This window comes from Chloroflexus islandicus, assembly GCF_001650695.1.
In the GTDB taxonomy this organism is placed as follows: Bacteria; Chloroflexota; Chloroflexia; order Chloroflexales; family Chloroflexaceae; genus Chloroflexus; species Chloroflexus islandicus.
Window position 1 is genome coordinate 1 of sequence record NZ_LWQS01000082.1, and the last position, 57,671, is coordinate 57,671.

Genomic DNA, 57,671 nt, shown 5'->3' on the forward strand with positions numbered 1-57,671 from the left:
GCCCCCGAAGCAATCTCCCGCTTCAGCGCGAACGAACGCTGAGTGGTGCATGCCGTGCTCGCAGGAGATTGCTTCGCTGCGCTCCGCTCCGCTCGCAAGGACAAACGGGGTGCGGGGAGCGTGCCCGCCTGTCATTGCGAGGGGGCGCAGCCCCTGAAGCAATCGCCTCTGCACCAACCGGCGCTATTGACAGCGTCTCAATTTTCAACGTATGATAAAAGTGTCAGAGGTTGAATCTTTATCATTCCTAATTAGTGTAGACACACAAATCATCCATAGGTCATTTCTCATGCCAAGACACTTGCGTCTGCTCTACGATTTTGCCCGCCCGCACACCATCATCGCCACCAGCGTTCAAGTTCTAACCATGCTCATTATCGTCGCCGGCTGGCGTCCGCTGACCCCCGATCTGATCGGATTGGCGCTGGCCACGTTGATCGTCTGTTTGGCGCTCAATCTCTATGTCGTCGGTATCAACCAACTCACCGATATCGAAATCGATCTCGTCAATAAGCCATGGCTGCCGATAGCTGCCGGTCGCTTGAGCGCCAGCGCGGGCCGGCGCATTGTGGCTGCCGCGTTAGCGATTGCCCTGATCGGCGCGGCGTTGCTGAGTTGGGCGCTTTGGCTGACGGTGGCTGTGATTGCGTTGATCGGTTCGCTCTATTCCCTGCCGCCCTTACGCCTCAAGCGGCAGCCGCTGGCGGCGGCGCTGAGCATCGCGAGCGCGCGCGGTGTGATTGCTAATGTCGGCTTGGCGTTTCACTATCAGAGCCGGTTAGGCGTGGAGCTGCCGCTCACAACGCTCATTCTGGCCGGGGTCTTCTTTTTCGGTTTCGCGCTGGTGATTGCGCTCTACAAAGACCTGCCCGACGATCGCGGCGATCGCCTCTACCAGATCGAGACGCTCACGACGCGCTGGGGGCCGCAGCGGGTGTTGCAGCTTGGCCGCCTCTTGCTAACCGGCTGTTATCTGCTGCCGATTGCGGTTGGCTTGTGGTCGTTGCCGGCCTTTGCCGCCGCCTTTCTCGCCCTGAGCCACGCGATCGTGATTGCGCTCTTTTGGTGGGCGAGTTTTCGGGTTGATCTGCGCCAGCAACAGTCGATCATGAACTTTTATATGTTCTTGTGGGGCATTTTTTATACTGAGTTTGCCTTGTTGAGTATTTATCAATTGACTGATACATTGGGGCAGGCGTGAACGCTGTTGTTAAAGACGGGTTTAGCATGCGGCAGTTAAACTGCCGCACTCCATATCAGAACGATGGTCACTAACTGGTTGGCTAGCACCATTGATCTCATCAAACTTGGCCGCCCGCTCCATCTGATCGGCGGCGCGATCTTTTACGGGGTCGGCGTGGCCGCCGCCGGATCAACGCTGCGCGATGGCGGGTTGGCGTTGCTTGGCCTTGCCACCGCCTTGAGCGCGCAGTTGATGAACCATTACAGCAACGACTATTTCGACCACGACGCGGATCTTGCCAACCCGACCCCGACCCGCTGGTCGGGCGGCAGCCGCGTCTTGCCGGCAGGCCGGTTGCCGGCGCAAGCGGCGCTGGCAGCAGCGATCGGTTGGGGGACGCTGGCCATCATCTTGGCCGTACTGAGCGCGGCGCGCTCGCCGAACCCAGCGTTGAGCGCCGGGGTGTTGGGCTTGGCGATTGCGCTGGCGTGGGTCTACAGCGGGCCGCCGCTCTACCTGCACCGGCGCGGCTGGGGTGAAGCGACCGGCGCGGTGTTGGTGCCGGGAATGACTGCATTGGCCGGGTTTATGCTCCAGACCGGCACGATCCAGCCTATCATCATTCTCGCGATCATCCCGCTCTGCCTGCTGCAATTCGCGATGCTGGTCGCCGTTAGCTTGCCTGATGTCGCCGGTGATCGGGTGGTGGGGAAACGCACGCTAGCCGTGATCGTCGGCCCGCAACGGGCAGCGCAGTGGCAAACCATCGCCATCGGCGCTGCGTTTGCAATCCTGCCCCTCCTGATCCTCGGCGGCGTGCCGTGGCCGGTGGCGGTCGGGCCGCTTGCCACCGCCCCCATCGGGCTTTGGCTAATCAGCCGCTTACGGGCCGGGGCATGGGCCGAGCCGGCGGCATGGGACGGATTAGGTTTCTGGAGCATCGGCCAATTGGTGGGTAGCGCTGGGATGATGGTGCTGGGGTTTGTGCTCTCGGCATGGTCGCAATAGGATGGGGGCGCTATGATGCGCCCCCATCCCGCCTTCAGATCACCACAACGCAAACACCCGGCTTGGCCCGCCTGAGCCGGCAGCGATCTTCGGCGCGCCAACCACCAGCGTCGCACCACTCGGCGGGATCGACTCAAGATTAGCCAGATTCTCCAAGCCCCAGCGGTTCGTCGGCAAAATGGTGTAATGCACCGCAAACGTGGTCGAGGGGCCGTGATCGATGCTCAGCGTATCGACGCCGATACCGCTGATGTTCCGCTCGGTGAGCAGAAAATCGACGGCGTCCTTGCCAAAGCCGGGGAAGTGCATGACCCCGCTCGAATCGGTATTGCGGAACAGCTCGACCGAATGGGCCCGCGCCCCCCAACCGCTCGCCATCAACACCGCTGCATTGTTTGGAATCCGGCCATAGCGCCGCTCCCATGCCCGAATATCGTCTGGAGTGACAACCGTATCAGGGTCGCGCGCAGCCCGCTCGGTAATGTTGATTACCACCGCCGGCACCACCAGTGACTGCACCGGAATCTGATCGACGAACAGACCGTTGGGGGCAAAATGCACCGGCGCGTCCATGTGGGTGCCCGAATGCTCCCAGTAATTGAGGATGCTGCCGTAGTAGCCATCGCGATCATGAAAGACCACCGGCGTAATTTGGAACGGCGCCGCACCGGGGAAGAGCGGGAACTGGGTACCGAGCAGATGGGTCAGATCGGCCACATTGCTAAAGCTGGCGCGCGACACCGGCGCTGCCTCAGCGGCGAACGGCGCGGCGAGCGCCGCCACTGCCGCACCCAAACCAAACTTAAGCAAACTGCGGCGGTTGATTTCCGGCGACTGGATCGATTCGATAAATCGAGGCGGGCACATCAGGCAACTCTCCTTTGCTGAACGCGGATCCAACACCATGATGACTGGCAAGACACCTTGCCACGATAATGACGATGGCAAGCGACCACCTTACGCCTCTATTCGCTCAACCTGCCCCCGCAGCGCCTGCGGCTGCAACACTGCCAGCAACACCGGGCAGAGCCGTTCCAGATCGGCCTGCAGCGCGGCCATCTCGCTATCGCTCACTTCGCCACGGTAACGAACGGTGTAGCGTAGATCGGTTGGCGCAATCGGCGCCTCATCGCTGACGGCCATTGCGCCGCGATAATCGATCTGGCCGGTCACCTCGACTTGGAGATCATCGAGAGCCAGCTCACGATCGGCGGCAATCGCCAGCGCCGAATGAGCGATACAACTGGCCATCGCAGCCAGCAGCAATTCAGGCGCATTCGGCCCCAGATCGTAGCCGCCGAGCGCCGGCCCCGAATCGCTCAGCACCGTGTGATCGCGAACCCGCACGGGACGCAGACCGGTGCCGGCAGCCACCGATACCGTTGCGCGCAGCGGCGTCGGGGCCGGCGGCTGTTCGCGCAAGCGCGCGCGGAAGGCGGCTAGCGCCTGCCGCTTGCGGGCTAAAAACTCGCGTAAACTCCAGATCGGAGCCATAGCGCCTCCCTTCGATAATGACGTTGCTCTCAGCGACAGAAGCGGATACGATATGGTGTAGAGTGCAGTAGTGCTATTGCTGCACTCAATCGGCGGCGATGTCCTGTCCGCCAAAGTTCGGAGCGTATGTTTGCCACCAGATACAACGGGAATTTTGCCTATTATCCATCGCCTCCATGTTCCTGTCAAGCAGCGATTCCGCGTTAGCTATTTCGGCTACAATATCAACACGAGATGGTGCGTCAGCAACTTAGTCACTATCAAACCTGACGCACTGGGGGATAATGATGCTGTTCAACGCCACGATCACAATTGGTCTCCTTTGGCTGGTCTGCCTGATTGCCATGGGCGTCGCGATCTATCTCTGGCCACGCCGCAGCGTCGCCGGAGGATACGAATTTCTCTTGATGCTCGCCGCCATTGTGGTCTGGGCCGGCGCCGATGCGCTGGAATTGAGCGCAACCACGCTAGAGAGTAAGCTTTTTTGGCGGCTTGTCCAACAGGTTGGCATCGTCATATTGCCGTCTAGTTGGCTCCTGTTCACCTTTGCGTATCTCGATTTTCAACCGTGGAGCCGTTCGCGCGCGCGTTGGCTACTCTTCGCTTTCCCCCTGTTCACCTTGCTCATTGCGTTTACCAACCACGAGCATCACCTGTTCTTTCACGAAGTCAGCCTGAGCCTGCATGATCCGCCGCACCTCGAAATCATTCCCGGACGGTGGTTTTGGGTGCATATTGGCTATTCGTATATCTGTCTCACCGCCGGATTAGCCCTTATTACCGGCGCCTTCTGGCAAACCTCGCCGCTCTTCCGGCGGCAAGCAATCTTCATCGGGCTAGGGTTTCTCTTCCCTTTCTTGTTTAACTGGTCATATTTAAGCCAAGTTACCCTCTTGGGGGTTGATACCACTCCGGTTTCGTTTTTGCTCTCAGCGCCGTTTATTATTACCGGGTTGTACCGCTACCGGTTTCTTCACCTTGTGCCAGTTGCCCGCGATCGCTTGATTGAGGCAATGGCCGATGCGATGATTGTGACTGATCAATCCGGGAGGATTATCGACCTCAACCCAGCAGCCCAACGGCTGTTCAATCATGTAGCGCAAGTGAACACCCTGTTGGCCGAAACGCTTGACTGGCCGGCCTTAATCAAAGCCGCCCAATCACATCATCCGGTACGGATCGAACTCAATTGCCCTGAACATCCTGATCGCTTCTTTGATATCACGATCGATCCACTCTATGATCGGAATGGCCAGTTCAATGGCCGTATCTTTGTGTTTCGCGAAATTACCGAGCGGAAGCGCGTTGAACAACGCTTGCACGAAGCATTGCAGCGCTTCACCGATATGATTGAACGAACGCCGCTGGTCGCCATTCAGCGGTTTGATCGCCACGGCGTTGTGTTGGAATGGAACCGGGTCTGTGAGCAGTTTTACGGCTACACTGCGGCTGAGGCATGCGGCCGCCGCCTGCAAGACCTCATGCTCAGTGGGAATGAGATCGCCGAATTCGAGCGCCAAATCGAACAGATCTGGACGAGCGGCCAAGCGCCGCCACCGCGCACGTGGCAGGTTCACACCAAAACCGGCGAGGTGCGCTGGCTCTATTCAGCGATGTTTCCCCTCTTTGCCCATGGCCAGGTAAGTGACATTGTCTGCATGGATGTGGACATTACCGAGATCCGTCTCGCCAGTGACAATCTGCGCCGCCAGCGCGATCAATTAGCCGCATTGCACCGATTGACGCTTGATTGGCTCAATCGTCGTGAGATGAATGATCTCTTGCAAGCGATTACCGACAGCGCCTATCGGGTGCTCAATGTGAGCTATACCGAATTGTTGCTGGCTGAAGATGAGAACACGTTAGTGTTACGGGCCTGTACGCCATCGCTGCCCCGTCAGGTCATGCGACGTGAAACGCCGACCAATGCCCCCCTTTCTTGGCGCGCGTTTCGCGATCGCCAGCCCGCGATCGTGCTCAACTACACGGCATGGCCGGAACATACGCCTGATTATGAGCAGTTCAATTTCGGCCCAGCAATGACTTTGCCGATTATTGTCGGCGATGAATGTCTTGGAGTGATCGGAATAGCGCGTGATCAGCGTGGCTCGCCGTTCACAACCGACGAGATCCAGCATGCGATGCTGCTCACGCAACTAGCGGCGCTGGTGCTCGACAGCTCAAACCTGTACGCCGCTGCGCAGCGCGAAATTGAGGAACGGAAGCAGGCCGAACAACAGCAAGCGAAATTGCAGGCCCAACTTTTACAAGCCCAAAAGATGGAGGCCATCGGGCAATTGGCCGGCGGCATTGCGCACGATTTCAACAATATCTTGACGGTGATTACCGGCAGTGTTGAGCTAGCGTTACTGGAACTGGAAGCAGATCACCCGATCTATCCTGAACTCGAATCGATTCGCCAGAGCACCAACCGCGCCACCGAACTCGTGCGCCAATTGCTCACCTTTGCCCGTCGCCAACCGGGCCAGCCGCAATTAATCGATGTCAATCGCCAGATCAACGATACAATGAATATGATGAAGCGATTGATCGGCGAGCATATTCAGCTCAAGCTCGAATTGAGCCAAGGGATCGATCAGGTGCTTATCGATCCGCACCAGTTTGAGCAGATACTGATCAATCTGGTGGTGAATGCACGTGATGCAATGCCAAACGGCGGCACATTGAGCATTCACACGGCTAGCCAGTATTTCAGCCCCGGCGAGATACCAGTCTTTAGCCAAGCGCAGGCCGGCAAGTACGTGCTGCTCACTGTCGCCGATACCGGGATTGGGATTGATGAATCCATCCGGCCCCATATCTTCGAGCCGTACTTTACCACGAAACCAATCGGGAAGGGCAGCGGCCTCGGCTTGGCCATCTGTAACGGGATCGTGAGCCAGCATGGCGGTTTTCTGATTGTCGAAAGCCAGCCAAATACCGGCAGTTGTTTTACCGTCGCCTTACCGGCAGCGGCGAGCGCGCCTATGACCATCCACGATCAGATAGACGCTGAGCCAGTAATTGACGCCAGCGGTCACGAAACGATTTTGCTGGTGGAAGATGAACCGCATGTGCGCCAACTTGCGACCCGGTTGCTGCGCGAGCATGGCTACACGGTATTGGAAGCGTCCCAAGCGCGCGAAGCGCTCCAACTAGCCCACCAATACGGTAATGACCTGCAACTGATGCTCACCGATATTGTGCTGCCACAGATGGACGGTGTTGCCTTGGCGCGCCAGATGCAAGCCTTGCTGCCTCATCTGCGCGTGATTTTGATGTCGGGGTACTTGCAACATCTCCAATCCCGCCATGAGCTGCCGTACCCGGTGTTGAGCAAGCCCTTCAGCCGCCAGCAGTTGTTAGCAATCATCCGGCAAACGATCGATCAACCCTCGTGAGAGGTGAGGTATGGAACAAATCGCTGGTTTTCTGATTGCACTCCTCGTCACGCTCTTGCTTGGTCTGATCGGATTCTTTGCATGGCGGTATTGGCGTGAACAGGTCAACATCTCACCCGAAGACGAAGAACTGCTGCGCGAGATTGCCGAACTAAACGACCGGCAGGCGAACCGGATCAGTGATCAACGTTTGCGTTCCGGCATTGATCCCGATGAGGCGTGGCGGATTATGGTGCAACGCGGCCAACGCAGCCGCCGCCGCCCCACCGGAACATCCCGCCGAAAATGATTATGGTGCGGCGTATTTGGAGAACCGAAGGACACACGTGTAGAGCCGCACGGCCGTGCGGCTCTACACGTGCGCCGGCGCCTGATTGCCGGCCTCTTCAGCGGCCCGCCGCACGTTCACGAACAATAACAAGATAAACCCGCTGACGAAGAAGATAATCAACGAGACGATTGCGATCCGGTAGCTACCGGTGATCTGATACGCAACGCCAAACAACAACGGCGCCAGCCAGCTCGTGCCGCGCTCGCCGACTTCGTACAGACTAAAGTACTCGGCTTCCTGCCCATCAGGGATCATCAACGAGAAGAGCGACCGGCTGATCGCTTGGCTCCCGCCGAGCACTAATGCAATCGCCGCACCTAGGGCAATAAACTGGATGTCGCTATTCGCCGGCATCACATAGGCATACGCGACCACGGCTGTCCAAATCACTAGGCTGCCCAACAACACCCGCTTCGAGCCGAGCCGGGTCGCTAACGCGCCAAACACCAACGCGCCAATAAAGGCCACGAACTGCACCATCAAGATGGTGGCAATGCGGGTTGATTCGCCGATTCCCAGCTCTTCGGCGCCAAACTGGGCCGCTAACGCGATCACCGCTTGAATGCCGTCGTTGTAGAGCAGGTACGCCGCCAGAAAGAGCAGCGTCTGCGGATAGTTGCGCATCTGGCGGAAGGTGTGGGCCAGTTGGCGAAACCCTACGGTGAGGTACCGTTCACCGGGTGGCAAACGCCGCACTGCGCCACGGTTGCGTAGCGTGAGCATCGGGATAATCGTAAAGATTGCCCACCACATCCCGGCTGAGACGAGGCTAATCCGCACCGCCATGCTGCTCTCGACCCCCAACGATTCGGCGTTGAGGAAGAAGACCAGATTGGCGGCGAGCAGCAACCCGCCGCCGAGGTAGCCCAATGCCCATCCCTGCGATGACACTGCATCGCGCCGGTCAGGAGAAGCAATGTCAGGCAAGAAAGCGTTGTAGAAGACGATCGAGGCGCCAAAGGAGAGGTTTGCCAACAAAAACAGGATCCCGCCGAGCAGATACCGTTCACCCTCAAGAAAGTACAGCCCCATCGTCGCAAAGGCGCCAATGTAGGCGAAGATCGCCAGCATCTGCTTGCGCGCGTTGGAATAGTCGGCAATTGCGCCCAAGATGGGGAGAAAGAAGACTTGCAAGAGCACCGAAAGCGATACCACGTAGGGGAAGAACGATCCGGCCGCAACCGGAATGCCAAACGGGTAGACGAGACCATTCGCATCCGCCGCATTGCGGGTAATTGAAGTGAGGTATGGCCCCAAGAAGACCGTTACAACAGTAGTGGAAAATGCCGAGTTTGCCCAATCGTAGAAGTACCAGCCGATCTGTTCACGCCGGTTATCGGTCGCGGCTGCCACGGTCGCCATGCATACTCCTTTGCATCACCGCTGTGCGCCGCACGTGCGGCGCACACCAATCCCGCTCGCATGGAAGGGAAGTATGAACATTCCAAGGATCCACAGGACATGGTGCATTGTACCATGGGGATTGGTTGATGATGCAACGGCGCCACCCCATCGCTATAAGAGATCGCCGTAGGTCAGCGTATACAATACCACCGCCAACATCACAATCACGGTGCGCTCCAATGGATATGCTCGGCGATCATCCCGCAGGCCAAGCCGGCGATAGAGATCATTGATGTATGTGCGCACCGATTTCTCGCTCAATCGCAACTGTTTGGCTATCGCTTTCGGTACGTGCCCTATCGCGCGCGCGACCCGGCGCAAACGCGGCGGCACATCGCGGAGACGTTCAGCAGCCTGTTGCACAACCGAACGTAATTCAGCAGGAAGGGCATCTAGGAAACGCTGCGGGGTAAGCATTGATGCCTCCTAGATAGGTACGACGATGAACGAGATACATTTACCCTTCCTTATAGCAATTGAACAGCAGGCTATCAAGGAAATTTATTTTCCTATCGTGGTTAGAGCAGCGTATGGCGGGCAATACTATCGCTTACGTTTTTGCGTCTTTTCGTGGCTATGAACCACCTACCCCGCCGGTAGTAGAACCAAAATCGCGTTCCCTCTTGCTGCGTGATGCCCAGCTCAGCCGCTGCCGCCCCAATCAACGAGTTGTTCGCCATTTGGCCGTCACGACCATTCGCCCGCGCGCCGTTCCTGCGCTGCATCCACCTGCCCCGCGCCCCGCCTTGCTGCATCCACCCGCCGCGGGCCGCCTGCCCGGCGCCATACGCGCCTCCCACCGGCTCAGGGGTTGCCTGCGGCCCCGCCGGCCCCTGCGCCAGCGCCGGCGCTAGCGTCACAAACACCACCATCGTTGCCAAGGCCCCGGTCACTGCTGCGGCAAGTAAACTGAGTACGCGCTTCATTGTGTCCCTCCTTCGTTGTTTCTGCGAGTGTCAGTGCACCTGTGTTCTCCTGACAGCTTCACTCTACCAAGCGATGATGGAGAACTTGTGGAGGGTGTACGGATGGCTTGTCGAAATATCACCCAATCTGCTCTGTGGTATCATACGTATTGTTGACAGCACGTTGCTGCCGTTTCCGGTTAGTATCTGCAAGCAAAGGAGCATTTCGAGCTATGCCACGTCTGAGCGAAGCCGAAATCGCTGAGCATCTGGCCCAGCGCCCCGACTGGAGCCTTGAAGATAACGAGATTGTTCGCACCTTCCGTCTGGCCAATTTCCCCGCTGCAATCGCTTTTGTCACGCACGTCGCCTTTTTGGCCGAAGCCGCTGGCCATCACCCCGACATTGACATCCGCTACAACCGGGTGCGGATTGCGCTCACCACCCACGATGCCGGCGGGTTGACCGAGAAGGATTTTGCCTTGGCTGCTGCAATTGATGAGATGTTGGGCTAATGCCGCTGGTAACGACGACAATCGGTGCTCTGTTTGTTATGCGGCGCGGACAAAGCGGCCCGCCGCTGGTCTGCATTCACGGCGCCGGCGGCAGCGCGCGCCATTGGGGCTTGTTGCTCGAACCGTTGGCCGCGGTTGCGCAGGTCTATGCGGTTGACCTGCCCGGTCACGGACGCTCGCCTGCTGCCGACGGCCCGATCACGATTGCCCACTATGCGCAGGCGATCAGCGCTCTGCATACAGCCCTTGGTTTGCCGCCGGCGATTGTGCTGGGCCATTCGATGGGTGGTGCGATCGCCTTGCAACTTGCGGTTGATGCGCCGCAGATGGTGGCCGGCTTAGGGTTGGTGGGCAGCGCCGCCCGCTTGCGCGTCGCCCCCGCCTTGCTGACTGGTCTCGCCGGTGATGCGACAGCCCGCCACGAGGCGATCACCATGCTGGTGCATTGGCTCTTCAGCCCGGCAGCCGATCCGGCACTGATCGCTGAAGCCGCCGCTGAATATGCCGCGCTTGATCCGGCCATCTTACTGGCCGATCTGCAAGCCTGCGATGGGTTTGATCTGCGCCCACAGCTTGCCGCCATCCGCTGCCCGGCGTTGGTGGTGACCGGAACTGATGATAAACTCACCCCGCCCAAACTTGGCGCTGAATTAGCTGCCGGTTTAGGGGTCGCACATCACCTGTTGGCCAACGTGGGCCACATGCCGATGCTGGAAACTCCCAGCCAATTGAGCCAGCGCTTACGCTCGTGGATCAAGGCGCTTGCCGAAGAAGAATCGCTCGCGTAGAATACGCATAGCATAGCCACAAGTCAATATCCAGAGGAGGCGATCATGGAATTCCAGCTTAGCGAAGACCAGCAGATGCTCCGCGATATGGTGCGCCAGTTTGCCGAGAAAGAGGCGAAGCCAACGGTGGCCGAGCGCGATGAACACGCGATTTGGCCCGCCGATCTGGTGCGCAAGATGGGTGAACTTGGTCTGATGGGGGTTGCCGTCAGCGAGGAGTATGGCGGCGCCGGCATGGATTATGTCTCGTATGCGATTGTGATCGAGGAGCTCTCGCGGGTCGATGCCTCGCTAGGCGTGATTGCCTCTGTTAACAATTCGCTCGTCTGCTACGGGATCGAGAAGTTCGGCACCGAAGAGCAGAAGCGTGAACTGCTGACGCCGCTGGCGAGCGGACGGATGCTCGGCGCGTTTTCGCTCAGCGAGCCGGGGGCCGGTTCCGACGCGGCGGCCCAACGCACCACCGCCGTGCGCGATGGTGATGACTATATCATCAATGGCGTCAAGAACTGGGTGACGAACGGCGATCACGCCGATACGATCATTCTGATGGCGATGACCGATCCGAGCAAGGGGGTCAAGGGCATTACCGCCTTCCTTGTTGACACCCATGCCCCCGGTTGCCGGGTGGTCAAGGTCGAGAATAAGCTCGGCATTCGCAGCGCGCACAGTTGCCAGATGGCCTATGACGACTACCGGTTGCCGGCGTGGCGGCGGCTCGGCGAAGAGGGCCAAGGCTTCAAGATCGCGATGACCATTCTCAACGCCGGTCGCATCGGCATCGCGGCGCAGGCGCTCGGCATTGCGCAAGGCGCTTACGAGGCGGCGCTGGAATACACCAAGGTGCGCGAGCAGTTCGGCAAGCCGATCCACGAGTTTCAGGCTGTCGGTTTTACGCTGGCCGATATGGCCACACGCATCAAGGCGGCCCGCTTGCTGACCTACGAAGCGGCGTGGCGCAAGGATAACGGCCTCGACTTCATCAAAGACGCTTCGATGGCCAAGCTCTTCGCTTCAGAGACGGCGATGTGGGTGGCGACCAAAGCCGTGCAATTGCACGGTTCTAACGGTTACTCGAAGGAGTATCCAGTCGAACGCTTCTTCCGCGACGCCAAGATTACCGAAATCTACGAAGGCACCAGCGAGATTCAACGTCTTGTGATCAGCCGCGAAATTGTGCGCTGATTGTCTTGTCATTACCGACTAGCGAACGCAACGGCGCGAAACGTAGGTGAGTTCTCGGCAGAACGAGCTTACGGTTTCGCGCTGTTGCGTTGTCTCAAACGAAGCTATGCGTCTGATCCTGATCCGGCACGGTGAGACGCCGTGGAATCGAACGTTGCAGTATCAGGGCCACGCACTCGTGCCGCTTAATGAGCGCGGGCGCGAGCAGGCCCGGCGGGCGGCTTTCCGGCTGGCCCGTAGCGGGGCGGTTGCAATCTATAGCAGCGATTTACCCCGCGCTTGGGAGACGGCGGAAATTATTGGTGAACATTTATCCTTGCGCCCCATCGCCATGCCCGATTGGCGCGAGATTGATGTCGGTTTGTGGGAAGGCTTGACCCCCGATGAACTGTACCAGCGCTTCCCTGACCACATGCGCGAATACGACCGCGACCCGGCGGGCACCGTGCGGCTCGGCGGTGAGAGCTATGCCCAATTGCAAGCGCGGGTGTTGCGCGCGTTTCGCCAGATCGAGTCCTCCCATCAATCCGGTGAGACCATCATCGTCGTGTCGCACGGCGGCTCGATCCGGGCGTTGTTTTGCCATATCATCGGGCTTGATCTGGCGAATTTCGGCAAACTGTGGCTCGACAATGGCTCGTTGAGCGAAATTGTCCGCGGGCGAAGTGGCTGGCGGCTGTTGCGGATGAATGATGTCGCCCACCTTGAAGATTTGGTGGCGGAAGGCGGCGAGTAAGGCGAGTTGATGATGAGCGGACGAACCACTTCTCCCGAACACGATCTGTTGTCGGCGAATATTCGCGCGTTGGGTGATGCGCTGGGCCGTATCATCACAACCCAACAAGGGCCGGACGCGCTAGCGTTGGTCGAACAGGTGCGGCGCATGGCCAAAGAGTTGCGTAATGCGCCGCACGAAACCGATCCGCAAGCCTTGCCACGGCTGATTGCCGATCTGAGCCTGCCCCAGTTGCAGAGTCTGGTGAAGGCGTTTACGCTCTATTTTGGCTTGGTGAACTTGGCTGAAGGCGTCGAGCGCCTACGTGCGCTGCGCGTGCGCGATTTACGCAACGCGCCGGCCCCGCGCGCCGAGAGCATCGCCGACGCGATCGCGTTGCTCAAACGCCACGGCGTGCCGGCAGACGCTATCCAAGCATGGCTTGACCACGCCCTAATTATGCCGGTGCTCACGGCCCACCCCACCGAGTCGCGCCGGCGCACGATCTTGATCAAATTACGCCGGATCTTCGATACCTTGATTGATTTGACCTTTGGGGAACGGTTGGTCTTGCCGTCCGACCGCCAAGCCGCTCTCACCCGCATCGAGCGCGAGATCGTTGGGTTGTGGCAGAGCGATGATGTGCGCCATCGCCGGCCTTCGGTGCTTGATGAGGTTGAAAACGGTTTGTTCTATTTCCAAACTGTGCTCTGGGATCTGTTGCCGCAAATGTACCGCGAGACGGCGGAGGCGCTAGCTGAGGCGTACCCTGATCATCAGTGGCAGTTGCCGCCATTCCTGCGTTTCGGCAGTTGGATGGGCGGCGACCGCGACGGCAACCCCTTCGTGACGCCAGAGGTAACGATCGAGACGGTGCGGCTGATGCGCAGTGCGATGCTGCGTTATCTGATTGGCGGCATTGATCGCCTGATCACCGATCTCAGCCAGTCGGTGCAGCAGGTGCACGTTGATGCCGCGATCATTGACCGGATCGCCGATTACCGCGAACTGATGCCCGACGCAGCAGCGACTCTCAACCCGCATTATCGCTGTGAGCCGTACCGGCAGTTGTGCCACTTCATCCAAGCCCGCCTCCACAACACCCTCAACTACACCCTCAACCATACCCCACGGTGGGGCGCCGATCCGCCGCCGCCGCGCTTGCCCACCGTCTACTACCATAGCCGCGAGTTGCTGGCTGACCTCGACCTGATCGATGCTAGTTTGCGCAACCACGGCGGCGCGTTGATCGCCGATGGCTTACTGCGCGATGTGCGCACAAACGTAGCGGTATGCCGGTTGCATACCGCGACCCTCGACGTGCGCCAGCACGCTAGCCGCCATACCGCCGCGTTGAGTGAGATTTTGGCCGCCGCCGGCGTGGTTGCCAACTACGAAGCGCTCGATGAGGCTGAGCGCGTGGCTGTATTGAGCACCGAAATCCGCCGTCCGCGCCCGCTCACGCCGATCCGGCTCAGCCACTTTAGCCCGGCCACTGCCGAGACAGTGCAAACCTTTCGCGTGATGGCGGCCATCAGCGAGCAGCTCGATCCCGAAATCTTCCAGACCTACATTATCTCAACCACCAGCCAAGTGAGCGATCTGCTGGCGGTGTTGCTGTTCTGCCGCGACGCCGGCCTCTACCAACCCGGCCAGCACAGCCAGTTGAACATCGTGCCGCTGTTTGAAACCGGTGACGACTTGCAACGCGCGCCGGTCTTGCTCGATGAACTCTTGCAACTGCCGGTCTACCGCGAGCATCTGGCCCTGCGCGACAATCTGCAAGAGGTGATGCTCGGCTATTCCGACAGCAACAAAGAGGGCGGTTTTGTCGCCGCCAATTGGGCGCTCTACCGGGCGCAAGTGGAGTTGACCGCCGTCACCGAACGCCACGGCGCGCGCTTGCGCCTCTTCCACGGACGCGGCGGCGCGGTTGGGCGCGGCGGCGGCCCGGCTGGTCAAGCGATTCTGGCCCAGCCCCCCGGCACCCTCCACGGCCAGATCAAAGTGACCGATCAGGGTGAAATGATCTCGGATCGCTACCTCGACCCGCGCACGGCCCACCGCCACCTCGAACAAGTGGTGAACGCCGTGCTCCGGGCCGGGTTCCCCGGCATGGCCCGCCAACCCGAACCGGAATGGCTAGCCGCGATGGAGCAGATGGCGAGCACTGCCCGCACCGTTTATCGCCGGCTGGTCTACGAAGACCCCGACTTCTTAACCTATTTCCGCAGCGCAACGCCGGTAGCCGAATTTAACCGGCTGCGCATCGGCTCGCGCCCGGTCTCGCGCCGCCAGAGCGACCGCATCGAAGACCTACGCGCCATTCCGTGGGTCTTTAGCTGGATGCAAAGCCGCCATACGATTCCGGGTTGGTTTGGCTTGGGCAGCGCGCTCGCCCAGTTTGCCGAAGCCGATCCCAATCACCTCCATCTGCTGCGCGCAATGTACCGGCACTGGCCGTTCTTTACCACCCTGCTCGATAATGCCCAGATGATTATGCTCAAGGCCGATATGGGCATCGCCCGCCGCTACGCCGAGTTAGTACCCGATCAGGCGATCGCCGAACGCATCTTCCAGCAGATCGAGGCCGAATTCCACCGCACCGGGCGCATGATCTGCCAGATCACCGAATACAACGATCTGCTCGACAACCAGCCGGTATTGCAACGCGCCATTCGCCAGCGCAACCCATACATCGATCCGCTGAGTTATGTGCAAATCGAACTGCTGCGCCGGCTGCGCGCCGCACCACCCGAAGCGCAAGGCGAGTTGGAAACGGTATTGCTGATGTCAATCAACGGCATCGCCGCCGGTTTGAAGAATACGGGGTGAGGGTGGGAGAAGGATGCACAGCGCGTTCGCTGGTCGTTGTGCGAGAGCGACGCCGGCAGTCATTGCGAGGGGGCGCTTTCCCTCATGTCATTGCGAGGGAGCGGCGGCGTCCAGCCGTGCTGGAGGCCGCCCGACCGAAGCAATCCCCCCCTTCGGCGGTTGAGAGACGGACAGAACGTGTGATCGAGCATAACCGTTGAACGCTGTGCGATGCCGTAACGCCCCGTGCTGCGCTGCTCCCCATCACCCCTCCCCCAGCGGGGGAGGGGCAAGGGGTGGGGGCATCAGTCTGCGCAGCGGGCTTCGTACCCCTAGCCCGGCCCTTTCGGGCCGGGTGCCGGACAGATGTTCTGTCCGCCCTTGAACCTTCGGCGGACAGAATCCGCTCCCGCGCTCGCGGGGGATTGCGTCGCTTCGCTCGCCATGACCGGCCAGTATGTCATTGCGAGGGAGCGGCGGCGTCCAGCCGCGCTGGAGGCCGCCCGACCGAAGCAATCCCCCCCTTCGGCGGTTGAGAGACGGACAGAACGTGTGATCGAGCATAACCGTTGAACGCTGTGCGATGCCGTAACGCCCCGTGCTGCGCTGCTCCCCATCACCCCTCCCCCAGCGGGGGAGGGGCAAGGGGTGGGGGCATCAGTCTGCGCAGCGGGCTTCGTACCCCTAGCCCGGCCCTTTCGGGCCGGGTGCCGGACAGATGTTCTGTCCGCCCTTGAACCTTCGGCGGACAGGATCCGCTCCCGTGCTCGCGGGGGATTGCTTCGCCGCCTCCGGCGGCTCGCAATGACAAGCGGATCATAGAGTACAATACTTGATCATAACCTTCTGCGGTACGTCTAAACGCATGACAGTAGATTGATGCAAACCCAACGGCTTGACCCATCCCCAGCAGCGATTGCGCACGCTGCTGAATTACTCCGGCGCGGCGAACTTGTCGCCTTCCCAACCGAGACCGTCTACGGCCTCGGCGGTCACGCGCTCAATGAAACAGCGGTCGCGGCGATCTTTACCGCCAAAGGCCGCCCGGCCAGCGATCCCCTGATCGTGCATCTGGCCGATGCCGGCGAATTGCCGATTGTGGCCGCCGCAACACCGCCGCTAGCCACCCAACTGGCTGCCGCCTTCTGGCCCGGCCCGCTCACCCTCATCTTGCCCCGCCACCCGCGGGTGCCGCTCGCCGTCACCGCCGGACGCGAAACAGTGGCGGTGCGGGTGCCGGCCCACCCGGTCGCGCACGCGCTGCTGGTCGCCGCCGGTGTGCCAGTAGCTGCACCGAGCGCCAACCGCTTCGGCCATACCAGCCCCACTACCGCCGGCCACGTACTGGCCGATCTTGCGGGCCGGATTGCTGCCGTCATTGATGGTGGCGCCACCCCGATCGGGATCGAGTCGACCGTGCTCGACTGCACCACCACCCCACCCACCCTGCTCCGTCCCGGCGGGATTAGTCTCGAAGCGCTGGAGGCCGTGATCGGGCCGGTACAGGTGCGCACGCGCCCCACCGCAGGCGAACAGCACGGCCTTGCCTCACCCGGCCTGCTCGACCGCCACTATGCGCCCGATCACGAATTATGGCTATTCAGCGGCCCACCGGCAGCAGCCCTTGTCCGCCTGCGCACCGAAGCGGAAGCGGCGCTGCGCGCCGGGTTGCGCGTTGGCGTGCTCTTGCCCGACGACGATCTCGCCCTCATGCGCGATCTCCCGGTCGAGATCGAATCGCTCGGCCCGGCCAACGATCCGGCCACGATGGCCCACCGCCTCTACGCTGCCCTCCGCGCCCTCGACTCCCGCCAACCCGATCGCATGCTAGCCCGCGACCTCGACGACGCTGGCCTTGGCCGCGCCATCCGCGACCGGCTACGGCGAGCCGCGGCGCGGGTGGTGGAGGTTTGACGGGGGTCGAGCAATAAGCTAAAATCTGAAAAGATGTTCTATGTTTGCAAAAGGATGTCTTGACCACTATGGAAGCGCCAAACGCTGTGCAACTTATCCTTGGCGATTGCCGAGATGTCTTAAAAACGTTGCCATCCGACTCAGTTGACCTTATTTTCACCTCGCCGCCGTACGCCGATCGGCGTAAACATACGTATGGCGGTATTGCTCCTGAAGAATATGTGGAGTGGTTTTTGCCAATTGGTCAAGAATTGTTGCGTGTTCTGAAACCAGATGGTACGTTCATTCTCAATATCAAAGAGAAAGCTGAAAATGGTGAACGCCACACCTATGTGATTGAGCTTATTTTAGCGTTACGCCAACAAGGCTGGCTATGGACGGAAGAATTTATTTGGCATAAGAAAAATTGCTATCCCGGTAAGTGGCCGAATCGCTTTCGTGATGCGTGGGAACGCTTGATTCAGTTTAACAAAACCAAGCGTTTCAAAATGTTTCAGGAAGCGGTTATGGTGCCGATGGGCGACTGGGCTGATAAACGGCTCAAAAATCTGAGCCAAACCGATCTCATCCGAGACAACTCACGGGTTGGCAGCGGTTTTGGGAAACGAGTGGCAAATTGGTTGAGCCGCGATAAAGTATATCCGACCAATGTGCTGCATCTTGCCACCGAAACCAAAAATCGTCGCCATAGCGCCGTCTTCCCAGAAGCGTTGCCTGAGTGGTTTATCAAACTGTTTACCCAAGAAGGCGATACGGTACTTGATCCATTTATGGGATCGGGAACCGCCATCAAAGTAGCTCGCCGGATGAACCGGCGTGGAATCGGGATTGAGATCCTGCCGGAGCATGTTGCACTGGCCAAAGAAGAGATTGCAGAAACAGCGCCAAGATTTCTATGAACAGGAATTATCACCGAGGCTCGGCATTACGTCCAAGCGTAATATTGGTTCATTTCATGAGAAGCGCCTCCATAGTTTGCGCAATCTCGAGCTCAAGCAGATTCTTAAGCGTAAAAACCCTTACCTCTTCCGCGCTAAAAATATTCTCATTGCGTCTGATCTTATTCGTCTCTTGCTGGAAGCACATTTATCTTCGCAGGAAGAGACCCTATTCGGTGAATTTCTAGAAGGTCTGGCAATACACGTATGCAATAAAACCTTCGCCGGCCAAAAATCTACTTTTCCTAGTATTGATCTTGAATTCAGCAAGGAAGGTGTTTATTACATCGTTTCGATCAAGTCAGGCCCCAATTGGGGCAATGCCGATCAAATTCGCAAGATGCGCGAAAACTTTCGTGAGGCAGCCGATACAATCCGCCAACAACAACCCGGTATCGAGGTAGTTGCCATTAACGGTTGTTGCTATGGCCAAGATGCTCATCCAGATAAAGGCGACTATCTGAAACTCTGTGGTCAAGCTTTTTGGTCGTTTATCTCAAACGGTGAAAAGGAGCTGTACAAGCACATTATCGAGCCGCTCGGATTTGAAGCGCGGGAACGTAATGAAGCATTTCAGCAAGCGTATGCCGAGATTATTAATACATTCACTGCTGAGTTTATTGCTGATTTCTGTAATGAGCAAGGCGCGATTAACTGGGATAAGTTGATAGAGTTCAACTCATCGCAATTGACAATACGCGAACGGAAGCGAAAATATCACGCATAAATAGCGTCAAAGTGGCCTTTCCTTTGCCCTTGCGCGCCGCCGCTCCCCGTCTGTCATTGCGCGCCGCCAACGGCGGCGAAGCAATCTCCCGCGAGCACGGCATCGACCCGCTCAGGCATCATGTCCGCTGAAGCGGGGGATTGCTTCGGGGGCTGCGCCCCCTCGCAATGACATGCGGAAAAGTACCCCCTCGCAATGACTGTTAGCCGATAGCATTGCGCGCCACGCCCGATCCTTCCCCATCCGTTGCTCCCGTGTGTATCCGAAGATGCGCCGTGACAGATGGCCTACTCTTCCACTCGCCAGACCCGAATCTCGCTGAGGCCAACGTCGACCAGCCACCGGCTGTCAGGGCTAAACAAAAGCTGGTTCAACCTGCGCGGCGACCCGCTCAACACCCGCACCCGCCGGCCATCGGCCAACCGGCGCAAGGCGATCGTTTGTCGCGGCGGGCCCGACTCGAACAGCGAAAACGTGTCGTTCGGCGCCTCGCGGTTTGGCGTCGCCAGCCAGTTTCCATCAGGGCTGATCGCCACTGGCATGCTAAATAATCGACTCATCCATGTATCTGCCATAGGCCGCGCTTGCGCAAATCGCTGCTCATGCACAACCTGCCACGTGCGGGTATCGAAGGTGCGGACGAGGGCAAATTCGCTGAGACTGAGCCGCGATCCGTCAGGGCTAACGGCAATGTAACTGCTCGGCCAGCTTTGGATGTTACGGATAACTGCCTGTTGGGCAACCTCCACCAACCAAACGCCTTCCCTATGCGTCGAGACGACCAAATGCCCGGTGGGTGAAAACGCGAGCGCTTGGATGACCGAGATCGCTGGATCATCAAATCGAATCGTCCCAATCTGCGACTGGCTGCTCACATCCCAAAACTGCACTTCCGGGCCGCGCGAATGGTGCGATTCGGCTACCGCAAGGATGCGTCCGTCAGGGGAAAAACTGAGATGCATCTCGTAAATATGTTCGCCGGGCGGCCAGCAATCAAGCTGCCCGATCAACGCACCGCTATTGGGGTCAAAGAGCTTAACCGCGCCGCGCATCGCAACAGCCAGCACCGAACCATCAGGACGAGACGCCACATAGCCGCCGGCAGGTAGCTCACGGAGCGTTTGATAGCCGGGGAAGCTCACAATGACCGTCTGCTTGTCATTCGCAATCGCCAACCGGCCATCGGGCAGAAAGGCGGCTGAGCGCGTCACCACTTGCCAAACATACGCCGGCTGCTCTTCTCGCCCGAACCAGAACATCATCATCACCAATGCCAACCCGCACAACCCAACCAGCGCCGTTATAGCACCGCCAACCAATAGCAATAGTCGTCGCATCGTTCCATCCTTGAGGATCCCTATCCCTTCCATCCATAGCCCAACCATTGCTAGCGCAACCAGACCAATAATGATGAGCAATAGTCGCACTGTACCATCCTTGTTGTACCATTACCTCGCAACAGCGTATTGCTGAAAGTTGCCATCCTGTAAGTATGAACCGGCAAACCTCGCCGATACACCATTGCCATTTAATGCGCCTTTACTGATCAGGAGCATTAAATACGGATGGAAGATATGCCTTGTAGAGGATCCATCCTCGCTCAAACGATTTAAGCTGTCCGGTAAATCTCAGAGACGCGATTGAAGCAAATGCGGATGTTGTTGATGGAGCAACAGTGAGCTCAGGCGAGGCAACCAATGCACCAGTCTGAATATCAAAAGCATATAAGCGATGTACGCCATTAGTGTCAATCACCGGAAAAATATATAGACTCATCTCCTCATTCAAGACAGAAGCGCCTTGGAATAAGCCCTGAACACCTGTTACTTCAGATAAGATCTGATTTTCACCAGTTAAAAGGTCTATTCTAACAAATTTATTAGATTGATTATAGAAAGTCACACCAATGATAGCGTTATTATGATAAGCAAAATGAAGCAGACCTTCGGTAAGAGGAAAGGTTTCAATTGCAAGAGTTTGCATATCGATTTGGTAGAGTGCATATCCATTTATACCTATTCCTTCAAAGATGAATTTGTTATTATCAATAATGGAAGTTCCGGGTATCAAGCCGTTTAATCCAGAAATGAGTGTATGCGAGCTGATGTTCCCTGTTTCAGGATCAATTTGCACAAAGATATTGGCGCCAAGCGTCGGATTATACTCAATGCCATACAACGATCCATTGCTATAGCTTATCAAGCCGATTGCTCTAGAGAATGGCAATGTAGCTGTTATCTCGCCAGTGTTTGTGTCAATGACGAGTAAATGATTCGAAAGATCATTTCCTTGTGCTGGTTGGAAGTAACGATTATGTTCGTAATCTATTGCTGCGTCGAAAGCAGACACGGCTGTAATTTGAGGAAAGGTATTTAACACGTTCATCTGGCCGGTGGTAAGATTGATCTGGAAAAATGTGGTAGACCCGTTATACATCCCTATTGAGTAAACAACATTGTTAGACTGTTGCCACGTAGAAGCTAATCCCACACTACCGAAACTCAGCACGAAAACAATGAGCGCTATGAAGCAGAGCGTTTTTTTCATGTCTGCGCTCCTATGTAGCATGAAGATGTTGGAATTGTATAATCTACTATAATAATCAAAATATAAATGTCAAGTATATAATATGTCTCTGTCTGCTTCCCGCCATACAAGCTCACTCGACAGTTCATCCCAAAACTGCACTTCAGGGCCGCGCGAATAGTGCGATTCGGCTACCGCAAGGACGCCTCCGTCAGGGGCAAAGCTAAGCTGCATTGGCATAGATGTTTTCACCGGGCGGCCAGCAATCAAGCTGAACGATTAACGCACCGCGATCGGGATCAAAGAGCTTGATCGCGCCGCGCACCGCGACAGCCAGCCCCGAACCATCAGGACGAGCCGCCGCATAGCCGCCGGCAGACAGCTCACGGAGCGTTTGATAGCCGGGGAAGCTCACAATGACCGTCTGCTTGTCATTCGCAATCGCCAACCGGCCATCGGGCAGAAAGGCGGCTGAGCGCGTTACCACTTGCCAACCATACACCGGCTGATCTTCCCGCCCAAACCAGAACATCATCACCCCCGCTATACCACACAAGACGATCAGCGCTAGTCCGGCGCCCCCGGCCAAGATCAGCAGTCGTCGCTTCATGTGCGTTCCTTATGGCTGCGAGCATCCCCGCACTAAGATCTAAGCCCCTCCTCTCCCACCGGCCACACCTGTATCTCGTTGTGCCCGATATCTACCAACCACTGCCCGTCAGGGCTAAACATGAGGTGCCGCGCCCGGTTTTGACTGCCGCTCAAGCGATACACCTGCTCGCCATCAGCCAGCCGGCGCAGCGCAATCGGCTGTCGTGGCGGATCTTTGCCAACGAAGAGGTCAGCTCCCGACGCAGGATAAGCAGCCGGCGCAGCTAACCATTGCCCGTCAGGGCTTATGGCAACGCGCATGCTGTCTAAGCGGAAGGTGTTGGTCAAGGTTGATGGTTCGGTAGCGGTTGGCGCATCTGATACAGGAAACGTTTGTTCGTGAACAAGCTCCCACGTTGCGGTATCATAGGTCCGGATCGTATAGCCACCCACACTGAGCCGGGAACCGTCGGGACTAAACGCGATGCTGCCCGCCGGTTCCGCCTGAATTTGGCGCACCACTGCCGGCTGCGCCACGTCAATCAGCCAGACACCCTCCGGTAAGGTTGTGACGGCGATGTACCGGCCATCGGGACTGAAGGCCAGTTGCCGCGCTACCGTGATGGCCGGGTCGTCGATGCGCACCGACCACAGTTGGCCTTGGTTCGCGACATTCCAAAGCTGCACTTCGGGGCCATGGGCAGGGTTCGCCTCGGTCACGGCCAAGGTACGGCCATCGGGCGAAAACGCGAGCCACATCTCGGTCCACTCTTCTGGCGGCAACCAGCAGACAAGGTACGCGCGCACCTTGCCGCTGGCCAGATCATAGATCCTGACCGCGCCACGTTGCCCGACCGCCAACCGTGAACTATCGGGACTCACGGCCAGATAGCCGCCGGTGGGAAAGAACGTGAGCGCTTGGTTATCTGGAAAGCTGAGGATGGTGGTCTGGTAGCTGCTCGCCACCGCTAACCGGCCATCCGGCACAAAGACCGCCGAAAGGTACCCGCCGGACTCCCAGATGTATGCCGGCGGTACCGCCGTCGCCGTCGCTTGGGGCGAATCGGCCTGCTCATCAGTGACTGATGACAGGAGTTGCCAAAAGACGACACCCATCACGATCGCGAGTCCGAAAAAGATCGCCAGCATGAGGGCGGCTAACCCAAACCGTAGTGATCGTTGCATACGCCCCCTCCCCATCGCTTGATACGTCTATCTGAACAACACCGCAGTTTAGGCGCGGGATGACCGTATGGCCTTTATTATGAATGCACGAGTACCCGGAACGCAATCGTTTTACGCACCGTTTTAAGGTTTCATAACACGCTTGTCTCTTGCTAAAGCACCGTATATCAAGCAGTTTTTTGCGCTTCTACGCACAATGTTTGCATTCGACAGTTCCACCCGTCTATGTCATGATTAAGGGCATACCGCGTCAAAGCTGACGTGGTGTGATGAGCGAGGTTGACTATGAGCGCTACAGTTTCCGTTGGCCGCAACGGGATCGAACTTGACGGCCAGCCGTTCTATCTCCTCTCCGGGTGTATTCACTACTTCCGCTGGCCGCGCGCCGAATGGCGCCCACTGCTCGAACAGGCGCGGTGGGCCGGACTCAACACGATTGATACCGTGATTCCGTGGAACCGCCACGAGCCGCAACCCGGCGTGTTCGATTTTAGTGATGAAGCCGATCTCGGCGCGTTCCTCGACCTCTGCCACGAGCTGGGTTTGAAGGCGATTGTGCGCCCCGGCCCCTACATCTGCGCTGAGTGGGAAAATGGCGGGTTGCCGGCATGGCTGACGGCTAGCGGCGATGTGCGCTTGCGCACTGACGATCCGGCCTTCATAACCGCAGTGTTGCGCTGGTTTGACACCCTGATGCCGATCCTTGCCCCACGCCAGCACACCCGCGGCGGGCCGATTATCCTTTGCCAGATCGAGAATGAACACTGGGCATCGGGAGTCTATGGGGCCGATGAGCATCAATTGACGCTGGCCCGTGCCGCGCTCGAACGCGGGATCGAGGTGCCGCAGTATACCTGTATGGGCGCTACCCCCGGCTATCCTGAGTTCCGCAATGGCTGGAGCGGGATTGCCGAAAAGTTGGTGCAGACGCGCCAGCTTTGGCCTGATAACCCGATGATTGTTTCAGAGCTGTGGAGCGGTTGGTTCGATAACTGGGGCGGCCAGCGCCAAACTCGCAAGACGGCGGCCAAGCTCGATATAACCCTGCACCAACTGACGGCAGTGGGGTGCGCCGGCTTCAGCCATTGGATGTGGGCCGGCGGCACCAATTTCGGCTATTGGGGCGGGCGCACCGTCGGCGGCGATTTGATCCACATGACCACCAGTTACGATTATGACGCGCCGGTCGATGAGTATGGCCGCTTGACCGAAAAGGCGCTGGTTGCCCGCCGCCATCATCTCTTTCTAAGCTGTTTCGGTGCGGCGTTGTCGGCGGTGTTAGCCGATGCTGTACACGGCGGGATCACTGTGATTCCGCCGGCGGCGATTGCTGGTCGCAGCGAGGGCGGCGCGCAGCCGTACCGTACCGTGCGCGCCAGCCCCACCGCGCCGCCGGCATGGCGTGACTTCTGCGCCACCTTCCTTGCCAACCCCAGCCTCGAAGCCACGACCTACGAAGTGTTCATGCCTTCGGGTGAACATCTGAGTGTTGAAGTTGAACCAACCAGCATTCGCCCGATCTTCGCCAATCTGCCCCTCGGCGAGAGCGGGATCACGATCGCGAGCCATACCGGTCGCATTCTTGGCTATTGGCCGGAACAGGGCACACTGGTCATCTATGGCCGTGAAGGCGAACAAGGATCGCTCACCCTACGGTTGCCGTCCTCACCCGATGGCGTCTACGCTGATGATGCTGGGTTGACGGGACGGGTGACACTCTGTAATGACCTGCTCCGGATCGATTATTGGATCACCGCCGAGGGCCGCCGGATCGAGGTCGATTGGGAGGATCATGCGCTGTTGATTGAGCTATTGCCGCAGATGCTGGCCGAACGCTATGGCAGCCAGCCGTTGCCGCCACCCTCCCAACCGCGCCGTACCATCCTCACCACCCGCGCATTCGCCGTGGTAGAGGCGACTGACGACGCTGGTTGGCAACCAATCGCTGCGCCGGCGCCGCTCGAACAGCTCGGCTGCCCCTACGGCTACGGGTGGTATCGGGCTGAGATCGAGCTTGACACGCCGTTGAACACGACCATCGCTGCCCCCGAACTCCGTGATCGGGCGCTGGTGCTGATCAACGGCGAGTTTGCCGGCGTCTTGGGTGTCGCGCCAACCGGCCCGCGCTATACGCTTGCGCTTGACTTGCCGGCTGGCCGCCATGATCTGCGCCTGTTAGTCGATAATCTGGGCCGGTTCAATTATGGCCTGAATTTGGGGGAACGAAAAGGCTTGCTCGCCCCCTTGTACCTCGATGGCAACCAAGTAGACATCTCGGCGGGTTGGTATGCCTATTGGCAAGAGGTGCAATTTGCCGGCGAAGCGGTTGCCAACATCAAGCCGTGGGCCGCGCGGCCCGACGCCAGCAACGTTCACCTGAGCCGGTTTGCGTGGGCTGGGCCGATGGTGTGGCTGATCCGTCCGATCGAGGTGCAGGCCGGGCGGCGCTACCGGGTGCATATCACCGGCGACCGCAACTCTGGCGCGTTCTTCGTCAACGGCGTCGCCGTCGAGCGGTTTAGCCGCCATCGCAGTGGCGGGCTGATTGACGCTGACATCACTGATCTACTGCAACCGGGAACCAACACCCTCGCCTTGCAGATTCTCAACTACGCCGGCGCACCGTGGCGCGCGACCCTGATCAGCTACGACGCCAACCAACCGCTACCGGCCCAATGGAGCTTCCGCGCCGGCGTGACCGTCAGCGACCAACCGGCCCCGCCTACCGGCCCGGCCTTTGTCCAAGCAGTCTTTGCCCGCGCCGATCTACCCGCCGCCATTCAGCGCCTCGCCCTGCGTCCCGGCACCCTCGACAAAGGCCAAATCTGGCTCAACGGCCAGAATTGCGGGCGCTTCTGGCAAATTGGGCCGCAGGAAGCGTATAAGCTGCCGGTCTCATGGTTGGCGGCGCACAACGAGCTGCTGCTCTTTGTCGAACAACAACGCAGCGGTGCGGTGGAATTGGTGTATGAGTGATTGATGGCCGGGCGATCCAATGGATCAACCGGCTAACACCGGTTCGCGCGCAACCGTTGCGCCGCTGATCAATTCCTCGGCGGCGACACAGGGCCGCACCGCCGTGCGGCGCTACGGTTTTTTACTACTCGATGCGGTTATTCTACCGGAGCCGCACCGCCATGCGGCTCTACCTACCTGCCGGCTAACACCGGTTCGCGCGCAACTGTTGCGCCGCTGATCAATTCCTCGGCGGCGGTGATCTGGTCGCTCTCGCCGATCAATCCAACCAGATCGCCAGCCTGAAACACCGTACTCGATTTCGGGTTGGCGATCAACTGTTGATTCCGGATCAACGCGATCACCGAAGCGCCGGTGCGCGCGCGAATATTCGCTTCGGCCAACGTCTGCCCGACGATCGGGCTCTGCTCGCCTACCATCCGCCATGTGATCTCGATCCCGCGCGCGGCCCGCACCATCTGATCGAGCGCCTGATGCTCGGCAGGACTAGAGACGGTAAAATCGTACTCATCGCGCCGTACCGCGTCGGTATAGCCTTGCACTTGGGTGGCCGGATAGCCCAAGCAGAGCAAGGTATGGCGCATCACCTCCAACCCGCCTTCTAATTCGGGATGGATTACATCGCGCGCACCGAGGTTGATCAGGCGGCCAACGCCTTTGGTGGTGGCAGCGCGAGCGATGATGGGCAGATTAGGGGCGATTTTGCGCGCCGCCGCCACCACCATCTCGGTCGCCATCTCATCAGGCAACGTCACCACCAACGCGCGCGCCCGTTCAAGCCCGGCATGCACGAGCACATCCGAATTGGCCGCATCGCCGAAGAGCGTTGGCACGCCGTGAGCGTTAAATTCGGCCGCGCGGCCCGAGTCAATTTCAATCACCAGTCGCGGTATCCCCAGCTTCTCCAGCACGGTTACAATATGCTGGCCCACCCGGCCATAGCCGACCACCACCACGTGGCCCTCACGTGGCAAAGCGAGCTCAGCCGGTTGCAAGGGATGGCTGTCGAACCATTGCCAGAGCCGGGGGGAAACGCGCTGCATAGCCTGTTCGATCGGCTTGATCAGGCGGAACATGAGTGGATTGACCATGATCGAAAGCAACGCACCGGCCAAAATTAGCGAATACTGCTCTTGATTGAGCAAGCCCAACGCCATCCCAGCGCTACCCAGAATGAACGAAAACTCGCCGATTTGGCTTAGTCCCGCCGCAACTACCAACATTGTCCGCCCGCTCGCCGGCAAAAAGAAGCCGAGCAGTTGGGTAATGAAAGCCTTGCCAAGCACGATCAGCGCGGTTAGCGCCAATACCTGTCCCGCATTCGCCCACAAGTAGAGCGGGTTGACAATCATGCCGACCGAGACGAAAAAGATGACCGCGAACGTCTCGCGGAACGGCAAGACATCATCGCCGATTTGATGGCTAAACTGCGACTCGCTCAGCACCACGCCGGCCAAAAATGCGCCCAGCGCCAGCGACACATCGAAAAAGGCAGCCGCGCCAAAGGCGGTGCCGAGCGCAATCGCCACCGCGGCCAGAATGAACAGTTCGCGCGAGCGCGTGCCGGCAATCACATCCAGCAACTTTGGCAGGAGCCGCCGTCCGGCAAACAGCATCACTGCCACGAAGAGCGCCGCCTTCAATAGCGAAAAAGCGCCGGAGAGCAGCGATTGTTCGCTCTGGCTCCCAAAAATGATCGGCAACAAGACCAAAATCAACACGGTCGCAAGGTCTTCCAGCACCAGCCAACCCACTGCAATCCGCCCGGCGCTGGTATTGAGCAAGCCGTTGTCCATCAATCCGCGCAACAAGACCACCGTGCTCGCGATCGAAATCGACATGCCGAGGAGCAGGCCCGGCACCGGCTCCCAGCCCCACAACTGGCTGAGCGCAAAACCGAGCGACGTGGCAATCGCCATCTGCAAGATGGCACCCGGTAACGCAACCTGCCGCACCGCCCACAAATCTTTAAGCGAAAAATGCAGGCCCACCCCAAACATCAAAAAGATCACGCCAATCTCGGCCAGTTGGCTAATATCTTCCACATTGCCGACAAAGCCCGGCGTAAAGGGGCCGATCGCCATCCCAGCCACTAAATACCCAACAATCGTTGGCAAACCGAGCCGCCGAGCCAGCACCCCGCCGGCGAATGCTACCACCAAGGCAATGGCCAAATTTGCCAGCAATGAAATGTTGTGATGCATAGCACAGCTCCGGTCACCAAGCGCAGCGGAAAGACATCCATCGGAATGGGATTTGGGGAAGAATCCTGCGCAGCGTGGCGCAGATGGAATGCAATACGTATGATAAAGAATGTATGAATGGCTGTCAAAAGCGCAACCGAGCTGTGGTACACTAAAAGCTACGAGACAAACACCAGTGCTGCCATCATTGCGCCATAGTCGCTGCGCTCATACCGCTATGCTAGCCATCGTGATCGTGTCGTGGAATGTGAAAGAGCTGCTCCGCCGCTGCCTCACCGCCGTCAAGGCTTCGCTAGCGGCTGGCAACCTCGCGGCCGAGATCATTGTGGTTGACAACGATAGCCACGATGGCACCCCGGCAATGGTGCGCAGCGAATTTCCCGATGTACAGGTGATCGAAGCCGGCGCTAATCTTGGCTTTACCGCCGGCAATAATCTGGCCTTGCGCAGATTGTTGCAACGGCCTGACGGCGGCCCTGAGTTCGTCCTCTTGCTGAACCCCGATACCGAGCCGGTGGCCGATGCGATCCCGCAATTGGTCGCCTTTCTCCAAAACCATCCAGCCGCGATCGCGGTTGGCCCGCGCTTACTCTACGGCGATGGCAGCCTCCAATCGTCGCGCCGCCGCTTCCCTACTCCGCTCACGATGGTCTGGGAGAGTACGCCATGGGAACGGCTGTGGCCGAACAATCCGTGGAAGCGCCAGTATCACTGCGCCGATCGCGATCCTCACCGTATCCAGCGCGTGGGTTGGCTGGTCGGCGCCGCCTTGCTCGTGCGCACCGCCGCTATCCGCCAAGCCGGGTTGCTCGATGAGCGATTTTTTATGTATAGTGAAGAGTTGGAATGGCAGTGGCGGTTGCAATGGCGCCAACCGGCGCCGCCTCCTCCCAACGGCTCACGATCTGAGAGTGTCGAAGTCGGTAGCCAGATTTGGTACCTGCCTGAGGTTACGGTCATCCACCACGAAGGCCAGAGCAGCGAACAAGTTCCGGTTGGCCGCCACCGCTATTTCCAAGCGAGCCGGCTGCTGCTGGCCCGGATGTGGTACGGTTGGCCGGCAGCGGCGCTGCTGCGCCGGTTGATCTGGCTCGGCTATCAGTATGAATTGGTTGTCGAGGCGCTGAAACTGGCGTTGGGCCACCGGCCCGCCTTGCGCCGGCAACGGATCGTGACCTACCGGCAGGTGCTGGATGCACTCGACAGATTGGCGATCATGTGAACGCTTATTGACGCCGCACCGCCGCGCGGTGGGAACCACACGGCCGTGCGATGGAACCCGTACCGCTGGGTGGGAGCCGCACCGCCGTGCGGCTCTACGGGACGATAAATGGTATGTATCTAGACACGTTGGCTGACGGCTGGCAGATTCGCCCGCTGGCCGAATTTACCCAAGGGATCTATCCGCGCAATGATCAGGGGTGGTTGCCGGCGATTGTGCCGGCCCATTGGCAGCAATTGCCCGGCCTTGAAACCCACAGCGGCAAGGTGGTGTACCGCTGCCGGTTTGCCAACCCTCCCGCACCCGACCCGCTGCCCGGCGAACGGCGCTGGCTGCGGATCAACGGCGCGTTCTATTACCGCCATACCTATTTCAACGGAGTCGATCTTGGCGCGCACGAAGGCTATTTCGAGCCGTCCGAGCACGAGCTTACCACGTTCTTGAAGCCTGAAAACACCCTCATTATCGAACTCGATTGCCCCGACGAGCACAATAAAATTGGTAAGCGCATGATTACCGGCGTCTTTTCCCACTGGGATTGCTTCGATCCGCAAGCCAATCCGGGCGGGATTTGGCTGCCGGTCGAGTTGCACCGCAGCGGGCCAGTGCGGTTGCGCGCTGCCCGCCTGCGCACCGAGCATTGCGATGCCCGGCTGGCCCAGTTGCGCTTTGCCCTTGATCTCGATGCTGCGCAGGCCGTGGCGATCCGCAGCGAAATCGTCTTTGCCCCGCTGACCTTTCACGGCGAGACGCAGGTCTTCACCGTGCAACGGCGTCTGCGCAGCGGCACGCAGACGGTGCAAGGCTTGCTGAAGCTGCGCGAACCGCGGCGCTGGTGGACGCACGATCTTGGCCGGCCTGATCTCTATCAAGTGACGGTGCGGATCTGGCTTGATGATACGCTCAGCGATGAGCAGTCCTTTGCTTATGGCGTGCGCACCTTCGAGCTGCGCGACTGGATTCCGCACCTGAACGGCGAGCGGTTCCTCGCGAAAGGCAATAACTACCCACCCGGCGATATGCGGATCGCGACGATGAATCGCGAACGGGCCGATCGCGATCTCGCCTTAGCCCGCGAGTGCCACATGAATATGCTGCGCGTCCATGCCCATATTGACCATCCGGCCTTCTACGACGCCGCTGACGCCGCCGGCATCTTGCTCTGGCAAGATTTTCCGCTCCAGTGGATCTATCGCACCGAGGTATTGCCGGCAGCGCGCCATCAGGCACGGGCCATGGTGCGCTTGCTCGGCAACCATCCCAGCATCGCGATCTGGTGCATGCACAACGAGGCGATCCATCTCGAAGACACCGCCGATGAGTCGCTTGGCGCTCGGCTGCGCACCTACCAGTCGGCGTTCATTTTTAGCTGGAACCGCGACGTGATGGATGTGCAGTTGAAACAGATCGTCGAAGAAGAAGACCCAACCCGACCCGTGATCCGTTCGTCGGGTGAGCCAGACGTACCCTACGTGCGCACCGGCACCGATGCCCATGCCTACTTTGGCTGGTACCGTACCTACGGCACGTTGGCGTTTGGCGAAACCGTGCGCGCCCGCTTCCCTAACAACCTGCGCTTTGTGACCGAATTCGGCGCGCAGAGTTTTCCGAACCTTGAAAGCAGCTTGCGCTTCATGCCCGACCCGCTCGATGACGCCGCTATTGCCCGCCTCGTTGAACGGCACGGGTTACAGGCCGAGATTATGTCGGCGTGGTATCCGTGGCGACAAGCCACCTCACTGGCCGAAGTCATCGAGATGTCGCAGACCTATCAAGCTGAACTCAACCGCTTCTACGTCGATCGCTTGCGGTACCACAAGTATCGCCCGACCGGCGGGATCATTGCGTTTCTGTTTGTTGACCCCTACCCGGCGGTGCTGTGGAGCGTGATCGATTATTGGCGAGTGCCCAAGCGTTCGTATTACGCCCTGCGCGATTGCTTCCGCCCGCAGTATGCCTTTACCTTGATCGAACCGCGTGATTTCGTGATCGGTGAAGTGATTGATGTGCCAATCTACGCCGTCAACGATGCCCGCCAACCGTTGGCCGGCGCGCAAGTCACCATTACGATGCGCGATCCCGCTGACTCTGAATTGGCCACCGTCGTGCGCTACCTCGACCTGCCCGCCGACTCGCTCGCCACCGAGATCGATCACCTGCGCCTCACCCCTCTTCACCCCGGACGGTACACGATCGAGTTGCGCCTGATCGGGGCCGGGCCGGAATTGACCAACCGCTACCATCTGAACGTCGTAGAAGCTGCGGCGGGACAGTGAGCAAAGCCCGTGTCCCTTTTTTACCGCCGAGGGGGCGGCGGGTGGTGTTAGCTCGCGGCGGGCATTTGTCCCCGCTCCGTTGCCGCATAGCCACAAAGAGCCACGAAAAGACGCAACAATAGCACGTTTTTGGGTATTTTGCGTCTTTTCGCGGCTATTCTACCCGCACAGCGGGCTAGCCCTCACCCCCAGCCCCCACTTCCACCGCATGGCAGAAGCGGAGGAGCCGCGCGATGGGCAGGTGAGGCACTACTGAAGCGAAACGCAGCAGCGCCCCTCTCCCGCGCCAGTGGGAGAGGGGACGGGGGTGAGCCAGTAGCCCGCGCAGCGGGCTTCGTAACCCTAGCCCGGCCCTTTAGGGCCGGGTTCTGGACAGATGTTCTGTCCGCCCCTCCCCCGCGGGGGAGGGACGAGGTGTGGGGGCAAGCCATGTACCGCCGAGCGCACCGAGGATGATGGGGAGCGGCAGCAGGTCATTGCGAGGGCGCGTCAGCGCCCGCAGCAATCCCCCGTTGAGAGGCAAACCACCGGCGTGGACGCATCCCTCTCGCTGAAGTGGGGGATTGCTTCGCCTCGCTCCGCTCGGCTCGCAATGACAACTACCCTTTTGTCATTGCGAGGGCGCGTCAGCGCCCGCAGCAATTCCCCGCGATTGCGGAACACACCCCCTGATCGGGAACGATGAACCGTGCCAATCCATCCGTGGCCGCTGCGCCCCTGCCGTCCCGCACCGCCCTTCTGTCATTGCGAGGGCGCGTCAGCGCCCGCAGCAATCCCCCGCGATTGCGGAACACACCCCCTGATCGGGAACGATGAACTGTGCCAATCCATCCGTGGCCGCTGCGCCCCTGCCGTCCCGCACCGCCCTTTTGTCATTGCGAGGGCGCGGCAGCGCCCGCAGCAATCCCCCGCGATTGCGGAACACACCCCCTGATCGGGATCGATGAACTGTGCCAATCCATCCGTGGCCGCTGCGCCCCTGCCGTCCCGCACCGCCCTTCTGTCATTGCGAGGGCGCGTCAGCGCCCGCAGCAATCCCCCGCGATTGCGGAACACACCCCCTGATCGGGAACGATGAACCGTGCAAATCCGTCTCAACCCGTGGGTATCCGTGTCCCATTTCCCCCACGTTGGTGCAAACCAATGGCGTGGAGGCATCCCTCTCGCTGAAGTGGGAGATTGCTTCGCCTCGCTGCGCTCGGCTCGCAATGACAACCGGGAAGGCCGCCGTTGGCGGCTCGCAATGACAACCGGGGAGCGGCTCTTCCCCAAAAAACCTCTGCGCCCTCTGCGGAGCCGGACAGCCGTCCGGCTCTGCGCCTTTGCGTTTGAATCCTCTGCACCTTTGCTCGCTTTGCGTCTTCCTCTTGCGCCTTCCCCGCTGCCGCTACCGCTGCACCAGCGGTATGAACAGGCTTGACATCCCGCCGGCCCCGCTCCAGAACCCGCCGTGCAGCGTGTACGCGCCGCCGCTCAGCGCACCGGCGTCCGCTTGCCCAATCGTACCACCCAGCGCGTAAGCGCCTCCCGTGCTGAACGTCGCACCGCCGCCATCAATGGTGCTCCACGTCAAGTTGTACCCACCGCCGGATTGGGCCGCTGCGCGCGGGGCGATGGCGACGACCAGAATGAGCGCCAGCGCCGCCGCGAGCGCACTTGCCGCCACATAGCGCAGCGCGTGACGGCTGGCCGGTGTGCGCCGCGTAGCCATCTCGCTCTTCATCACTGGCCTCCTTGCGCGCGCCGCCGGCCCAGCCAGAATGCGCCCGCGCCGCAGAGCACTCCTGCCGCAAACCACACCCCATCAGCGATATTCGTTGCCGGCGGCGCAGCGACGTGCGTTCCTGTGCGTTGCTCCAGCGCCGCTAGCCGCGCTTCGAGTTCGGCAATCTGCGCCTCTTTCTCCTGCACCACCTGATGCAACCCTTGAATTGCTGCCAACGCCACGCCGTCGGCGTCAACCGTCGCAATGTGGGTATCGTCCGCTCCGATGCCAAACGCCGCATAGAAATCCTGCGCCGTCGGCCCGATATGGCGAATCGTCGTTTGCTCAGCGATATAGTTCCACGTTTGGATAGGAAGGTTAGCAACGCGGGTGAGAATCTCGCGCGCGTTCACGTTGGCAAAGTTCTCCTTCGCGGCGCGGTCGCTCACGTTAGTCCACACCCCGCCATTCGTCAGATGCGCACCAGTCCACGTGTCGATAAATCGCCCGGATGGCGCGCCGGCGCTTGGAGTGGCTTTCCCGAAATAAATGCCGCCCGACGCGCGGACAATGAACGAATCCGTAACCGAACCAGCAAAGTCTTCATCATAACTATCAGCCCACACAAACATGCCAGTCGCATTCGCTCGAGCCCGGCGTCCGGCTGCAAAACTGTACGCACCCGCAGCGATATTGTTACTTCCCCCGCCGACGGTGGCGTAATTGCCGCTGGCAGTGTTCATGCTTCCTCCGCTAACGGTAGCTCTGGTTCCGCTAGCGATATTAGTTTCTCCCCCGCCGATGGTGGCAAAGGAACCGCTGGCGCTGTTGTCATAGCCCCCCCCGATGGTGGTAATGAAACCGCTGGCGGTATTTTCCCTCCCCCCGCCGACGGTGGCGAAAACGCCGCTGGCAGTGTTGATGTAGCCCCCGCTGGCAGTGGCGTAGTCGTTGCTGGCGGTGTTGTCATCCCCCCCGCCGGCGATGGCGTAAGCGCCGTTGACGGTGTTGTCATAGCCCCCACCAACGGTAGCATAGGAGTTGTTGGCGATGTTACCGATGCCTCCGCCGACAGTAGCGTAGGAACCGCCGGCGGTATTACTATAACCCCCACCAATGGTAGCATAGGAGCCGCTGGCAAAGTTGTATTCACCCCCGCTGGCAGTGGCATGGGAACCGCTTGCGATGTTGTATTCACCCCCGCCAACGGTGGCGTAGGCACGATCATTTGATGTACCGGCATTATCGCCCGCTTGGTTGCCGGCCCCTCCCCCCACCGTGCCGTAGTCATCAGTCACCAAGTTAGCGCACGGAGCGGAGCCGCTTCCGCACGTGTTATTAGTTGATCCGCCGCCGCCGATGGTCGCGCCCGCTACGCCGCTCGTCACCGTGTTGGCGCTGGATCCGCCGATCAGGCTGGGACTCGTCGCGTTAGGTTCAATGCGCAAAGCCCGCGCGCTATTCACCTTGAACTCCAGCGCCACGTTGTCGGTCGTACCGATAAAGTTGGTTCCCGCCGTTGTGCCGCTGTTGCCGGCCAGCGACCAGCCCTCGTTATCCACCCCATCGGCAAAGCCGGCGGGCACGCCAGCCAACCCGCTCCACGGCGCGGTTTTGGAGTAGAGCGCATACGGCGTCGCCGTCACCGGCTGGCGCGGGCTAAGCGTCGTGTAGCCGCCGGAGCTGGCGCCGGGCCGTACCCGCATCTCCAACCAGCGCGCGTCGCCGGTGAATGCGCTCGCCCCGAAATCGAGCGCTACGGTGAACACCCCGTTGCTCACCGGCACGTCGTTAGCCGTCACGGTTGCGCCAATTTGCGTCCCGCCGCTAGCGGCGTCGTATAAAGCGAACTGAAGATCGTAGGTTCCGTTGGCAGGGCTGCCGCCGTCTTGCAGCCGGCCCTGATAGGTGAAGGCCGTGCCGAGCGCGGCTTGCAGGGTTGGGCCGCCGCCACCCTGCGCCGCGACGGCTGACGCAAGGATGGTGAGCAGGAAGAAGACAAGCGCAGCGAGGATTGCAGGTTTGCCGGCCATTCGTACGTTTTCCTTTCAGTGTTGAGGGTGGATAACGAATCGTGCTAACGCGCCCGTCAGCCGCATGACGCCCACCGGTTCAAGCAACACGACGGATCGTCCCGTTGCTCACTGCCGGTATGGAACCTTGTGCCACTGCTGAGCGTCGCTCGGCCTGCAGCATCGAGTATATTGGGCAAGCGTCCTCAAAACGTCCTCGCTGTCGTTTGGAAGCGAACGAGGGCCAAAGCGCCAGCACGCTGTGCAAATCCCATCTCAACCCGTGGGTGTCTGTGTCTTCTTCGCCCCTGCCGCCCCGCGCCGCCCTCATTGCGAGGGCGCACAGCGCCCGCAGCAATCCCCTGCTGAGAGGCAAACCAATGGCGTGGAGGCATCCCTCCGGCTGAAGCGGGAGATTGCTTCGCCTCGCTGCGCTCGGCTCGCAATGACAAGCGGGGAGGCGCCGTTGGCGGCTCGCAATGACAACCGCCCTTCTGTCATTGCGAGGGCGCGGCAGCGCCCGAAGCAATCCCCCGCGAGCACGGAACACACCCCCTCATCGCGATCGATGAACCGTGCAAATCCGTCTCAACCCGTGGGTGTCCGTGTCCCATTTCCCCTACGTTGGTGCAGATCAATGGCGTGGAGGTGTCCCTCTCGCTGAAGTGGGAGATTGCTTCGCCTCTCTCCGCTCGGCTCGCAATGACAACCGCCCTTCTGTCATTGCGAGGGCGCGGCAGCGCCCGAAGCAATCCCCCGCGAGCACGGAACACACCCCCTCATCGCGATCGATGAACCGTGCAAATCCGTCTCAACCCGTGGGTGTCCGTGTCCCATTTCCCCTACGTTGGTGCAGATCAATGGCGTGGAGGTGTCCCTCTCGCTGAAGTGGGAGATTGCTTCGCCTCTCTCCGCTCGGCTCGCAATGACAACCGGGGAGCGGCTCTTCCCCAAAAAACCTCTGCGCCCTCTGCGCCTTTGCGTTTGAATCCTCTGCGCCTTTGCCCACTTTGCGTCTTTGCGTTGACCGCCTTTGCCCACTCTGCGCCTCGGCGTTGGGATCCTCGCACTAACGCAATGCAGAACGTCTACTGATGGTACAATACAGCGGAGGAAACGGATTCGCCGATCGGCAAGGTTGCAAGAACGTATGCCCATCTCGTACCGCGAGCAGGCGCCATTGACGTGTCCGCATTGCGGCAAGGATTTTAGCGCCGAGATTTGGTTGATTATCGACGCCGACGAGGAGCCGGCAGCGGCAGCGGCGCTGCGCCGGGAAGAGGTGAATATGGTCGCCTGCCCGCACTGTGGCGCGCGTGGGCCGGCTGGCGCGCCGTTGCTGTATCACGATGCCCAAGCCCGCCGGGTGTTGTTTGCCCCCGCTCCCGGCGCGGCTGATCACGAGATTCGCGAGCAGGCCCGCGAGCTGCACGCCTTGCTGGTCGGCTCGATTGATATCGAACAGCGGCGGCCTTATTTAGCCGATATTGACATCGCCCAAGATATGAGCGGGTTAGCCCATCTGCTGCGCCGGCTCGATGCCCGCCGGCGCGCGCCGTCCGCCCCGCCCTCGCCCCCGCCGCCTGCGGCGCCGGCTGCCGAACCGCCACCGTTGCTGGCCGCCGTCGAAGCCTTGTTGGCCGCCGATACCGCCGCCGATCTCGAACAGGTGTTGGCCAAGCATCCCGAACTGCTCGAACCAGCGACCATCGCGACCCTCACCCAATTGGCCGATGTCGCCGCCGCCCAAGGCGAAGCTGAGATCGCGCAGGGCCTGCGCAATGCCCGCGATCTGCTCGCCCGCATGAGCCGCCGCGCCGAACCGGAACGCCTCACGGCGATTCCGCCCGACGCGCTGCAAGCTCTGTTGAGCGCCCATAGCGACGCTGAGCTCGAACAAGTGGTCGCCCGCCATCCTTTGCTCTTGCGCCCTGAAATTGATGCCTTGCTGGCTGCCGAGATCGAGACGGCGCTGGCGAGCGAGGCTGAGCGGCTGGCCCAACTGTTAGAGGCGCGGCGCTCGATGTTGGCGGCGTTCCGCACTGCACCGGCCCCCGCCAACGATTTAGAGACCGCCATCGAGGCGCTGTTGGTGGCCGATGACGAAGATGCGATTGCGCAGGTGATCGACCAGTACCCGCTCTTGCTGAGCGCGACGGCTGAACAGGCATTGTGGGAATTCGCCGCCGAAGCTCGCGCCGGCGGTGATGAAGAGTTGGCCCGTCACGCGATCGCCTGCCGGGAACTGTTGCGCCGGGTGCGCGCCGGTTTGGAAGAAGACCGTTCATAACCAACGGAAATGCGTATGCTGAAACGAACCCCCTTTTACAACGCGCACCTTGCGATGGGCGCGCGCATGGTCGAATTCGGCGGCTGGGAGATGCCAGTCCAGTATCGTGGCATCATCGAGGAACACCACGCCGTGCGCAACCGGGCCGGGTTGTTCGATATCAGCCACATGGGCCGGTTTATGGTGCGCGGCCCCAATGCCGAAGCGTTCCTCCAACGCATGGTGACGTGCGATGTCAGCGCCATTCCGCTCGGCCATGCCAGCTACGGTCTGCTCTGCCGGCCCGACGGCGGGATTGTTGATGATGTCTTCATCTACCATCTGCCCGATGAGTTTATGGTCGTGGTGAATGCTGCGAATCGCGCCAAAGACTGGGATTGGTTGCAGCAACATACCGCCGGGTTTGAGGTGGAGATAGAAGATCGATCTGAGCGCTGGGCAATGCTGGCGCTGCAAGGGCCGCACGCCGAACACCTGCTCGCCACCGCAGAGGATTCAACCACGGCTGAGATAGGCTCGCTCCCGTTTCACGGGGTGGCGATGACCACTATCTTCGGCCAAAACGCGCTGATTGCGCGCACCGGCTACACCGGCGAAGACGGCTTTGAAATCTTTTTTGAGGCAGTGCATGCCGAGCGGTTCTGGCACGGTTTGCTGGCTCTCGGCGGCAATGCGGTGCAAGCCTGCGGTCTCGGCGCGCGCGATAGCCTGCGCTTTGAGGCGTGCCTTGCCCTCTATGGCCATGAGATTGACGAAACGATCAACCCCTACGAGGCTCGTCTCGGCTGGGTGGTGAAGCTCGATAAGGACGATTTTATCGGGCGCGCGGCCTTGCAGGCGATTAAAGAGGCCGGCGTCAGCCGCCGTCTTGTCGGGTTCGAGATGGTCGGCAAAGGGATTGCCCGTGGCGGCTACCAAGTGCAGCGCGTGACCGGCGAACCGGTTGGGTTCGTTACCAGCGGCATGCCCTCGCCAACGCTGGGCCGCCCGCTCGGCATGGCCTACGTGCCGACCGACCTCAGCAGCGAAGGCAGTGAGTTTGATGTTATCGTGCGCGAGCGGCCCGTTCGCGCGCGCGTCGTGAAGATGCCCTTCTACAAGCCGCGCTACAAGCGCTAGAGGAGTTCGACATGGCTTACAACACTCCGTCCGATCTGCGGTACAGCAAAACCCACGAGTGGGTGCGCCACGAAGGTGATGAGGTGGTGATCGGGATCACCGACTATGCCCAGCACGCGCTTGGCGATGTGGTCTACGTCGAATTGCCCGCAGTCGGCGCAACCGTCACCGCCGGCGAAAGCTTCGGCGTGGTCGAGTCGGTCAAGGCGAGTTCGGATCTCTATGCGCCGGTCAGCGGCGAGGTGGTCGCGGTCAACACCGCCCTTGAGAGCGATCAGTCGCCGATTAACAACGATCCCTACGGCGCAGGTTGGATGCTGCGGGTACGGCCAACCGGCGAGAGCGAGGAATTGCTCGATGCCGAGTCGTATGCTGCGTTTGTAGCCGAGATTGATCACTAGGCGGAGGTTGAACGTTATTGCGCGGGTGCAGCGCCCGCGCAATCCCCTACTTCAGCGCTAACAGTGCCGGTAGGGACGCGACCGCTGGAATGATTATAGTCTAGATGGAACCACGCATGACTCACTATATTCCGATTACTGATGCCGACCGGCAAGAAATGCTCAAAGCAATTGGAGTTGAGCGTATTGAAGACCTGTTTGTTGATGTGCCGGCCAGCCATCGTTTCCCGCCGCTCGATCTGCCGCCGCCGCTGTCGGAACCGGAGCTGATGGCGGAACTGAACCGGTTGAGCGAGTTGAATGCCCATGCCCGCCGGTATAGCATCTTTTTAGGCGCCGGCGCGTACAACCATTTTGTGCCGGCAGCGGTTGACCAAATTCTGCGCCGCGGCGAGTTTTATACTGCTTATACGCCGTACCAGCCGGAAATCAGCCAAGGCACTTTGCAGGCCATTTTCGAATATCAGAGCCTGATCTGCGCCTTGACCGGCATGGAGATCGCGAACGCTTCGCACTATGACGGCGCGACCGCGCTGGCCGAGTCGGCGATTATGGCGCTCAACGTGGTGCGCAACCGGCGCAAGATTGTGGTGGCTCGCAGCGTCAATCCGCAGTACCGGGCCGTGCTGCGCACCTACCTGCAAGGGCTTGATGTTGAGATCGTCGGTGATGAGACGCCGGGTTCGTCGCTTGCCGATGCCTTGGCTCTCGTTGATGATCAGACGGCGCTGTTGATTGTGCAGAACCCCGATTTTCTAGGCCGGTTGCACGATCTGCGCGGGCTTGGCGCGCAGGTGCAGGCCCGCGGCGCGTTGCTCGCGGTTCATTTCGACCCGATCGCGCTCGGTCTGTTCCAGACCCCTGCCGAAGCCGGGGCCGACATTGCTACCGGCGAGGGTCAGCCGCTTGGTTTGGGTCTAGCCTTCGGCGGCCCGTACCTCGGCATCTTTACCACCCGCCAAAAGTACGTGCATAAGATCGCCGGCCGCATCGTCGGCGTAACCAAAGATGTCGATGGTCGCATGGCGTATGTGCTGACCCTGCGCGCGCGCGAACAAGACATTCGCCGCGAACGGGCGACGAGCAATATCTGCACCAATCAGGGCTTAATGGCGCTGGCCTCAGCGGTCTACCTGTCGCTGATGGGCAAGCGCGGCATGCGGATGGTGGCTGAAGTGACGTACCAGCGCGCCCACTACGCCGCCAAGCGGATTAACGCCCTGCCCGGCTATCGCGTGCTCGCTGACCAGCCCTTCTTCCGCGAGTTTGTGGTGCAATGCCCGCGCCCGGTGGCCGAGATCAATGCCGCGCTGCGCGCGCAGCATATCATTGGCGGCTACGACCTCAGCGCCGACGAACCGCAGCTCGGTAACGCGATGCTGCTCGCCGTCACCGAGATGAATACGCCGGCAGAGATTGACCGGTTGGTAGACGCATTGGCTGCTCTGTGACAAAGTGGGGCGCGGGCCGCCGGCCCGCCACAGGTAACGCCGGTGCGGGCGCGTCCCTCGCTGAGGGGCGCGGGCCGCCGGCCCGCCAACAACCTAACCTCCTCCTTCCCCAGCGGGAGAGGATGGGAAGAGGCAACATCAATCCGATGATCGAGGCAATTTCACCCAACCAGATCGAGCGCATTGTCACCCGCATCCTGCCGGGGGCGCGGGTGCGCGATGCTGCACCGCTTGGCGCGCGGAGCCTGCTGGTCACGCTCAGCGACCGGCAGCTTGTGCTCCGCCTGCCGGCTGGCGTCGATCGCTGGGCCGGCGAAGCGCTGCAAACCGAGGCGCTCGCGCTGCGCGCGCTGCAAGCCGAGATCGACGTGCCGCTGCCGAGTGTGATCGGTGAAGCCGCTGCCAGTGGCGACGACCCGCCGGCACTTGCCTTGAGCTACCTTGCCGGCACGCCGTTGTCCGAGATCATCGCCGCCATTGATGAAGAGTCACGCTTTGCGATTGGGCAGGCGCTGGCGCGCGTCATGGCGCGCGTGCATAGCTATCTGGCCCCGTCCTACGGCCAGTTGCGCGCCGAAGCCTTGCCGGCTCCCGCCGAACAACCGGCCATGCTAGATGCCGATGTCGCCTACCTGCGCGAGCGGGTAGCAGCGGCAGCGGCTGATGCCGTCGCGCAAGGCAGCCTCACCGCCAAACAGCGCGAGTGGCTGCAAGGCCGCCTCGCCGGTTGGATCACGACCACTGGACGCCCGGCCTGTCTCGTCCACGGCGACCTCCACCCTCGCCGGATCATCGTCCGCCGGCGTGAACGCGACTGGCGGCTGGTTGGCGTGGTCGGTTGGGGATTCGCCCAAACATGGCGTCCGGCGTGGGATCACGCCACCCTCCACCTCAACTTTGCCGACCCTGAGTATTTCGGCTTGCGCGCCGGGTATGGAGTGGCCTACGACGAAACCACCGACCGCTGCTACGATCAGGTGCGCGAGTTTGCGCTTTTACCCTACCGGCTGGCCCTCTTACTTGAGCGCGAGCGGGCCGATCTCGCGCTTGCCATCGCCGATCAGCTTGATCAGGTGCATGCGCCGCCAGTGATTGCCACCCCTGATGAACCAATAGATGGAGTGCAGAGCAATGAATAACGAAGAACCGCCTATTTTTACGTACTCGCAGCCGGGCAAAATCGGCGCCAATCTGCCGGCTGCCGGCGTTGAAACCACGCCGCTGCCCTCCGAGCTGTTGCGCCAAGATGATCTGGCCGGCTTTCCCGAATTGACCGAGCCGGAAGTCATTCGCCACTTTACCCGCATCAGCCAGCGCAACTATTCGATCGACACCGGCTTCTACCCGCTAGGGTCGTGTACGATGAAGTACAATCCCAAGCTGCACGAAGAAGCCGCCCGCCTGCCCGGCTTTGCCGCCGCGCACCCGCTGCAAGATGAGGAATTGAGCCAAGGCGCGCTGCAATTGATGTATGAATTGCAAAGCTACCTTGGCGAGATCAGCGGCTTTGATGCAGTCAGCCTGCAACCCGCCGCCGGCGCGCAAGGCGAACTAACCGGTATTCTGGTTTTCCGGGCCTATCACCATGATCGCGGCGACACCCAGCGCACCGAAGTGCTGGTGCCCGACTCGGCCCACGGCACTAATCCGGCCACCGCGGCCATGGTTGGCTTGAAGGTCATCGAGCTAAAGAGCGACGCGCGCGGCAATGTTGACCTCGACGACCTCAAAGCCAAACTCTCGCCACGCACCGCCGGCATGATGCTGACCAACCCCAACACGCTAGGGTTGTTTGAAGAGCACATCGTCGAAATCTGCCGCCTCGTTCACGAAGCCGGCGGTCTTATGTACGGCGACGGCGCTAACTTCAACGCCATCCTCGGCATCGCCAAACCGGGTGAACTAGGGTTCGACTTCATGCACTACAACCTGCACAAGACCTTCACCACCCCGCACGGCGGCGGCGGCCCCGGTTCAGGCGCAGTCGGTTGCACCGCCGCGCTCGCACCGTACCTGCCCGGCCCCCGTGTGCGCCGGCGCGACGATGGCACATACGAGTTCTTCACCCCCGAAAAGAGCATTGGCCGGATGAAAGCCTTCCACGGCAACTTCGGCATGCTGGTGCGGGCATGGACATACATCCGCTCGATGGGAGCCGCCGGGTTGCGCGCTGTCAGCGAAACGGCGGTGCTGAACGCCAACTACGTGCGGGTCATGCTGAAGGATATCTATCCGCAGGCGATCGATCGCATCTGCATGCACGAAGTGGTGTTGCGCGGCCTGATTGCCGGCGCGCCCAAAGATGTGCGCACGCTCGATATTGCCAAGCGGCTGATCGACTACGGCTTCCACCCGCCGACGATCTACTTCCCGCTGATCGTGCCGGAAGCGCTGATGATCGAACCAACCGAAACTGAGAGCAAGCAGACGCTCGATCGCTTCATCGCCACGATGCGCCAGATTGCCGGCGAAGCGGTCGAGACGCCGGACGTATTGCACGCCGCGCCGACCAAAGCGCCGGTGCGCCGGTTGGATGAAGTGCGCGCCGCTCGCCAGCCGATTTTACGCTACGACGCTGAGGCGATCAGCCGCTTACAAACGGCTTCGTAGAATAGTTGCAACCTTCTTGGGCAAGCCTACCAGAGCGTCGCACGCTAGGCGACGCTCCGGTAGGGCGGTTTCAGAACCAAATATCAATGAAAAGGAAGCCACCCCCTCGCCAAGCGAAGCGCAGCACAGTATAATATCGTACAGATGAAGAGTCGCCTGTTTTGCAGAATATCCCGCCGCTTTGCTCTCTTGGCGGGCGCCATAGTCGTAGGGAAATGGCTATGAGTCTCTACCGCAGCCGCCACGTCGCGGCCCGTTTCATGCCGGCCCTGTTTCGGATCTTTGTCCGGCTTTATGTACGGCCGCGAGTCGAAGGAGTTGAACATATTCCCCACGAGGGAGCCTTCATTATTGCCTCAAATCATGCCAGCCATGCCGACACGGCCGTCATTTATACTGTCTTGCCGCGCGAAGTGCGCCCCCGCTTCGTTGCTGCCGCCGCGCAAGACTACTTTTTTCGCGGTGGAATGATGCAGTTCCTTTCGCGCATTTTGTTTAATGCCATTCCGATCGCCCGCGACCGGCGCGGCGGCCAAGACCCGCTACGGCACGCGGCGCGCGCGCTGCGCGAAGGCTATGCCCTTTTGCTCTTCCCCGAAGGCACGCGCAGCAAAACCGGCGAAATTGGCCCCTTCCGCAGCGGTGTAGGCCGCCTGATCGCCGAATTTCCCGGCACGCCGGTCATTCCTACGTATGTCGGCGGTACCAATCGTGTTATGCCAAAAGGCAAAGTTCTTCCACGACCCTACAAAGTCACCGTGCGTTTTGGCGAACCGCTGTATCTCAAAGCGCATCCGAAACTGCGCGCGACATGGCAAACCGCCGCCGATGAGGTGCGCGAGGCGATTATCCAACTCAGCGGAACAGCGCCGGCCCATAGCATTGACACGTCATTCGATCAGGATACGTGATGGGCCAGTATGTAGCATGGATGGATCGGCAACGATCGGCGCGAATCTCATCTCACGATAGGTTCGAATCGGGAGCAAACATTATGGATGCTTTCACCGATCCATCCTCTCCAAGCACCGAGCGGATGCGGCAACATACCGCGCAATTGCTGCGCTTCCTGATCTGGCTCGCCCTCCTTTCCGTCATAGGCTATACCGTATTGAGCCCGATTGACCCGTCGCTCATGCCGCAGCGCCTGATCATTGTCGCGCCTCTGATAGCGGCGCTCCTTGCGGCATTCTGGCTCTTGCGCCAGCAACGGGTTTGGCAAGCAAGTCTGCTCGTCATTAGTTCATTGTGGCTGACATTAACCGGCTCAGCGGCGATCAGCGGCGGTATTCTTGCGCCAGCCTTCGCAGCATTGCCCATCGTCGTGGTGATGACCGGCATGCTCTTCGGGCAACGAGGTACATGGATCGTTGCGATCCTTTCAGTCGCGACCGGCGTCATCTTTACGTTGTTTGCCGATCGGCTGCCCCAACCGCCAATCCCTCACTCGCGACTGTCGTGGTCTGTCACCTATACGTTGTATCTCCTACTCTCGGCATACATCATCAATCAGCTCATCAGTCATTTTCGCCAGTCATTACATGACACCGATAAAGAACTCAATGAACGGCGCACGGTCGAAAAGCAACTCCGCGATTCGGAAGAGAAGCTGGCCCGGCTTTTCGACTCGGCGCCGTTTGCGATGTTGATCGTGCGGATCAACGATGAACTCATCCTGAATGCGAATGCAGCCTGCCGCGAATTTTTTGAGTTGAGCAGCGAACAGATTATCAAGCAACCCATCCGTAGGCTTAGCCGGTCACAATTGTCCGAGCGATGGCCGGCTATCGCTGAAGCGTTAGAAAAGCAGGGAACGATCAGCGGTGTCGAATTTAGTTTTCAGCGAAATGATCGCGCCCCCGGCTTTGCCCAACTGGCGGCTGAGCTGATTGAGTTGCCCGAAGGTCTCTGCGCTGTGGTCGCGTTTCAAGACGTGACCCCGCTGCGCTATGCCAACGAGCGCCTTGCCGAACTCGCTGCGCGGCAAGAACAGTTGGCAACCTTAGCCCGCGAAGCACTGGCAAATACTGACCTCAACACCCTGTTTGCCACCGCTGCTGAACAAACGGCGCAAACGCTCCGCCTTAGCGGGATCGAGCTGGTGGAACTCGATCTCGATCGTCAGCCGTGTGTACGCGCAAAATGGGGCAATGCGCCTGAGGAACTGCTACCATCTGAGGTGTTCCGCGACCTTCCCAATGATCATCCCGGCTGGAACCGGCTGCCGCCAAGCTTGGCTGAACGGATCGGCGGTATGGCTATGTATGGCGCCGGTATGCCTATTCGCGGGAACGAGCGACTGTTCGGCGTGCTACTGGCATACGCGCAGCATCCATTAGATACCGAGGCTATTTTCTTTCTGCGCGGTGTCGCCAATGTGCTTGCGGTAGCGATTGAACGCTTTAACGCCGAACAAGAACGGCGCCGGATCGAGACCCAGATGCTGCAAACGCAAAAACTCGAAAGTCTTGGCTTGCTGGCTGGTGGTATTGCCCACGATTTTAACAATTTGCTGACCGGTATTATGGGCCATACCAGCCTTGCCTTGCTCGATCTGCCGTCTAACCACGAATTGCAACCCCATCTCGCAGCCATCAATCAGGCTTCCCAACGAGCCGCTGAATTGTGCAGCCAACTGCTCGCCTACGCTGGCCGTGGCCAACGTTCACTCGAATCCGTTGACCTCTCGGCGCTCGTGCACGAAATGGGCAATATCTTGCGCCTACCGGCCAACCGTAGCGGTCAAGTCACGCTTACCTACGATCTAGCGTCTGATTTGCCAGCAATTGTGGTCGAAGCCAGCCAGATCCGGCAAATCGTGCTCAATCTGATCACCAACGCGATTGAAGCCATTGGCGAACGCAGCGGCACGGTTACTATTAGTACCGGCGTAACCACCCTTACCGCAACGGATCTGCGTCGCTTGAACTTAACACCAAGCATTGCGCCGGGCAAATACGTCACCCTCACTGTCAGCGATACCGGGATTGGGATGGACGAATCAACCCAACGCCGTATCTTTGACCCTTTCTTCAGCACAAAACCGAAAGGTCACGGGTTAGGGTTAGCTGCCGTGCAAGGCATCGTGCGCCGCCATCACGGCGCTATCCGGGTCGAGAGCACGCCGGGTCTAGGCTCGACGTTTACCGTTTACCTGCAAGCCGCAAATACCGCAACCCCGGCGCTGACTGCGGCTGCGACAGCGCCCATTATCTTGACCGGCACCGCATTGATTGTTGATGACGATGCAGCAGTGCGCGGAACCATCACCCGCATCCTCGAACGAGCCGGTATGGTGACACTCGAAGCGGCTGACGGGCGCACTGCTTTGTCCCTACTGAGCGAATCAGCGATGAATATTGATATCGTCTTGGTTGATCTGGCAATACCCGGTATGAATGGTCTCGAACTGCTTGAAGCCATTCGCCGCCAGTTGCCGTGTCTGCCGGTGTTGCTGATGAGCGGCAACGCCGAACAGATTACTAACAACCCACTGCCGATCAACCAATATACTGACTTCCTGCCCAAACCGTACCGTTCACGTGACTTGCTCGAAAAGCTCAGCCTCCTGCTGCAACGGACAACGATTCGTTAATAGGTACAACCGCTCGCCAGTGGCATTGCGAGCCGCCGGAGGCGGCAAAGCAATCTCCTCCTTCAGCGAACCACATGCCTGAGTGGTTTCCTTTCGCTCTTGGGGGAGATTGCTTCGCCTCGCTCCGCTCGGCTCGCAATGACAAGCTGGAAGCGGCGCTTCCCCAAAAAACCCTTCGCGCTCTTTGCGCCCTTCGCACCTCTGCGTTTGAATCCTCTGGGCCTTTGCTCGCTTTACGGCTTTACCCCTCCCCCGCTGGGGGAGGGGTTGGGGGTGGGGGCACCATCACCGCTCGGCGCGCCATGACAGGCTAGGATGTCATTGCGAGGGCGCGCAGCGCCCGAAGCAATCTCCTTCTTCAGCGAACGACTTGTCTGAGCGGATCCTTCCCGCTACAACGATCATCCGCTTCCGCGATTGGCCGTCTCAGCCAACACGCGCGCCAGATCGACAAAAAACTGGAGTGACTCAGGATTGCGCAGTGAATCGGGATTGGCCGCCCGCTCGACCGGCACACCCATCAGAATCTTCTTCACCGGCACCTCTAGCTTCTTGCCGCTGAGCGTGAGTGGCACGGCTGCGATTTGGAAGATATCGTCAGGCACATGGCGCGGCGAGAGCGCAGTGCGGATCGCGTGCTTGATCCGCTGCCGCAGCGCATCGTCGAGGGTTACACCCTCGCGCAAGACGACGAAGAGCGGCATATACGAACGCCCGCCGAGACCTTCCAGATCGATCACCAAACTATCCAGTACTTCAGGGATGGTCTCGACAGCGCGGTAGATCTCGCTGGTGCCCATGCGAATGCCTTGCCGGTTGATTGTGCTATCCGAACGGCCATAGATCACGATCCCGCCCCGCTCGTTGATCACGATCCAGTCACCGTGTCGCCAGACACCGGGATAATGCTCGAAGTAGCTAGCCTTGTAGCGAGCGTTATCGGGATCGTTCCAGAAATAGATCGGCATCGATGGCATAGGCACCGTGATCACCAGTTCACCCATCACGCCGATCACGCTGTGGCCGTCGGTATCGTAGGCTTCGGCCTTGCAACCGAGAATGCGGCACTGAATCTCGCCGCTATACACCGGCAAGAGCGGGCAACCGCCGACAAAGCCGCTGCAAACGTCGGTGCCGCCGCTGTACGACACCAGCCAGACATCGCGCTTGATATGGTCGTAGACCCACTCAAACCCTTCCGGCGGCAACGGCGAACCAGTCGAGCCGATCGATTTGATTGAGCTGAGATCAAACTGCGCCCCCGGCTCAATCCCGCTCTTCATCAGTGCGATGATGTAGCCGGCGCTGGTGCCGAAATAGCGCATCTTGGTCTGCTCGGCCAACCGCCACAACACTCCCATATCAGGGTAAGCCGGACTACCGTCGTACAAAATCGGAATAGCGCCGACCAACAAACCGCCGATCAAGAAGTTCCACATCATCCAGCCGGTCGTGGTGTACCAAAAGAAGGGATCACCGGGCCGCATGTCGAAATGGAGGTCGAGCGACTTGATATGTTCGAGCAGAATCCCGCCTTGGCTATGCACAATCGGCTTCGGCAAGCCAGTGGTGCCGGAAGAATAGAGCACCCACAGCGGCGCATTAAACTCGACCGGCGTAAATGTCAATTCAGCCGGCGTCTGCACCGCTTCTTCCCAGCGCAACAGCGGGCCGCGCAGACCGGTTGGCTCCGCCGCCGGATCGAGGTACGAAATAAAGATGGTCAGCTCGACACTGGGCAACGCCGCCTGAATCGCCGCCACTTCCGCCCGGCGATCAAACGGCTTGCCGCCGTACTGGTAGCCGTCAATGGCGATCAACACCTTCGGCGCAATCTGGCTAAACCGGTCAATGACGCTAGGGCTGCCAAAATCGGGCGAACAACTCGACCAGATCGCGCCAAGGCTGGCGGTGGCCAGACAGCCGATCAGCGCATGGGGAGTATTGGGCACATACGCCACCACCCGATCCCCCGGCCCCACCCCGGCATTGCGCAATGTCTGCGCCAGCGCCGCCGTCTGCGCGCGCAATGCCTCCCAGCTTAGCGGGGTTGGCGCGTGCCGTTCCGATGCTACAATCACCGCCGGACGGTCGGGCGTAGCGTGGCGGAAGGCATGCTCGGCATAGTTGATCTGAGCGCCGGTAAACCAACGCGCCCCCGGCATCTCGCGGCTTGACAAGACTGCTGTGTAGGGAGTATAGGACTTGATCTGGTAATACTCCCACAACGCCGCCCAAAACGCTTCCAATTCCTCAACCGACCAGCGGTAGAGGCTATCGTAATCGGTGAAGTGCAACCCATGCCGCTGCTCAAGCCAGCGCATAAACGCGCGCATGGTGCAGTTTTCACGCAATTCCGCCGGCGGTTCCCACAACAAACGTGGCGCGGTGGTCATCGTTGGCCTCCGTTTCGCATGTGTCAGCTACTCCTTGTTATTGCAAGGGCTTGCACTCATATAATAACGCAGGGCGCAGCGCCCGCAGCAAGCCCCCGCAAGCCCGCCACGCATCCCCTCACCGCTCCGCTCGGCTCGCACTGACACCGGGTACCTCTTGTCATTGCGAGGGAGTAGCGGCCCCCAGCCACGCTGGGTCCACCCGACCGCAGCAAGCCCCCGCGAGAGCAGCACACACCCCCTCACCGGGAATTGACACAGCACCCTCATCCGCCGGGCCAATCCGTGCCCCCTTGCCCATCCATCCCGCCAAAGCGGGAGCTTGCTTCGCCTCGCTCTGCTCGGCTCGCACTAACAAAGGTGAGCGACGGCGCTATTCTTCTTTCTGGCGCGGATCAAACACGACCACATCGCGCACCCCATACGTCAGGTAAAACGGCGCACCATCAGGACCGAGATCCTTGTCTTCATAGCCCGGACTAAGAATCTCAACCACTACTGCTGGTATAAGCTCAATTGCCTCATCACTGTCGGGAGGCTCCGCGCAGAAGATGGCTAAATCAGATTGACCGGGTGCGTGACATAGAGCCTTGCCAAAAGTACGCTCACGGATAGCACGTCTTCAACCAACATGCCCGCCGCTGTCTTCCCTATCGGTTATCGCAAGCCACTAACGCGGCGAAACCATCTCCAGCTACTCGCGCCAGCCACGCCGCTCAAGCGATACGCTACACCTGTCCTACGCCACATGATGCCCCGACAGATGAAATTGTAGTTGACAGATCAGCATGCCGTCAAACCGCTTGCCTTCACGTCGTGAGACCGGGGATTGGCGCTAGCCGGGTGAGGGCGTTTAGAGGACGCTGGCTTGATATGCTTGATCACAACGGTTCTTACCATCGGCATCAGGCAGTGGAACGTCACGCAACGCCGCGTGAGCCAGCGGGCGAATTGCGCCGAGCGGCACGTCCGTATTGTTCTTATCCAAACACCATCCTGAAAGGAGAACGCACCGATGGCCGGCAAACTGAGTATCTTCATTGCGCTTATCGTCTTTTCGCTCACCATCCTCGCGTCAGCCGTCGCGGCGCAGGGAAGCGGCCCAATCCTGCAAGCCGCCCTCGGCACGGCCTTCACCTATCTAGGGCCGGCTGCAAGATAGCGGCAGCCCTGCCAACGGAGCCTACGATCTTCAGTTCGCTTTGTACGACGCCGCCAGCGGCGGCGCGCAGGTCGGCGCCACCGTGACGGCCAACGTCGTGCCGGTCAGCAACGGCTTGTTCACCGTAGCGCTCGATTTCGGCGCGAGCGCCTTCGCCGGCGACGCGCGCTGGCTGGAGGTTCGGGTGCGGCCCGGCGCCAGCTCCGGCAGCTCCACCACGCTCAGCCCGCGCCAAGCGGTGACGGCGACGCCGTATGCGCTCTACGCCACGATCGCACCGTGGAGCGGGTTGGCTGGCGTGCCGGCCGGCTTTGCCGATGGAGTGGATAACGACACCACACACAGCCGGGGCGGGACTGGCATTGACGGGGAACTAGTTCAGCCTTTCCGCGAGCTACCAACTGCCGCAGAGTTGTGCGGCCAACCAAGTCGCTAAATGGAACGGCAGCGCATGGATGTGCGCGAGCGACAACGACACGACGGCTTTTTGGGCGCTGGCTGGCAACAGCGGCACCACGGCGGGAACCAACTTTATCGGCACGACCGATAACGTGGCGCTGGAGATCAAGGTGAATAGCGCGCGCACCTTGCGGATCGAGCCGAACGCGACCAGTCCCAACCTGATCGGCGGATCGCGCGAGAACACGGTGACGAGCGGCGTATCGGGCGCGACCATCGGCGGCAGCGGACGCGCGACGAACGATTGCGGTACGGGCAGCGTCCCCTGTGCCAACCGGGTGACTGACGACTATGGCACGGTGGGGGAGGGATCGGCAACCGAGCAGGCAATGATGCCGAATCAGCAAGTGATCGCCCGTATGCCACCGCCGGCGGGGGGGATTCCAACACCGCCAGCGGCGCCTACGCCACCGCCGGCGGGGGGACGGGGCAATACCGCTCAGGGTGCGTACAGCTTTGTAGCCGGACGTCGGGGCCAAGCGAATGCAGCCGGCATGTTTGTGTGGGCCGACAGTTACAATGAACCCTTTGTCGGTTCGGTTGCGAATTCGTTCATTGTCCGCGCATCGGGCGGCATTTATTTCGGCAAAGCTACTCCGAGCACCGGCGCGCTCTCCGAGAGATTTATCTACACGTGGATCGGCGCGCATCTGACGAATGGCGGGGTGTGGACTAATGCGAGCGACCGCGCCGCGAAGGAGAACTTTGCCAACGTGAACGCGCGCGCGATTCTCTCCCGGGTCGCCAACCTCCCCATCCACACGTGGAACTATATCGCCGAGCAGGCGACGATTCGCCATATCGGGCCGACGGTGCAGGATTTCTACGCAGCGTTTGGTGTCGGCGCGGACGATACCCACATTGCGACGGTTGACGCCGACGGCGTGGCGTTGGCAGCAATTCAAGGGTTGCATCAGGTGGCGCAAGAGTAAGCGGCGCAGATTGCCGAACTGGAAGCGCGCCTCGCGGCGCTGGAACAGCACGCAGGAACGCGCGTCGCTGCGCCGGCGACTAGCCCGGTCGCTGATGGGGTGTGGTTTGCGGCAGGAGTGCTCTGTGGCACGAGTGCGTTCTGGCTGGGCCGGCGACGCGCGCAAGGAGGCTGGTGATGCAGAACGAGATGGCTACGCGGCGCACACACTGGCTAGTCGTCATACACTACGCTATGTGGTGGCGAGCGCGCTCGCGGCGGAGCTGGCCCTTATGCTGGTCGTCGCTATCGCCCCGCACGCAGCGGCCCAATCCGGCGGCGAGTACAACCTGACGTGGAGCGCCATTGATGGCGGCGGCGCGACGTTCAGCACGGGAGGCGCTGACGCGCTGGGTAATACGATTGGGCAAGCGGACGCGGGTTCGCTGAGCGGCGGCGCGTACACGCTGCACGGCGGGTTCTGGAGCGGAGCCGGCGGGATGGCAAGCTGTTCATACTGCTGGTGCAGCGGTAGCGGCGCGCCTGCACTATATCAGCGATCGATAGAAGCAACCGTTAACCACCGAGGGCGCAGAGGCATAGTTGCCGCACATAGCCTCTGCGCCCTCAGCGGCAAGCATTGCTGATTGCTAAAAACCCCAGCTTCCTCATCGCCTTAATCACGGATAACGCACATAATCAACCAACGCCGACACTTCGGAGTCAGGGGGCGGGCCGCGCCGGCTCACCAGCCACGTGACCAGAAAGTTGACCGGCATGCCAAAGATACCGGCTGCCGAGCTGGAAATCCCCAAAATGGCCCACTCTGGCGCGAGGTAGGTCAGCGCCATGTAGCTAGCCGTCACCAGAAAACCGCTCAGCATCCCGGCCACTGCGCCGCGGCTATTCGCCCGCCGCCAGAAAATACCCAAGACCAACACCGGAAAGATCGTCGCGGCGGCAAACGAGAAAGCCCAAGCCACTAACTGCACGATGATCGCCAACCGTTGCAGCGCCGTCAAGGCGGCCAGAATCGCCACCACCAGAATCGCCAGCCGCCCCAAGAGCAATCGTTCGCGGGAACCGGCCCGCGGGTTGAGGGTGCGATGGTAAATATCGTGGGCCACTGCCGATGCAATCACCATCAGCAGTCCATCGGCAGTGCTTAAGGCCGCCGCCATGCCGCCTGCCGCGACCAGCGCCACCACGGTGGCCGGCAACTCGGCAATTTCCGGTGTCGCCAAGACCACCAAATCTTGGTCGATCCGCAACTCCTGATACTGCAACACGCCATCGCCATTCCCCCCCATATCGGGATCATCGGCGATCGTCAGCAAGCCAGTACTTGCCCACCGGTTCGTCCAATCGGGCAATTCGGCCACCGGTTGGCCAACCACCGAACCGAGAATCTCCCAGCGCAAAAACGCTGCATACGCCGGCGCCGTCAAATAGAGCACGCAGATCCACAACAACGCCCATGCCACACTGCTCCGGCTATCGCGCACCGTTGGCACTGTGTAGAAGCGTACCAGAATATGCGGCATGCCGGCGGTACCCAGCATCAGACAGAGGCTCAGGGCGAGATAATTCCAGATCGACCAATCGTTAAACGGCGCGACATAGCTCGACAAGCCCTGCGCCTGTTCCAGTTGGGCAATATTGCTCAGCGCCTCGCCGTACATCACCTGCGGCAGCGCCACCCCGGTCAGCCTATAGGCCAGCCACGTCACCGGCACCAGATACGCAAAGACGAGGATAATCCCCTGCACGCCTTGCGTCCACGTAATCGCCTTCATGCCGCCGAGGTACGAGCAGAGCAACACCGCCGCCAAGCCGACAATCACGCCGACCATATAGTTCAGACCGAGAAACCGGCTCATAATGATGCCGATCCCGGTCACTTGGGCAGTGACATAGGTAAAGCAGATGATAATGCTGGATACGGCGGCGATCACGCGCGCGCCGGCGCCGGGATAGCGCGCACCGATAAAATCGACCAGCGTGTATTGGCCGAATTTGCGCAAGTAAGGCGCGAGCAACAGCACCAACAAGACGTACCCGCCCGTCCAGCCGGTGATGTAGGCGAGACCCTCGAAGCCAAGCAAATAGAGTGCGCCAGCCATACTGATAAACGAAGCGGCGCTCATCCAATCCGAGCCAGTAGCTAAGCCATTGAGGATTCCCGGCACTTTACGGTCGGCGACATAATAGGCATCGAGCGTATCGGCGCGCGAGCGAATGCCGATCACGGCGTAGAGACCGATCGCCAGCGCGAGAAAACTCCAGTCGATCAGGTTCGCCGGCAAGCCAAACCACGTCTCAAGGATAATGAACAGGCCCATCAAGCCGAACAAGCCAGTCGCGAACAAGAGATACCGCACTGAATAGCGCCGGCGGGTAAGACGTTCCTCTGGAGAATCAGCCGGATCGATGCCAAAGCGCCGGTCGAGCAGCCGCATCCGCCAGTTATAGGCAAAGGTGAGGGCAACAAAACAGATCAGCGTTCCCTGCGCACCCATATAGTAACCGAGCGGAAATCCGGTTAAGACGCTGATCTGGTTCAGTGGCGCGGCTAACACAACCGGCAATACCACGCTCAATAGCCAGATCAATAGCAGCGGACCGACCAAGCGCAGATTTTCCTGCCAGTATTGCGGCAACCATGCCGGCGCCAGCGGCCATTGCAGCGGCGATGGGACCACTGTCGCCGTGCGCGTGACCGGCGTGCGGAGGTTGTACGGTTCCACCGAACCTTGCACCTGCCGCATTGGCGGGAACAAGCGGTCGATAATGAACAGCGACACTGCCAATGCGCCGCCAACCACGAGAAAAAGCTGAAAGAGGCCAATCCAGAAACTTGCGCTCATGCCACATCAGCCGTTGTCACCGATTCCACCCGCACGACCGCCATCTGCGGGGCAAGCGGCAGGGTAAAGATAAACCGCGACCCCTTACCGATCCCATCGCTCTCGGCCCAAATCTCGCCCCCTTGGGTATAAATCAGGTGGCGCGCAATCGCCAGCCCAATCCCGCTGCCGCCGCTGTTGCGCGCGCGCGATTTATCAACCCGGTAAAAACGCTCAAAGAGGTGCGGCAAATGTTCGGCATCAATACCGATTCCGGTATCGATAATAGCCACGCGCACCTCATGATCATCAGCGCGCACCTGCACCGTGACTGTCCCACCCGACGGCGTATAGCGATAGGCGTTAGCCAGAATATTGATCACCACCTGCGCCACCCGATCGGGATCGGCCCAGACTTGCGGCAAGTGTTCAGGCGCATCGAGGCATAAATTGACCTGATTACTGCTAAACAGCGGCTCAAACTGCGCGATTTGCGCCTCTAGCACCGGACGCAGATCGATAGCGCGGGCCACCACCACCGGCAACTGCCCGGCTTCCACCCGCGACAACAGTTCAAGGTCTTCGATCAAGCGTTGCAAGCGGCGGGTTTCGCGCAAAATCAGGTTGAACGTCGCCGGATTCGCCGAAACCACCCCATCAACCAAGCCTTCCATATACCCGCCGATGGTTGCCAACGGTGTGCGCAACTCGTGGGTGACATCGGCCAGCAAGGCTAAACGCCGGCGCTCGGTCTGATCGAGCGTATCGGCCAACTGGTTCACGCTTTGGGCTAATTGGGCAATTTCATCATCGGCTTGAATGCTCGTACGCTCGCGATAAAATCCCTGCGCCAAGCGCCGGCTGACATGCGAGAGGGTTTGAATCGGCTCAACGATCCGGCGCGAGACGAAGAGACTCACCACGACCGAAGCGGCTAGCGCGGCAAACCCGCTGATCAGCAACGCCTGCTGGATCACCGACTGTACCTGCTCTTTCAACTCAAGCGCCGCGTTGGCGGCGCTGGCGCCCAATTGCCCAGTTTCCGCCGCCGCCGAGCCAAGAGTCAGTGGCGCAAAACCGGTCAAACCGAGGCTCGCCAGCACGCTCGATGCCGCCAACAACACCACATACGCCATCAAGACAATAATCAGATGGGAGATAAACAGCTTCCAGCGGAGTTGATGCAACCACTTCTTCATCGCGCGCCGCCGACAAACTTATACCCCACGCCGCGCACCGTCTGCACCAACGGCGTTCCGTGCTGATCATCATCCAGTTTCCGGCGCAACGTGCCGATATGCACATCAACCACGCGGTCAATCCCGGCGAAATCAGGCCCCCACACCCGTTGCAGCAACTCTTCGCGGGTAAATACCCGCCCCGGATAACTGGCCAGCGCGTAGAGCAGATCGAACTCGCGCGGCGTCAGATCAACCCGCACCCCGTTGCGCTCAACCTCACGCCGCTCGGGATCGATCAACAACCCTTCAAATTGCAGCACCGGACGCTGGATCGTCTCAGCCGAACGCAACGCTCGATTGCGGCGCAAGATCGCCTTCACCCGCGCCACCAGCTCACGCGGGCTAAAGGGCTTGGTCAGATAATCATCGGCCCCCACCGACAAGCCGATCAACTTATCGATCTCATCAGCGCGGGCCGTTAACATTAACACATACACCGAAGTGTCGCGGTGCAACTGCCGGCACACTTCGATCCCGTCAAGACCGGGCAGCATTACATCCAGCACCACCAGATCGGGTCTCACGTTACGCACAAGCGCCAACGCGCTGGGCCCATCAAAGGCCCGATGCACGACAAAGCCCTCATTGGTCAAATAACTGGTCACCAGATCGACAATCGGTTGCTCGTCATCAACCACCAGAATCGTAGCTGCTTCCATTGCAGCGCTCCCTGCTTCCTTCAATGGCGGCAGTATTGTCGTAGAGATGTAGGCAACAGTTCTTATGCCAGATGAGCCGTTTCCCAGACGGGAAGCGGGCAAGTCACGTGACAACGGCAGCGTTACCACACGCTAGCGAACGAGAAACAATCCGAAGATGGGGAAGAAATACTCGTTTTTGGCTGGCTGCGCTACCCTGCGCCGGCAAGGCATAATATGCAGCACTGGAGACTGGCATTCACGCCGAGCCAGCAATCAGGATAAGCGCATTCCCATTCGTGCTGTGAAGTATACCACAAGTTGCCCGCTCCCATTACGATTCGGCCGGTTCGGCCATTGCCAGCAGCCGCTCCCATTGGGCAGCCGTCACCGGCACCACCGACAGCCGGCCTTGCCGCACCAGCGCAAAATCGGCAAAGAAGGGATCAGCCTTGATCGCCGCGAGAGTTACTGGGCGCGCCAGCGGCCTGACCGGCACAACATCAACCACCATCAGACGCGGATCGGTCTGTT

General features: G+C 60.0%; 46 protein-coding genes (1 of these 46 running past the window's edge). 27 read left to right on the forward strand and 19 right to left on the reverse strand.

Annotated elements, in window-relative coordinates; genetic code table 11:
• The first annotated feature begins 289 nt into the window (after positions 1–289).
• Both A6A03_RS15860 and A6A03_RS15865 read left to right on the forward strand, forming a co-directional pair.
• Entirely contained in the window at positions 290–1,201 is a 912-nt protein-coding gene (locus A6A03_RS15860) for a homogentisate phytyltransferase (RefSeq protein WP_066790232.1), read from the forward strand.
• A gap of 63 nt (positions 1,202–1,264) precedes the next feature.
• Positions 1,265–2,191, forward strand: coding sequence for a prenyltransferase (locus tag A6A03_RS15865; RefSeq protein WP_066790233.1), 927 nt, complete (start codon positions 1,265–1,267; stop codon positions 2,189–2,191).
• Between the two features lie 39 nt (positions 2,192–2,230).
• Here the strand turns inward: A6A03_RS15865 and A6A03_RS15870 are convergent, their stop codons facing one another.
• Together A6A03_RS15870 and A6A03_RS15875 are read right to left on the reverse strand one after the other, a co-directional pair.
• On the reverse strand, positions 2,231–3,058 hold the full coding sequence (locus A6A03_RS15870; RefSeq protein WP_066790235.1) for a cyclase family protein: 828 nt from the start codon (positions 3,056–3,058) through the stop codon (positions 2,231–2,233).
• A gap of 90 nt (positions 3,059–3,148) precedes the next feature.
• The gene (locus tag A6A03_RS15875; protein ID WP_066790237.1) at positions 3,149–3,685 is read right to left on the reverse strand and encodes an OsmC family protein; all 537 of its coding nucleotides are present in this window, start codon (positions 3,683–3,685) and stop codon (positions 3,149–3,151) included.
• 287 nt (positions 3,686–3,972) lie between these two features.
• On the opposite strand from A6A03_RS15875, the gene A6A03_RS15880 reads away from it, so the two are divergent.
• Positions 3,973–7,086, forward strand: coding sequence for a histidine kinase N-terminal 7TM domain-containing protein (locus A6A03_RS15880; RefSeq protein WP_245669023.1), 3,114 nt, complete (start codon positions 3,973–3,975; stop codon positions 7,084–7,086).
• Between the two features lie 10 nt (positions 7,087–7,096).
• Positions 7,097–7,375: a hypothetical protein gene (locus A6A03_RS15885; protein WP_066790239.1), complete on the forward strand. Its 279-nt coding sequence runs from the start codon at positions 7,097–7,099 to the stop codon at positions 7,373–7,375.
• 63 nt (positions 7,376–7,438) lie between these two features.
• Here the strand turns inward: A6A03_RS15885 and A6A03_RS15890 are convergent, their stop codons facing one another.
• The 3 genes from A6A03_RS15890 to A6A03_RS15900 form a co-directional block, all read right to left on the reverse strand.
• Positions 7,439–8,779 (reverse strand): MFS transporter, encoded by a 1,341-nt coding sequence (locus tag A6A03_RS15890; protein ID WP_066790240.1) that lies wholly within the window; start codon positions 8,777–8,779, stop codon positions 7,439–7,441.
• 153 nt (positions 8,780–8,932) lie between these two features.
• Entirely contained in the window at positions 8,933–9,238 is a 306-nt protein-coding gene (locus tag A6A03_RS15895; RefSeq protein ID WP_066790242.1) for a LuxR C-terminal-related transcriptional regulator, read from the reverse strand.
• A gap of 101 nt (positions 9,239–9,339) precedes the next feature.
• Positions 9,340–9,747 carry a hypothetical protein gene (locus A6A03_RS15900; protein ID WP_066790244.1) on the reverse strand — a complete coding sequence of 136 codons (408 nt, stop codon included), beginning with the start codon at positions 9,745–9,747 and terminating at the stop codon, positions 9,340–9,342.
• 212 nt (positions 9,748–9,959) lie between these two features.
• On the opposite strand from A6A03_RS15900, the gene A6A03_RS15905 reads away from it, so the two are divergent.
• The 8 genes from A6A03_RS15905 to A6A03_RS15940 all read left to right on the forward strand — a co-directional run bounded on the left by A6A03_RS15905 (position 9,960) and on the right by A6A03_RS15940 (position 19,322).
• On the forward strand, positions 9,960–10,241 hold the full coding sequence (locus A6A03_RS15905) for a 4a-hydroxytetrahydrobiopterin dehydratase (RefSeq protein ID WP_066790246.1): 282 nt from the start codon (positions 9,960–9,962) through the stop codon (positions 10,239–10,241).
• Entirely contained in the window at positions 10,241–11,029 is a 789-nt protein-coding gene (locus A6A03_RS15910; protein ID WP_066790248.1) for an alpha/beta fold hydrolase, read from the forward strand. Before A6A03_RS15905 ends, A6A03_RS15910 begins: the two co-directional genes overlap by 1 nt.
• Before the next feature lie 45 nt (positions 11,030–11,074).
• Entirely contained in the window at positions 11,075–12,214 is a 1,140-nt protein-coding gene (locus A6A03_RS15915) for an acyl-CoA dehydrogenase (RefSeq protein ID WP_066790250.1), read from the forward strand.
• A 106-nt stretch (positions 12,215–12,320) separates the two neighbouring features.
• Complete coding sequence (locus tag A6A03_RS15920) at positions 12,321–12,950, forward strand: histidine phosphatase family protein (protein ID WP_066790252.1); 630 nt, start codon at positions 12,321–12,323, stop codon at positions 12,948–12,950.
• Positions 12,951–12,962: 12 nt separating this feature from the next.
• Positions 12,963–15,764, forward strand: a complete 2,802-nt coding sequence (gene ppc, locus A6A03_RS15925; RefSeq protein WP_066790464.1) for a phosphoenolpyruvate carboxylase — start codon at positions 12,963–12,965, stop codon at positions 15,762–15,764.
• Between the two features lie 858 nt (positions 15,765–16,622).
• Positions 16,623–17,657 (forward strand): L-threonylcarbamoyladenylate synthase, encoded by a 1,035-nt coding sequence (locus A6A03_RS15930; protein ID WP_066790254.1) that lies wholly within the window; start codon positions 16,623–16,625, stop codon positions 17,655–17,657.
• 68 nt (positions 17,658–17,725) lie between these two features.
• A complete protein-coding gene (locus A6A03_RS15935) occupies positions 17,726–18,556 on the forward strand; it encodes a DNA-methyltransferase (protein ID WP_066790256.1) in 831 nt (276 codons plus the stop codon).
• Complete coding sequence (locus tag A6A03_RS15940) at positions 18,528–19,322, forward strand: PmeII family type II restriction endonuclease (RefSeq protein WP_245669024.1); 795 nt, start codon at positions 18,528–18,530, stop codon at positions 19,320–19,322. Before A6A03_RS15935 ends, A6A03_RS15940 begins: the two co-directional genes overlap by 29 nt.
• Before the next feature lie 287 nt (positions 19,323–19,609).
• Here the strand turns inward: A6A03_RS15940 and A6A03_RS15945 are convergent, their stop codons facing one another.
• From A6A03_RS15945 to A6A03_RS15960, 4 genes are all read right to left on the reverse strand, one after another.
• Complete coding sequence (locus tag A6A03_RS15945; protein WP_245669025.1) at positions 19,610–20,749, reverse strand: WD40 repeat domain-containing protein; 1,140 nt, start codon at positions 20,747–20,749, stop codon at positions 19,610–19,612.
• A gap of 112 nt (positions 20,750–20,861) precedes the next feature.
• Positions 20,862–21,869, reverse strand: a complete 1,008-nt coding sequence (locus A6A03_RS15950; RefSeq protein ID WP_066790260.1) for a hypothetical protein — start codon at positions 21,867–21,869, stop codon at positions 20,862–20,864.
• A 202-nt stretch (positions 21,870–22,071) separates the two neighbouring features.
• A complete protein-coding gene (locus A6A03_RS15955) occupies positions 22,072–22,458 on the reverse strand; it encodes a hypothetical protein (protein ID WP_066790262.1) in 387 nt (128 codons plus the stop codon).
• 32 nt (positions 22,459–22,490) lie between these two features.
• Positions 22,491–23,624, reverse strand: coding sequence for a WD40 repeat domain-containing protein (locus A6A03_RS15960; protein WP_066790264.1), 1,134 nt, complete (start codon positions 23,622–23,624; stop codon positions 22,491–22,493).
• Between the two features lie 285 nt (positions 23,625–23,909).
• Between A6A03_RS15960 and A6A03_RS15965 the strand changes: the two genes are divergently transcribed.
• Complete coding sequence (locus A6A03_RS15965; protein WP_066790266.1) at positions 23,910–26,600, forward strand: beta-galactosidase; 2,691 nt, start codon at positions 23,910–23,912, stop codon at positions 26,598–26,600.
• Positions 26,601–26,773: 173 nt separating this feature from the next.
• Here A6A03_RS15965 and A6A03_RS15975 read toward each other — a convergent pair whose 3' ends face one another.
• Positions 26,774–28,804: a monovalent cation:proton antiporter family protein gene (locus A6A03_RS15975; protein ID WP_066790270.1), complete on the reverse strand. Its 2,031-nt coding sequence runs from the start codon at positions 28,802–28,804 to the stop codon at positions 26,774–26,776.
• A 175-nt stretch (positions 28,805–28,979) separates the two neighbouring features.
• On the opposite strand from A6A03_RS15975, the gene A6A03_RS15980 reads away from it, so the two are divergent.
• Positions 28,980–30,026 (forward strand): glycosyltransferase family 2 protein, encoded by a 1,047-nt coding sequence (locus A6A03_RS15980; protein ID WP_245669026.1) that lies wholly within the window; start codon positions 28,980–28,982, stop codon positions 30,024–30,026.
• Between the two features lie 113 nt (positions 30,027–30,139).
• On the forward strand, positions 30,140–32,302 hold the full coding sequence (locus A6A03_RS15985; RefSeq protein ID WP_066790274.1) for a glycoside hydrolase family 2 protein: 2,163 nt from the start codon (positions 30,140–30,142) through the stop codon (positions 32,300–32,302).
• A gap of 1,387 nt (positions 32,303–33,689) precedes the next feature.
• On the opposite strand, the gene A6A03_RS15990 is transcribed toward A6A03_RS15985, so the two are convergent.
• Both A6A03_RS15990 and A6A03_RS15995 read right to left on the reverse strand, forming a co-directional pair.
• Positions 33,690–34,025 (reverse strand): hypothetical protein, encoded by a 336-nt coding sequence (locus A6A03_RS15990; protein WP_245669027.1) that lies wholly within the window; start codon positions 34,023–34,025, stop codon positions 33,690–33,692.
• Positions 34,025–36,040, reverse strand: coding sequence for a tail fiber domain-containing protein (locus A6A03_RS15995; protein ID WP_066790276.1), 2,016 nt, complete (start codon positions 36,038–36,040; stop codon positions 34,025–34,027). Before A6A03_RS15995 ends, A6A03_RS15990 begins: the two co-directional genes overlap by 1 nt.
• Before the next feature lie 1,129 nt (positions 36,041–37,169).
• On the opposite strand from A6A03_RS15995, the gene A6A03_RS16000 reads away from it, so the two are divergent.
• From A6A03_RS16000 to A6A03_RS16035, 8 genes are all read left to right on the forward strand, one after another.
• Entirely contained in the window at positions 37,170–38,309 is a 1,140-nt protein-coding gene (locus A6A03_RS16000; protein WP_066790277.1) for a CpXC domain-containing protein, read from the forward strand.
• A gap of 15 nt (positions 38,310–38,324) precedes the next feature.
• Entirely contained in the window at positions 38,325–39,428 is a 1,104-nt protein-coding gene (gene gcvT, locus A6A03_RS16005) for a glycine cleavage system aminomethyltransferase GcvT (RefSeq protein ID WP_066790278.1), read from the forward strand.
• An 11-nt stretch (positions 39,429–39,439) separates the two neighbouring features.
• Positions 39,440–39,829 (forward strand): glycine cleavage system protein GcvH, encoded by a 390-nt coding sequence (gene gcvH / locus A6A03_RS16010; RefSeq protein WP_066790279.1) that lies wholly within the window; start codon positions 39,440–39,442, stop codon positions 39,827–39,829.
• A 116-nt stretch (positions 39,830–39,945) separates the two neighbouring features.
• On the forward strand, positions 39,946–41,280 hold the full coding sequence (gene gcvPA, locus A6A03_RS16015; protein ID WP_066790281.1) for an aminomethyl-transferring glycine dehydrogenase subunit GcvPA: 1,335 nt from the start codon (positions 39,946–39,948) through the stop codon (positions 41,278–41,280).
• 146 nt (positions 41,281–41,426) lie between these two features.
• The gene (locus tag A6A03_RS16020; protein ID WP_066790284.1) at positions 41,427–42,419 is read left to right on the forward strand and encodes a phosphotransferase family protein; all 993 of its coding nucleotides are present in this window, start codon (positions 41,427–41,429) and stop codon (positions 42,417–42,419) included.
• Positions 42,412–43,890: an aminomethyl-transferring glycine dehydrogenase subunit GcvPB gene (gene gcvPB, locus A6A03_RS16025; RefSeq protein ID WP_066790286.1), complete on the forward strand. Its 1,479-nt coding sequence runs from the start codon at positions 42,412–42,414 to the stop codon at positions 43,888–43,890. The genes A6A03_RS16020 and gcvPB overlap by 8 nt, the downstream gene beginning before the upstream one ends.
• Positions 43,891–44,111: 221 nt before the next feature.
• Positions 44,112–44,801 carry a lysophospholipid acyltransferase family protein gene (locus A6A03_RS16030; protein ID WP_066790291.1) on the forward strand — a complete coding sequence of 230 codons (690 nt, stop codon included), beginning with the start codon at positions 44,112–44,114 and terminating at the stop codon, positions 44,799–44,801.
• Between the two features lie 83 nt (positions 44,802–44,884).
• On the forward strand, positions 44,885–47,485 hold the full coding sequence (locus A6A03_RS16035; protein WP_066790293.1) for a hybrid sensor histidine kinase/response regulator: 2,601 nt from the start codon (positions 44,885–44,887) through the stop codon (positions 47,483–47,485).
• Positions 47,486–47,886: 401 nt separating this feature from the next.
• Here A6A03_RS16035 and A6A03_RS16040 read toward each other — a convergent pair whose 3' ends face one another.
• The 3 genes from A6A03_RS16040 to A6A03_RS21010 form a co-directional block, all read right to left on the reverse strand.
• Positions 47,887–49,881, reverse strand: coding sequence for an acetoacetate--CoA ligase (locus A6A03_RS16040; protein ID WP_066790295.1), 1,995 nt, complete (start codon positions 49,879–49,881; stop codon positions 47,887–47,889).
• Positions 49,882–50,254: 373 nt separating this feature from the next.
• Entirely contained in the window at positions 50,255–50,494 is a 240-nt protein-coding gene (locus tag A6A03_RS20935) for a Uma2 family endonuclease (protein WP_082908991.1), read from the reverse strand.
• A gap of 240 nt (positions 50,495–50,734) precedes the next feature.
• Positions 50,735–50,869 (reverse strand): hypothetical protein, encoded by a 135-nt coding sequence (locus A6A03_RS21010; protein WP_281181297.1) that lies wholly within the window; start codon positions 50,867–50,869, stop codon positions 50,735–50,737.
• 27 nt (positions 50,870–50,896) lie between these two features.
• Between A6A03_RS21010 and A6A03_RS20450 the strand changes: the two genes are divergently transcribed.
• From A6A03_RS20450 to A6A03_RS20455, 4 genes are all read left to right on the forward strand, one after another.
• Positions 50,897–51,043, forward strand: coding sequence for a hypothetical protein (locus A6A03_RS20450; RefSeq protein WP_156525367.1), 147 nt, complete (start codon positions 50,897–50,899; stop codon positions 51,041–51,043).
• 40 nt (positions 51,044–51,083) lie between these two features.
• Positions 51,084–51,479, forward strand: a complete 396-nt coding sequence (locus A6A03_RS16045; protein WP_066790297.1) for a hypothetical protein — start codon at positions 51,084–51,086, stop codon at positions 51,477–51,479.
• 19 nt (positions 51,480–51,498) lie between these two features.
• Positions 51,499–52,434: a tail fiber domain-containing protein gene (locus A6A03_RS16050; RefSeq protein ID WP_066790299.1), complete on the forward strand. Its 936-nt coding sequence runs from the start codon at positions 51,499–51,501 to the stop codon at positions 52,432–52,434.
• Positions 52,435–52,558: 124 nt separating this feature from the next.
• The gene (locus A6A03_RS20455) at positions 52,559–53,059 is read left to right on the forward strand and encodes a hypothetical protein (protein WP_066790301.1); all 501 of its coding nucleotides are present in this window, start codon (positions 52,559–52,561) and stop codon (positions 53,057–53,059) included.
• Between the two features lie 33 nt (positions 53,060–53,092).
• Here A6A03_RS20455 and A6A03_RS16060 read toward each other — a convergent pair whose 3' ends face one another.
• From A6A03_RS16060 to A6A03_RS16075, 4 genes are all read right to left on the reverse strand, one after another.
• The gene (locus A6A03_RS16060; RefSeq protein WP_066790303.1) at positions 53,093–55,279 is read right to left on the reverse strand and encodes a VC_2705 family sodium/solute symporter; all 2,187 of its coding nucleotides are present in this window, start codon (positions 55,277–55,279) and stop codon (positions 53,093–53,095) included.
• Positions 55,276–56,457 carry a sensor histidine kinase gene (locus A6A03_RS16065; protein ID WP_066790305.1) on the reverse strand — a complete coding sequence of 394 codons (1,182 nt, stop codon included), beginning with the start codon at positions 56,455–56,457 and terminating at the stop codon, positions 55,276–55,278. Before A6A03_RS16065 ends, A6A03_RS16060 begins: the two co-directional genes overlap by 4 nt.
• Positions 56,454–57,158 carry a response regulator gene (locus A6A03_RS16070; RefSeq protein ID WP_066790307.1) on the reverse strand — a complete coding sequence of 235 codons (705 nt, stop codon included), beginning with the start codon at positions 57,156–57,158 and terminating at the stop codon, positions 56,454–56,456. The genes A6A03_RS16065 and A6A03_RS16070 overlap by 4 nt, the downstream gene beginning before the upstream one ends.
• 313 nt (positions 57,159–57,471) lie before the next feature.
• A protein-coding gene (locus A6A03_RS16075) for an EVE domain-containing protein (RefSeq protein WP_066790309.1) crosses the window boundary here: on the reverse strand, positions 57,472–57,671 show its 3' end. The gene runs 220 nt beyond the window's last position; the window shows 200 of its 420 coding nt (coding positions 221–420); the start codon falls outside the window, past its right edge; it ends in the stop codon at positions 57,472–57,474.

What these genes read in the sequence shown, in the direction of transcription:
- A6A03_RS15860 (WP_066790232.1), top strand. Translation starts at nt 290, where the DNA reads ATGCCAAGACACTTGCGTCTGCTCTACGATTTTGCCCGCCCGCACACC.
- A6A03_RS15865 (WP_066790233.1), top strand. Translation starts at nt 1,265, where the DNA reads ATGGTCACTAACTGGTTGGCTAGCACCATTGATCTCATCAAACTTGGC.
- A6A03_RS15870 (WP_066790235.1), bottom strand. Translation starts at nt 3,058, where the DNA reads ATGTGCCCGCCTCGATTTATCGAATCGATCCAGTCGCCGGAAATCAAC.
- A6A03_RS15875 (WP_066790237.1), bottom strand. Translation starts at nt 3,685, where the DNA reads ATGGCTCCGATCTGGAGTTTACGCGAGTTTTTAGCCCGCAAGCGGCAG.
- A6A03_RS15880 (WP_245669023.1), top strand. Translation starts at nt 3,973, where the DNA reads ATGCTGTTCAACGCCACGATCACAATTGGTCTCCTTTGGCTGGTCTGC.
- A6A03_RS15885 (WP_066790239.1), top strand. Translation starts at nt 7,097, where the DNA reads ATGGAACAAATCGCTGGTTTTCTGATTGCACTCCTCGTCACGCTCTTG.
- A6A03_RS15890 (WP_066790240.1), bottom strand. Translation starts at nt 8,779, where the DNA reads ATGGCGACCGTGGCAGCCGCGACCGATAACCGGCGTGAACAGATCGGC.
- A6A03_RS15895 (WP_066790242.1), bottom strand. Translation starts at nt 9,238, where the DNA reads ATGCTTACCCCGCAGCGTTTCCTAGATGCCCTTCCTGCTGAATTACGT.
- A6A03_RS15900 (WP_066790244.1), bottom strand. Translation starts at nt 9,747, where the DNA reads ATGAAGCGCGTACTCAGTTTACTTGCCGCAGCAGTGACCGGGGCCTTG.
- A6A03_RS15905 (WP_066790246.1), top strand. Translation starts at nt 9,960, where the DNA reads ATGCCACGTCTGAGCGAAGCCGAAATCGCTGAGCATCTGGCCCAGCGC.
- A6A03_RS15910 (WP_066790248.1), top strand. Translation starts at nt 10,241, where the DNA reads ATGCCGCTGGTAACGACGACAATCGGTGCTCTGTTTGTTATGCGGCGC.
- A6A03_RS15915 (WP_066790250.1), top strand. Translation starts at nt 11,075, where the DNA reads ATGGAATTCCAGCTTAGCGAAGACCAGCAGATGCTCCGCGATATGGTG.
- A6A03_RS15920 (WP_066790252.1), top strand. Translation starts at nt 12,321, where the DNA reads ATGCGTCTGATCCTGATCCGGCACGGTGAGACGCCGTGGAATCGAACG.
- ppc (WP_066790464.1), top strand. Translation starts at nt 12,963, where the DNA reads ATGAGCGGACGAACCACTTCTCCCGAACACGATCTGTTGTCGGCGAAT.
- A6A03_RS15930 (WP_066790254.1), top strand. Translation starts at nt 16,623, where the DNA reads ATGCAAACCCAACGGCTTGACCCATCCCCAGCAGCGATTGCGCACGCT.
- A6A03_RS15935 (WP_066790256.1), top strand. Translation starts at nt 17,726, where the DNA reads ATGGAAGCGCCAAACGCTGTGCAACTTATCCTTGGCGATTGCCGAGAT.
- A6A03_RS15950 (WP_066790260.1), bottom strand. Translation starts at nt 21,869, where the DNA reads ATGAAAAAAACGCTCTGCTTCATAGCGCTCATTGTTTTCGTGCTGAGT.
- A6A03_RS15955 (WP_066790262.1), bottom strand. Translation starts at nt 22,458, where the DNA reads ATGAAGCGACGACTGCTGATCTTGGCCGGGGGCGCCGGACTAGCGCTG.
- A6A03_RS15960 (WP_066790264.1), bottom strand. Translation starts at nt 23,624, where the DNA reads ATGCAACGATCACTACGGTTTGGGTTAGCCGCCCTCATGCTGGCGATC.
- A6A03_RS15965 (WP_066790266.1), top strand. Translation starts at nt 23,910, where the DNA reads ATGAGCGCTACAGTTTCCGTTGGCCGCAACGGGATCGAACTTGACGGC.
- A6A03_RS15975 (WP_066790270.1), bottom strand. Translation starts at nt 28,804, where the DNA reads ATGCATCACAACATTTCATTGCTGGCAAATTTGGCCATTGCCTTGGTG.
- A6A03_RS15985 (WP_066790274.1), top strand. Translation starts at nt 30,140, where the DNA reads ATGTATCTAGACACGTTGGCTGACGGCTGGCAGATTCGCCCGCTGGCC.
- A6A03_RS15990 (WP_245669027.1), bottom strand. Translation starts at nt 34,025, where the DNA reads ATGAAGAGCGAGATGGCTACGCGGCGCACACCGGCCAGCCGTCACGCG.
- A6A03_RS15995 (WP_066790276.1), bottom strand. Translation starts at nt 36,040, where the DNA reads ATGGCCGGCAAACCTGCAATCCTCGCTGCGCTTGTCTTCTTCCTGCTC.
- A6A03_RS16000 (WP_066790277.1), top strand. Translation starts at nt 37,170, where the DNA reads ATGCCCATCTCGTACCGCGAGCAGGCGCCATTGACGTGTCCGCATTGC.
- gcvT (WP_066790278.1), top strand. Translation starts at nt 38,325, where the DNA reads ATGCTGAAACGAACCCCCTTTTACAACGCGCACCTTGCGATGGGCGCG.
- gcvH (WP_066790279.1), top strand. Translation starts at nt 39,440, where the DNA reads ATGGCTTACAACACTCCGTCCGATCTGCGGTACAGCAAAACCCACGAG.
- gcvPA (WP_066790281.1), top strand. Translation starts at nt 39,946, where the DNA reads ATGACTCACTATATTCCGATTACTGATGCCGACCGGCAAGAAATGCTC.
- A6A03_RS16020 (WP_066790284.1), top strand. Translation starts at nt 41,427, where the DNA reads ATGATCGAGGCAATTTCACCCAACCAGATCGAGCGCATTGTCACCCGC.
- gcvPB (WP_066790286.1), top strand. Translation starts at nt 42,412, where the DNA reads ATGAATAACGAAGAACCGCCTATTTTTACGTACTCGCAGCCGGGCAAA.
- A6A03_RS16030 (WP_066790291.1), top strand. Translation starts at nt 44,112, where the DNA reads ATGAGTCTCTACCGCAGCCGCCACGTCGCGGCCCGTTTCATGCCGGCC.
- A6A03_RS16035 (WP_066790293.1), top strand. Translation starts at nt 44,885, where the DNA reads ATGGATGCTTTCACCGATCCATCCTCTCCAAGCACCGAGCGGATGCGG.
- A6A03_RS16040 (WP_066790295.1), bottom strand. Translation starts at nt 49,881, where the DNA reads ATGACCACCGCGCCACGTTTGTTGTGGGAACCGCCGGCGGAATTGCGT.
- A6A03_RS20450 (WP_156525367.1), top strand. Translation starts at nt 50,897, where the DNA reads ATGGCCGGCAAACTGAGTATCTTCATTGCGCTTATCGTCTTTTCGCTC.
- A6A03_RS16050 (WP_066790299.1), top strand. Translation starts at nt 51,499, where the DNA reads ATGTGCGCGAGCGACAACGACACGACGGCTTTTTGGGCGCTGGCTGGC.
- A6A03_RS16060 (WP_066790303.1), bottom strand. Translation starts at nt 55,279, where the DNA reads ATGAGCGCAAGTTTCTGGATTGGCCTCTTTCAGCTTTTTCTCGTGGTT.
- A6A03_RS16065 (WP_066790305.1), bottom strand. Translation starts at nt 56,457, where the DNA reads ATGAAGAAGTGGTTGCATCAACTCCGCTGGAAGCTGTTTATCTCCCAT.
- A6A03_RS16070 (WP_066790307.1), bottom strand. Translation starts at nt 57,158, where the DNA reads ATGGAAGCAGCTACGATTCTGGTGGTTGATGACGAGCAACCGATTGTC.